Origin of the sequence: Cryobacterium sp. PH31-O1 (assembly GCF_030063455.1) — a bacterium.
Classification (GTDB): Bacteria; Actinomycetota; Actinomycetes; order Actinomycetales; family Microbacteriaceae; genus Cryobacterium.
Genome location: NZ_JASITB010000005.1, coordinates 114,162 through 171,832 on the forward strand (window position 1 = coordinate 114,162; position 57,671 = coordinate 171,832).

General features: G+C 65.8%; 49 protein-coding genes (2 of these 49 cut by a window edge). 16 read left to right on the top strand and 33 right to left on the bottom strand.

From position 1 onward, the window contains the following. The 18 genes from QMK31_RS11715 to QMK31_RS11800 form a co-directional block, all read right to left on the bottom strand. A protein-coding gene (locus QMK31_RS11715) for a flagellar hook protein FlgE (RefSeq protein WP_283501129.1) crosses the window boundary here: on the bottom strand, positions 1 to 779 show its 5' portion. 400 nt of this gene lie to the left of the window's left edge; only the first 779 of its 1,179 coding nucleotides appear in the window; its start codon is at positions 777 to 779; its stop codon lies beyond the left edge, outside the window. A gap of 60 nt (positions 780 to 839) precedes the next feature. After that, complete coding sequence (locus tag QMK31_RS11720; protein ID WP_502853047.1) at positions 840 to 1,286, bottom strand: flagellar hook capping FlgD N-terminal domain-containing protein; 447 nt, start codon at positions 1,284 to 1,286, stop codon at positions 840 to 842. Positions 1,287 to 1,299: 13 nt separating this feature from the next. Next, complete coding sequence (locus QMK31_RS11725) at positions 1,300 to 2,691, bottom strand: flagellar hook-length control protein FliK (RefSeq protein ID WP_283501130.1); 1,392 nt, start codon at positions 2,689 to 2,691, stop codon at positions 1,300 to 1,302. Next, positions 2,688 to 3,335, bottom strand: a complete 648-nt coding sequence (locus QMK31_RS11730; RefSeq protein ID WP_283501311.1) for a C40 family peptidase — start codon at positions 3,333 to 3,335, stop codon at positions 2,688 to 2,690. Before QMK31_RS11730 ends, QMK31_RS11725 begins: the two co-directional genes overlap by 4 nt. A gap of 2 nt (positions 3,336 to 3,337) precedes the next feature. Next, positions 3,338 to 3,799: a flagellar export protein FliJ gene (locus QMK31_RS11735; protein WP_283501131.1), complete on the bottom strand. Its 462-nt coding sequence runs from the start codon at positions 3,797 to 3,799 to the stop codon at positions 3,338 to 3,340. Further along, entirely contained in the window at positions 3,796 to 5,133 is a 1,338-nt protein-coding gene (locus QMK31_RS11740) for a FliI/YscN family ATPase (RefSeq protein ID WP_283501132.1), read from the bottom strand. Before QMK31_RS11740 ends, QMK31_RS11735 begins: the two co-directional genes overlap by 4 nt. After that, entirely contained in the window at positions 5,130 to 5,744 is a 615-nt protein-coding gene (locus tag QMK31_RS11745) for a FliH/SctL family protein (RefSeq protein WP_283501133.1), read from the bottom strand. Before QMK31_RS11745 ends, QMK31_RS11740 begins: the two co-directional genes overlap by 4 nt. Then, positions 5,734 to 6,750, bottom strand: coding sequence for a flagellar motor switch protein FliG (gene fliG / locus QMK31_RS11750; RefSeq protein ID WP_283501134.1), 1,017 nt, complete (start codon positions 6,748 to 6,750; stop codon positions 5,734 to 5,736). The genes QMK31_RS11745 and fliG overlap by 11 nt, the downstream gene beginning before the upstream one ends. Further along, positions 6,747 to 8,363, bottom strand: a complete 1,617-nt coding sequence (gene fliF / locus QMK31_RS11755) for a flagellar basal-body MS-ring/collar protein FliF (protein WP_283501135.1) — start codon at positions 8,361 to 8,363, stop codon at positions 6,747 to 6,749. Before fliF ends, fliG begins: the two co-directional genes overlap by 4 nt. Beyond that, positions 8,363 to 8,623, bottom strand: coding sequence for a flagellar hook-basal body complex protein FliE (gene fliE, locus QMK31_RS11760; RefSeq protein ID WP_502853124.1), 261 nt, complete (start codon positions 8,621 to 8,623; stop codon positions 8,363 to 8,365). The genes fliF and fliE overlap by 1 nt, the downstream gene beginning before the upstream one ends. A gap of 53 nt (positions 8,624 to 8,676) precedes the next feature. After that, the gene (locus tag QMK31_RS11765) at positions 8,677 to 9,063 is read right to left on the bottom strand and encodes a flagellar basal body rod protein FlgC (protein WP_283501137.1); all 387 of its coding nucleotides are present in this window, start codon (positions 9,061 to 9,063) and stop codon (positions 8,677 to 8,679) included. After that, on the bottom strand, positions 9,063 to 9,404 hold the full coding sequence (locus QMK31_RS11770) for a flagellar basal body rod protein FlgB (RefSeq protein WP_092110173.1): 342 nt from the start codon (positions 9,402 to 9,404) through the stop codon (positions 9,063 to 9,065). Before QMK31_RS11770 ends, QMK31_RS11765 begins: the two co-directional genes overlap by 1 nt. 177 nt (positions 9,405 to 9,581) lie before the next feature. Next, a complete protein-coding gene (locus QMK31_RS11775) occupies positions 9,582 to 9,935 on the bottom strand; it encodes a hypothetical protein (protein ID WP_283501138.1) in 354 nt (117 codons plus the stop codon). Next, positions 9,928 to 10,362 (bottom strand): flagellar export chaperone FliS, encoded by a 435-nt coding sequence (gene fliS, locus QMK31_RS11780; RefSeq protein WP_349361563.1) that lies wholly within the window; start codon positions 10,360 to 10,362, stop codon positions 9,928 to 9,930. The genes QMK31_RS11775 and fliS overlap by 8 nt, the downstream gene beginning before the upstream one ends. Before the next feature lie 2 nt (positions 10,363 to 10,364). Continuing rightward, positions 10,365 to 11,693, bottom strand: coding sequence for a flagellar filament capping protein FliD (gene fliD, locus QMK31_RS11785; RefSeq protein ID WP_283501139.1), 1,329 nt, complete (start codon positions 11,691 to 11,693; stop codon positions 10,365 to 10,367). 130 nt (positions 11,694 to 11,823) lie between these two features. Further along, entirely contained in the window at positions 11,824 to 12,951 is a 1,128-nt protein-coding gene (locus QMK31_RS11790; RefSeq protein ID WP_283501140.1) for a flagellin N-terminal helical domain-containing protein, read from the bottom strand. 129 nt (positions 12,952 to 13,080) lie between these two features. Then, the gene (locus QMK31_RS11795; protein WP_283501141.1) at positions 13,081 to 13,422 is read right to left on the bottom strand and encodes a hypothetical protein; all 342 of its coding nucleotides are present in this window, start codon (positions 13,420 to 13,422) and stop codon (positions 13,081 to 13,083) included. Positions 13,423 to 13,489: 67 nt separating this feature from the next. After that, the gene (locus QMK31_RS11800) at positions 13,490 to 14,320 is read right to left on the bottom strand and encodes a sigma-70 family RNA polymerase sigma factor (protein ID WP_283501142.1); all 831 of its coding nucleotides are present in this window, start codon (positions 14,318 to 14,320) and stop codon (positions 13,490 to 13,492) included. A gap of 245 nt (positions 14,321 to 14,565) precedes the next feature. Here QMK31_RS11800 and QMK31_RS11805 point away from each other — a divergent pair, with 245 nt between their 5' ends. From QMK31_RS11805 to QMK31_RS11825, 5 genes are all read left to right on the top strand, one after another. After that, positions 14,566 to 15,114, top strand: a complete 549-nt coding sequence (locus QMK31_RS11805) for a flagellar protein FlgN (protein ID WP_349361565.1) — start codon at positions 14,566 to 14,568, stop codon at positions 15,112 to 15,114. Between the two features lie 35 nt (positions 15,115 to 15,149). Beyond that, entirely contained in the window at positions 15,150 to 16,589 is a 1,440-nt protein-coding gene (gene flgK, locus QMK31_RS11810; RefSeq protein WP_283501143.1) for a flagellar hook-associated protein FlgK, read from the top strand. 15 nt (positions 16,590 to 16,604) lie between these two features. Further along, entirely contained in the window at positions 16,605 to 17,498 is an 894-nt protein-coding gene (gene flgL / locus QMK31_RS11815) for a flagellar hook-associated protein FlgL (protein WP_349361566.1), read from the top strand. Then, entirely contained in the window at positions 17,495 to 17,893 is a 399-nt protein-coding gene (locus QMK31_RS11820; protein ID WP_283501145.1) for a flagellar assembly protein FliW, read from the top strand. Before flgL ends, QMK31_RS11820 begins: the two co-directional genes overlap by 4 nt. Before the next feature lie 147 nt (positions 17,894 to 18,040). Then, positions 18,041 to 19,843 carry an HNH endonuclease signature motif containing protein gene (locus tag QMK31_RS11825; protein ID WP_283501146.1) on the top strand — a complete coding sequence of 601 codons (1,803 nt, stop codon included), beginning with the start codon at positions 18,041 to 18,043 and terminating at the stop codon, positions 19,841 to 19,843. A 79-nt stretch (positions 19,844 to 19,922) separates the two neighbouring features. Here QMK31_RS11825 and sufU read toward each other — a convergent pair whose 3' ends face one another. Continuing rightward, positions 19,923 to 20,408 carry a Fe-S cluster assembly sulfur transfer protein SufU gene (gene sufU, locus QMK31_RS11830; protein WP_283501147.1) on the bottom strand — a complete coding sequence of 162 codons (486 nt, stop codon included), beginning with the start codon at positions 20,406 to 20,408 and terminating at the stop codon, positions 19,923 to 19,925. Further along, on the bottom strand, positions 20,405 to 21,757 hold the full coding sequence (locus QMK31_RS11835) for an aminotransferase class V-fold PLP-dependent enzyme (RefSeq protein WP_283501148.1): 1,353 nt from the start codon (positions 21,755 to 21,757) through the stop codon (positions 20,405 to 20,407). Before QMK31_RS11835 ends, sufU begins: the two co-directional genes overlap by 4 nt. 152 nt (positions 21,758 to 21,909) lie before the next feature. Between QMK31_RS11835 and clpS the strand changes: the two genes are divergently transcribed. The 6 genes from clpS (at position 21,910) to QMK31_RS11865 (ending at position 28,959) form a co-directional block, all read left to right on the top strand. Then, positions 21,910 to 22,194, top strand: a complete 285-nt coding sequence (gene clpS, locus QMK31_RS11840; protein WP_283501149.1) for an ATP-dependent Clp protease adapter ClpS — start codon at positions 21,910 to 21,912, stop codon at positions 22,192 to 22,194. After that, positions 22,191 to 22,721 carry a DUF2017 family protein gene (locus QMK31_RS11845; protein ID WP_283501150.1) on the top strand — a complete coding sequence of 177 codons (531 nt, stop codon included), beginning with the start codon at positions 22,191 to 22,193 and terminating at the stop codon, positions 22,719 to 22,721. Before clpS ends, QMK31_RS11845 begins: the two co-directional genes overlap by 4 nt. Positions 22,722 to 22,936: 215 nt before the next feature. Next, positions 22,937 to 23,788, top strand: a complete 852-nt coding sequence (locus tag QMK31_RS11850) for an FAD binding domain-containing protein (RefSeq protein WP_283501151.1) — start codon at positions 22,937 to 22,939, stop codon at positions 23,786 to 23,788. After that, positions 23,785 to 26,622: a molybdopterin-dependent oxidoreductase gene (locus tag QMK31_RS11855; protein ID WP_283501152.1), complete on the top strand. Its 2,838-nt coding sequence runs from the start codon at positions 23,785 to 23,787 to the stop codon at positions 26,620 to 26,622. The genes QMK31_RS11850 and QMK31_RS11855 overlap by 4 nt, the downstream gene beginning before the upstream one ends. A gap of 168 nt (positions 26,623 to 26,790) precedes the next feature. Beyond that, a complete protein-coding gene (locus QMK31_RS11860; protein ID WP_283501153.1) occupies positions 26,791 to 28,203 on the top strand; it encodes an amidohydrolase family protein in 1,413 nt (470 codons plus the stop codon). Positions 28,204 to 28,287: 84 nt separating this feature from the next. Beyond that, a complete protein-coding gene (locus QMK31_RS11865) occupies positions 28,288 to 28,959 on the top strand; it encodes a nucleotidyltransferase family protein (protein WP_283501154.1) in 672 nt (223 codons plus the stop codon). 87 nt (positions 28,960 to 29,046) lie between these two features. On the opposite strand, the gene QMK31_RS11870 is transcribed toward QMK31_RS11865, so the two are convergent. The 4 genes from QMK31_RS11870 to QMK31_RS11880 form a co-directional block, all read right to left on the bottom strand. Beyond that, positions 29,047 to 30,360: a nucleotide disphospho-sugar-binding domain-containing protein gene (locus tag QMK31_RS11870; RefSeq protein WP_283501155.1), complete on the bottom strand. Its 1,314-nt coding sequence runs from the start codon at positions 30,358 to 30,360 to the stop codon at positions 29,047 to 29,049. After that, complete coding sequence (locus QMK31_RS11875) at positions 30,357 to 32,621, bottom strand: glycosyltransferase (RefSeq protein ID WP_283501156.1); 2,265 nt, start codon at positions 32,619 to 32,621, stop codon at positions 30,357 to 30,359. The genes QMK31_RS11870 and QMK31_RS11875 overlap by 4 nt, the downstream gene beginning before the upstream one ends. A gap of 339 nt (positions 32,622 to 32,960) precedes the next feature. Then, positions 32,961 to 33,062 carry an MFS transporter small subunit gene (locus QMK31_RS17390; protein ID WP_502853058.1) on the bottom strand — a complete coding sequence of 34 codons (102 nt, stop codon included), beginning with the start codon at positions 33,060 to 33,062 and terminating at the stop codon, positions 32,961 to 32,963. Beyond that, positions 33,059 to 34,453: an OFA family MFS transporter gene (locus tag QMK31_RS11880; RefSeq protein WP_283501157.1), complete on the bottom strand. Its 1,395-nt coding sequence runs from the start codon at positions 34,451 to 34,453 to the stop codon at positions 33,059 to 33,061. The genes QMK31_RS17390 and QMK31_RS11880 overlap by 4 nt, the downstream gene beginning before the upstream one ends. Before the next feature lie 209 nt (positions 34,454 to 34,662). Here QMK31_RS11880 and QMK31_RS11885 point away from each other — a divergent pair, with 209 nt between their 5' ends. After that, positions 34,663 to 36,963 carry an FdhF/YdeP family oxidoreductase gene (locus tag QMK31_RS11885; protein WP_283501158.1) on the top strand — a complete coding sequence of 767 codons (2,301 nt, stop codon included), beginning with the start codon at positions 34,663 to 34,665 and terminating at the stop codon, positions 36,961 to 36,963. A gap of 84 nt (positions 36,964 to 37,047) precedes the next feature. On the opposite strand, the gene fdhD is transcribed toward QMK31_RS11885, so the two are convergent. The 5 genes from fdhD to QMK31_RS11910 form a co-directional block, all read right to left on the bottom strand. Continuing rightward, positions 37,048 to 37,905 carry a formate dehydrogenase accessory sulfurtransferase FdhD gene (gene fdhD, locus QMK31_RS11890; RefSeq protein WP_283501159.1) on the bottom strand — a complete coding sequence of 286 codons (858 nt, stop codon included), beginning with the start codon at positions 37,903 to 37,905 and terminating at the stop codon, positions 37,048 to 37,050. 199 nt (positions 37,906 to 38,104) lie between these two features. Next, positions 38,105 to 39,223: a GTP 3',8-cyclase MoaA gene (gene moaA / locus QMK31_RS11895; protein ID WP_283501160.1), complete on the bottom strand. Its 1,119-nt coding sequence runs from the start codon at positions 39,221 to 39,223 to the stop codon at positions 38,105 to 38,107. 265 nt (positions 39,224 to 39,488) lie between these two features. Beyond that, the gene (gene fdhA, locus QMK31_RS11900; protein ID WP_283501161.1) at positions 39,489 to 40,706 is read right to left on the bottom strand and encodes a formaldehyde dehydrogenase, glutathione-independent; all 1,218 of its coding nucleotides are present in this window, start codon (positions 40,704 to 40,706) and stop codon (positions 39,489 to 39,491) included. 124 nt (positions 40,707 to 40,830) lie between these two features. Beyond that, the gene (locus tag QMK31_RS11905) at positions 40,831 to 42,939 is read right to left on the bottom strand and encodes a PhoX family protein (RefSeq protein WP_283501162.1); all 2,109 of its coding nucleotides are present in this window, start codon (positions 42,937 to 42,939) and stop codon (positions 40,831 to 40,833) included. Positions 42,940 to 43,076: 137 nt separating this feature from the next. Then, positions 43,077 to 44,249 carry a glycerate kinase gene (locus tag QMK31_RS11910; RefSeq protein ID WP_283501163.1) on the bottom strand — a complete coding sequence of 391 codons (1,173 nt, stop codon included), beginning with the start codon at positions 44,247 to 44,249 and terminating at the stop codon, positions 43,077 to 43,079. A gap of 280 nt (positions 44,250 to 44,529) precedes the next feature. Between QMK31_RS11910 and QMK31_RS11915 the strand changes: the two genes are divergently transcribed. Continuing rightward, a complete protein-coding gene (locus tag QMK31_RS11915) occupies positions 44,530 to 44,802 on the top strand; it encodes a hypothetical protein (protein WP_092111863.1) in 273 nt (90 codons plus the stop codon). After that, the gene (locus QMK31_RS11920) at positions 44,799 to 48,308 is read left to right on the top strand and encodes a DNA polymerase III subunit alpha (RefSeq protein ID WP_283501164.1); all 3,510 of its coding nucleotides are present in this window, start codon (positions 44,799 to 44,801) and stop codon (positions 48,306 to 48,308) included. Before QMK31_RS11915 ends, QMK31_RS11920 begins: the two co-directional genes overlap by 4 nt. A 41-nt stretch (positions 48,309 to 48,349) precedes the next feature. Here QMK31_RS11920 and QMK31_RS11925 read toward each other — a convergent pair whose 3' ends face one another. Further along, entirely contained in the window at positions 48,350 to 50,602 is a 2,253-nt protein-coding gene (locus tag QMK31_RS11925) for a transglycosylase domain-containing protein (protein WP_283501165.1), read from the bottom strand. 184 nt (positions 50,603 to 50,786) lie between these two features. On the opposite strand from QMK31_RS11925, the gene QMK31_RS11930 reads away from it, so the two are divergent. Then, a complete protein-coding gene (locus tag QMK31_RS11930; RefSeq protein WP_283501166.1) occupies positions 50,787 to 51,881 on the top strand; it encodes a carboxylate-amine ligase in 1,095 nt (364 codons plus the stop codon). Between the two features lie 19 nt (positions 51,882 to 51,900). Here QMK31_RS11930 and QMK31_RS11935 read toward each other — a convergent pair whose 3' ends face one another. Then, the gene (locus tag QMK31_RS11935; RefSeq protein ID WP_283501167.1) at positions 51,901 to 54,060 is read right to left on the bottom strand and encodes a YhgE/Pip domain-containing protein; all 2,160 of its coding nucleotides are present in this window, start codon (positions 54,058 to 54,060) and stop codon (positions 51,901 to 51,903) included. Positions 54,061 to 54,063: 3 nt separating this feature from the next. After that, a complete protein-coding gene (locus QMK31_RS11940) occupies positions 54,064 to 54,921 on the bottom strand; it encodes a P-loop NTPase family protein (RefSeq protein WP_283501168.1) in 858 nt (285 codons plus the stop codon). A gap of 79 nt (positions 54,922 to 55,000) precedes the next feature. Here QMK31_RS11940 and QMK31_RS11945 point away from each other — a divergent pair, with 79 nt between their 5' ends. Beyond that, positions 55,001 to 55,642 (top strand): TetR/AcrR family transcriptional regulator, encoded by a 642-nt coding sequence (locus tag QMK31_RS11945; protein WP_283501169.1) that lies wholly within the window; start codon positions 55,001 to 55,003, stop codon positions 55,640 to 55,642. A 506-nt stretch (positions 55,643 to 56,148) separates the two neighbouring features. On the opposite strand, the gene QMK31_RS11950 is transcribed toward QMK31_RS11945, so the two are convergent. Further along, a protein-coding gene (locus tag QMK31_RS11950) for a flotillin family protein (RefSeq protein WP_283501170.1) crosses the window boundary here: on the bottom strand, positions 56,149 to 57,671 show its 3' portion. The gene runs 166 nt beyond the window's last position; 1,523 of the gene's 1,689 nt are visible here — the last part of the coding sequence; its start codon lies off the right edge, out of view; the stop codon is at positions 56,149 to 56,151.

A 57,671-nucleotide genomic window follows, 5' to 3' on the forward strand; every position in this document is an offset into this window, starting at 1 on the left:
CCGGAGAAGCCCTCGAGGGCAGCGAGATTCATGGCGATACCATCTACGGTCAGGGCGCCCGAAGCGATGAAATTGCCCGTGGTTCCATCGGCGACGAGTGCGATGCTGTTGGCCGGGACATTCGTGTCCGCCACTGTCCAACCATCTGGGGCATCCGTGCGGGTGAAGGTGACCGAGATCGTGCGGGAGTTGCCAAGGTCGTCGTAGACGTCGACCGTGCGAACGAGCGCGCTTCCCGATTTGGAATCGGACGGAAGGTTGCCGGTGAAGGTCGCTGCGTTCGAGGCAGAAGCGGGAACGATCGCTTCAGCGGGCAGCCTGATGTTACCGACCGCCCCGCCGTCGGCGACCACGCCGCCGACCGCACCCCAGCCCTGTACGATCGCGCCGTCGGGCGAGACCAGCCGACCCAGCGAATCGAAGTCGAAGGAACCGGCACGGGTGTACAAGGTCTCGCCGCCGAGAGAGGTGACAAAGAAGCCGTCGCCCGAAATCATGAGGTCGGTGGTCTTGCCGGTGGCCTGCGACGAGCCCTGGGCAAAGTTCGTGGAGATTCCAGCTACCTGCACGCCGAGCCCGACCTGGGCCGGGTTCGTGCCGCCGATCGTGGTTGAAGCGCCGCCGGCCGCCTGGGTCAGCTGCGAGAGGGTGTCCTGAAACTGAGCGGCGGACGCCTTGAACGCCGTGGTGTTGACGTTGGCGATGTTATTGCCGGTCACGTCGAGCATGGTCTGGTGGGAACGAAGGCCCGAGATGCCGGAGTAGAGAGAACGAAGCATGGGAGTGAAGCCTTTCAAGAATGAGGTGGGGTGCAGTTGGTGGGGTGGTGCGAGCGCCGATCAGGCCGCGGGTGTCGCCTCCACGGGGCTGGTGACACCGGAGATGACGTCGAGGGCGACGGCTTCACCGTTGACGGTGACCATGGGCACCGCATTCGCGAACGAGACTGACGAAGCCAGCCCGGTGATTTCGACGCCATCCGCGTTGGTATAGGTGACCGTCTCCCCCACCAGCGCGGCCGCCGAGGTGCGCATCTGCAGCGAGAAGCCCTCCTCGCTGGCGGTGGCCATCTCGGTGAGTTTCTCCATCATGGCGAGCTGGGTGGTCTGGGCGATCATCTCGTTGGTATCCATGGGCGAGCTCGGATCCTGGTTTTGCAACTGGGTCACCAGCAGCGACATGAATACCTCCGAGTCCATGGACTGGTTCGGCGTGCGCGTCGTGGTCGTAGACGAGTACATTCCGGTCGGAGCGACGGCGTTAGCCGCCAGAGCGTCGATTGTCACGGTAATTCTCCTTCTAGGCCAGTACGTCGATGGTGTGAGTGAACCCGTATCGGGGTGGTCGGTTGTGCGGTGGAGTATCCGGGGCTCGACCATCACCGTTGGGGCGGTCCCGGTCGCTTGAATTGCGTCCTTCGGTCTCTGACCGCGGTTGGCGAGTGGCGTCGGGATCGCCGGCCTGGCTGTCGGGAGATAGATCAAGCTGGGCGCTCAGCCCCGAACCGGCCAGGTCACGGCGCAGATCGGGCAGGATCAGTCGCAGAGCATCTCGGGCCAGATCGGTGGGCGCGAACAGTTCCACCCGAATGCCCTCCCCCGTCACATGGGCCCGAACGGTCACCGGCCCAAGGTTGTCGGGCGTGACGCTAATGGTCAGCACGTGCTCGCCGGGAGTAGCGGTGGTGAGAGAGAAGAGCGGCTTCATAATCTGCGTGCTGAGCGGCACAGCGGCCGGTGCCGGCACCGCAGTCGGGGGCGCCGTGAGAGGCGTCGGCGGCATGGCCGCAGGCAGAGCGGATGCCGTGGGCACGGCGGGCACGGCGGGCACGGTCGGCGCAACGGCGTCGGTGCTGGCGCTGGCACCGCCGGCGGCTAGTCGCACCGAGTCGGGTAGCACCGACCCTGCCGACCCAGTACTTACCACGGCACCATTTTGCGCAGCGGCAAGGTTGGGACCACCAGCGACTGCCAGGGTCGCCGCCCCGATGGGCGTCGAATCGGCCCCGCCTGTCGCGGCAATGGTCGCGGCAGCTGCGCCGGTATCGGTGCCGCGGCCAGCAGCGGCCGTCGCTCGGCCCAGAGCGCCAGGGGCCGTGCCAGCTGTGGCAAACCCCGCAGTGGGGGCAATTGTGTCGGCGACGTCGGCAGCAAGTTCAACGACGGTGCCCGGATTCGCAGCGGAAAGCGGTGCGGAGACGGGTGTGGAGACGGGTGTGGAGACGGGTGTGTAGACGGTTCCGCCGGCGGCGGCGGTGCTTGACTCGGCCAGCGCCGCAGACCCAACTGGCACAGACCCAACAAGCACAGACCCAACTGGCACAGCCCCAACTGGCACCAACCCAACCGGCGCGGGGTTGTTCGTGGCAGTAGCTGCAATCTGTGCGGGCGCCGCAGAAGCGGCGGCGGCCCAAACCAGATCAGCCAGGATCGATGCCGGGACCGCGCTATTCGCCGCGGAGGAATCAGCTGCGGATGCCGGGTCAGCGGTCACGCCCGAATCGTTCGAGGAAGCTGTCGACGAGTCCGTCGAGGAGGCTGCGGTCGACGACAGTGCGGCGCGACCGGCGAGGGTGCCATCCATGATCGTCCCAAATGCATCAGCGCCCTGCGAAGCATGGTTCGCGTCGCGCGCATCCGTTACGGCGGCAGGAGCCGTCGCTGGCCGATATTGACCGAGGGTGAGCGTCATAGTGTGTTTCCGGTGACTGTGCTGTTTTGCTGGGCGAAAGCTGCGAAGGCCTTTTGCAGCGCGGCGGAGCCGGTGTCGGCGACTGCCGAGTTCGTGGGAATGATGCGACGAATGGTGGTGATATCGGCATCCGTCATGTACGCCTCACGCAGGCAGACGGTGCGTCCCGGATATGGCGCGTGGATGACCTTGTTGTCACCGGCGTAAATAAGAATGTGGTCGCCGCCGCCGGTGACGATGAGGTCACCCGGCTGGGCCTCGGCGAGCGAAGCGACCTCGGTGCCCATCTTCATCTGGCCAGAAACCAGCCGCGGAAGTTCTATGCCTATATCGGCATATACGGTCTGCACGAGTCCGGAACAGTCCATTCCAGAGGAGTCTTCGCCGCCGAATACATAGGGGACGCCGAGGTATTTCTCGGCGGAGGCGACCACGTCGGAACCCGTCTTACCGTTTGCCGATCCGGCCGCGCTCGTGGCGCTGGTGCCAACGGCCGCGGCGAGGGTGGCTGCGAAACTATCAGCTGAAGCGGATGCCGCACCGGTCGTCACGGCGTCCGTCGTCGTGACGCGTTCGGTCTTCACGTTCGACAGCTGTTGCAGGGTCGCCTGGATTTGGCTGATTCTGCCCATGGCGGCAATCATCGTCACAGTGTCTCCCCCTTGGTGATCGATCGGTGGGTCGTATTGGTACGGCCGCGGTGCCAGCGGGCGGCGGCAATTTCGTCGAGTACGGTTTGCTCTGCGTGCAGGTCTTCAGCGAGCACGGCGGCGGCGTGCCGGTCGTGCAGCTTCTCGAGCGCAACCGACTCGGCCCTGGCCGCGCTGTAGGTGCTCTGGGCGGTGTCGAGACTTTCCTGATGGTTGCGTCCCATCGCGTTGAGTTCGGCGAGCATGCTGCGTGACGACGAACGGGCCGCGGCCATTGCGTTGAGGGCGGCGATGGTCTGCGGGGTGTTGCCGAGAGCGCCAAGGGCAGAGCGGGCGCGACCCCGGCGGGCCTGAAGAGCTGCCACCCGGGCATTTGCTTCGGCCAGGTCGAGGGCGGCCTGATCCTGTTGCAACTTACGCAGTCGCAGCAGTCCGGCGAGAGCAAAGCGGCGGCTCATGCGACAGCCCCGAACGCGCTCGTCAGTCGAGAAAGCTGGGCCCAGGCCTGGTCGCTGGGCGTCTGGTCGTCCATCCGCTGCTGCAGAAATGCTTTGATGGACGCGTCGTTCTCGACGGCCGCATCGACCAACGCGTTCGTGCCAGCCCGGTACGCACCGACGTCGAGTAAGTCCTGCGCGCCCTGACGCGCCGCCATCACCCTGCGAAGCGTCGTGGCAATGGCATTCTGTTGCGGGCTGTTCACCCTGGAGGCCACCCGAGAGATAGAGGCGAGCACATCGACCGACGGAAAGTGTCCGGTGATGGCGAGTTTGCGATCGAGAACAACGTGACCGTCGAGAATAGACCGCGCGGCATCGGCGATGGGCTCATTGTGGTCGTCACCGTCGACGAGCACCGTGTAGATTCCGGTGATCGACCCGGTTTCTGCGGTTCCGGCGCGTTCCAACAGTCGGGCGAGTACGGAGAACGTCGACGGCGGGTAGCCGCGGGTAGCTGGTGGTTCCCCGACCGAGAGCCCGATCTCGCGTTGGGCCATTGCCACGCGGGTCAGCGAGTCCATCATGAGCATGACGTCGGCACCCTGGTCGCGAAACGATTCGGCGATGCGAGTTGCAGTGAAGGCGGCACGCAGCCGCATCATCGCCGGTTCGTCCGAGGTGGAGACGACGACGATGGAACGGGCCAGACCTTCAGGCCCCAGGTCGTCTTCGAGAAACTCGCGAACCTCACGCCCACGCTCGCCAACCAGCGCGATAACCGAAACCTGGGCGTCGGTGCCGCGGGCGATCATCGACAACAGGGACGATTTGCCTACGCCAGAACCGGCGAACAACCCCATCCGCTGGCCACTCCCGACCGTCATAAGTGTGTCGAGAACGCGCACTCCAAGGTGCAGTGGGGTCGTGATGCGCGCACGGTGCATGGCCGAAGGACTGTCGTGTTCGAGCGATACGGCGCCGTCGGAATCGAGCGGTCCCTTACCGTCGATCGGGCGACCGAGTCCGTCGATGACACGCCCAAACAGGCCGCGGCCGGTGGGCACGAGCAGGGGGGAGCCGGCCGAACGCACACGGGCACCAGCTTGCAACCCGGTGATGCGCCCGAGCGGCATGCAGCGAATACCGCTCTGGGTCGTCGCGACGACCTCAGCGTCGATGCCAGGATGGCCGGGTCGGGCACCGAGCGTGACGATGTCGCCGATCGCCGAGCGTAAGCCGCGTACCTCCACGCCGAGTCCGACGATAGACGACACGACGCCGACCCGTTCGGGGCGACCGGCTTCGATGGCCTGCACGAGTTGCGCTTCTCGCGGGCGCCAGGCGGTGGTCATGCTTCGACCGGGTCGAGGGCTGCCTTGGCGCGTGCAAAGGCCGTGCCGATGCGCGCGTCGAGAAAACCATCGCTGAATTCGGTGATCGCGTCGCCCCGCTTGAGCCGCGAATCCGCTACAAAGCGGATGCCTTCCAGAGCCCGAGTCTGCGCTCCCAGCACCCCGAGATCCTCCGGATGCATGCGAATCGCGTGCACCTCGCTCTGGTCAAGTTGGTCAGGCTGATGCAACGCCCGCTCCAGGGCGCGGCGCGCGGACGGCTCGGTGTGGCTGAGCTCACAGCCCAGAATGGCCTCGACCAGGTCGAGCGACATGTTGACGAGGGTGGTTTCTGCCTGCTGAATGAGCGGAATACTGCGTTCATTCAGGGCGCGTGCTGCAGCGGCGAGCAAACGCACCGACTGGGCGATCTGCGCCTCGCCGTACCGTTCATTTTCGGCGTGCTCAGCGTTGATCTCTTCGGCGCGGCGGGCAACATCAGCTGCGGCCAGGCGCAGTCCCTCGGTGTAACCGGCGGCATGACCCTCGGCACGCGACTGCTCGGCGGCCCGGTCGGGCTCGTCGTTCAGTCTCGGAAAGGCCAGGCGGCCAAAACCGGTTTCAATTGACATATTCGTCCTCGGCACCGCGTTGCACCGTGATGCTGCCCTGGGCTTCCAGGTCGCGAATAGCGCGCACGATTTCGGCGCGGGCATCTTCGACCTGGCGCATGCGAACGGGGCCGAGGCTCTTGGTTTCGTCGTCGAGCACGTCGCGGTTACGCTCAGAAAGGTTGGCACGAATGACCTCGGCGACAGCATCGGATGTGCCCTTCATCGCCCGGGCCAAAATGTTCGTATCGATGCCACGCAGCACCTGTTGCACATCGCGGCTGTCCAACTTGACGATATCGACGAAGGTCAGCATGCGCGAGCGTATCTCGTCGGCCAGAGCCGGGTCGCGTTCCTCGAGACTCTCCAGAAGCGCCCGTTCGGTGGCGGCATCCGCTCGGTTCATGATGTCGACGAGCGGTTGAACACCACCAACGACTTCAATGCTCTCGCGGGCAACGATCTTGCCGGTACGCAATTTGAGGGTGTCGGTAACTACACGAATGGCCTCGGGGGTGGCGCTCGACATGGTGGCGATGCACTGGGCTACGTCGGTGCGCAGGCCGGGTTCCATACCGGCCAGAACAGCGGATGCCTGATCGCGTCGAAGGTGCGCCAAGACCAGGGCAATGGTCTGGGCCATTTCGCCGTCGAGCAGGTTGAGCACGTCGCCGGGATCGGACGAGTCGAGAAATTCAAAGGCCTTACCGGCCATGGACGTGGCGACTCGGTTCATGACCCCGGCCGCTCGTTCAGCGCCAAACGAGGCTTCGAGCAGGCCAACGGCGAATTCATGCCCGCCGCGGGAAAGTCGTCGGCCCTTCAGGGTGATTTCGTGAAACTCGTTGAGGGTGGATTCTGCGACGGCGGGGTCGACATTGCGCAACTGCACGATTTCGCCGGCAATAACTTCAGCCTCGATGTCGCTGAACTGCTTCATCACCTCGGTAGCGCGCTGGCGATCCATGTTCATGAGCACGACGGCCACTTTTTGGGTGCCGGTCAGTGCCGCGCCCGGCTCGTTCATACGCGCTGCCGGTCATCCATGAGACCCCGCAAGAACTCGGCGGTGCCGCGGGGGTCGGTCTGGGCCAAAGAATCAATCTCGGCGCGCCGCAGATCAGTGTCCGTCGGCACGAACTTGACCGTGGGAATGATCTTGGTGGGCGTGTCATTCGGGCTGTCCAAAAACAGCGACGCGGCCGATGAGGTGACCGCGAGCGGAACGGTGGCCTCGCCGAGCGCGTTTTGCATCTCGGTGAGATCGCCGATCTCCACGGTTTCTCGACTCTGGCGACGGGAGCGGCGGGCATAGAGAATCAGGCTGACGATGAGCGTGATCACGATTCCGGCGGTGATCACCACCACCCGCAGAATTTTGGCGAACTGTTCCGCGGCTGCGGCATCCGTTGCTGCCTTGAGCGCTGCCGCGGCTCCTGCGGCGCCGGTGGTGTCAAAGGCCATGACCTCAACGGTTACCGCGTCGCCGCGCACGGCATCGATTCCAGCGGCCGACGTGACGAGAGAGGTGATGTCGGCCACATTGAGCTTGGCGGCGGCAGCAGAATCGACGGCCACCGATACCGTTTGCCTGGTGATCGCTCCGGCGGGAATGGTGCGATTTTCGGTGACCTTGTTGACGGCGTTGTTGCGGGTGGTCGACTCGCTCGAAAACGTACCATCGGTGGCACCGTCGGCCACGGTGGCCGTGTCGCTGCCCAGCACGCCCGCGGCGCTGCCGCCGGTTCCCGAATAGGTCTCCGTATCGACGGATTCGTTCAGGGCCGGAGTCTGGGTCGGGGCGGTGAATGACTCTTCGACCCGTTCGGCGGATTCGTAGCTCATGTCAGCGGCGACCACGACGGTGGCGTTGCCGGCACCGACCACCTTGTCGAGCATGGCCTGCACGGCGCTGCGCACGCGGGTCTCATAGTCGGAGGCCTGCTGATTGGCTCCCCCGGTGGCGCCGACACCGACGGCCGAGAGCACAGCACCGGTCGAGTCGACGACGGCCACGTCTGCCGCGGTCATGCCGTCGATCGAGGCGCTGGTCAGGTGAACAATGGCCTGCACCTGGTCGTTTGAAAGCGAGACACCGTTTCGGGTTTCGACGAAGACGGATGCCGTCGGGTCGTTCTTCTGTGATACAAACACGCTGTCTTCGGGAATGGCGAGCTGCACGGAGGCCATCTTCACGCCGTCGAGTGCGCCGATGGTCTTGGCCAGTTCACCCTCGAGTGCCCGTTTGTACGTAACAGACTGCTGAAATTCGCTCGAGGTGACACCCATGGTGTCGAGCAGGGAGTAACCGCCGGTGCTTGAGGTGGGCAGACCCGCCGATGCCGACTTGATGCGCTCGTCGTAGACACTCGCTTCGGGCACCAGAATGGTGGCTCCGCCATCGGTCAGCTCGTATTCCACGCCGTCGGCGCGCAGCTGCTCGACGATGCTGTTGGCGTCTTCGCCGCTGAGCCCAGAGAACAGCGGCGTGTAGGCGGGTTTGGTGACCCACATCGAGAGAGCGGCAATACCGAGAACGAGTACGGCAACGCCGATGATGGCGACGGTGCGCTGGGCAATTGTGAACTCACGAATCGCATTTCCGAAGCGCTTGAAGGCGCTGGTGACTTGCCGGGGCATCAGGCTTGCATCCTCATGATCTCGTTGAACGCGTCGACGCCTTTGTTACGCACGGCGGCGACGAGTTCCATGGTCACCTGGGCGCGGGTGGCCGCGATGGTGGCGGTGTGAATATCGTTGAGGTCGCCGGTGACGGCCTGAATGGCAAGGGCGTTGGAGGTTCCCTGCAGCTGCTGCAGGTTGTCAACGGCGCCAGAAAGCGCGGTGCCAAAGCCAGAGCCATCCGTTTGTTGGGTGGCGGTCGTAGCCGAACTGCCCATGACCCCCGAGAGTGAGGTCGTGGCGATGGTGGCGTTAATGGCGCTGAGTGGCATCAGCCACGTCCGATCTGTAGTGCGGCTTCATAGGCGGTCTTGGCTCGGTCGACGACGGCGGCGTTGGCCTGGTACCCGCGCTGGGCCATGATGAGGTGGCCCATCTGCTCGGCCATGTCAATGTCGGGGTAGCGCACGTAACCGTCGGCATCGGCGAGCGGGTGGGCCGGTTCGTAGATCAGGGTTCCCGCGGCGCTGCCGAATGCTGCTGTAACGCTGGCTCCCGCGTTGCCGGCACCTTCCTGCGCCAGCACGTAGCGCTCCTGAAAGGCAGAGTCGGTGGTGGCTGTGACGGTGTTGGCGTTGGCGAGGTTGTCGGCGATGGCGTCGAGCCATTTGCGGTGCAGCGTCATGCCGTTGCCGGCGATGCCAATGGCGTCGACCATTAGGCGGTCTTCATTGCGGCGCGAATGGATGAGACCGGACCTTCGACGGCCTTGGCGGCGAACTGGTAGCGCAGCAGTGCGTCGATATTGGCGAGGGTCTCGGTGTCGAGGTTCACGTTGTTGCCGTTGAGCAGGGTCGGATCGAGCGATCGTTCGGTGGTGGCGGCCGAAACACCGTTGCCATCGGCGACCGACTTGGCCAGTGCGTTTTCGAAGGAAACGACCTTGGCGTGGTAGTCGGGGGTGTTGATATTGGCGATGTTGTTCGCGATGGTGCGCTGGCGCAGCGCGAGGCCGTCCAGAGCGCTCGTAAGGGCCAGGGAGGTCACGGAATCAAGCACGATTACCCGCTTCGTCGACAAAAGACAAGACGGCCAATCCGTGGCCAGGTGTGAGCGATCCGTGCTCACTCCTTGCTATCGGTCGCCCCGATAGAAGTGTTAGAAGTTCGTGGGAACATTCCCTAAGTTTGTTGCACTACGGCGTGTCGCCTTTGTTTCACTACCCTCAAACGGGGGCTATCCGTCCACATCCAGGTAAACAGATGCCCGCGCATTGCGTTCCGGAGGTACCGACCGCACCGCGGTCAAGTGTTTGAGGGTGACGTTGCGGGCCTGTTCCAGCTCGGCGATAATCTTGCGCTGGTTGGTGAGGAGGTCAAGAGCTCGCTCTTCGAATTCTGCGGGAAGGGCGCCAAGGTGGGGCGGTGGCGTCCAGCCTGATGCGTTGGTCGGGCCACTGTCGTTGATCGGCCCCGTCGAGACCGCTCCCCCCATAATGCGCGCCGCTTCATCCAGCGACACCTCAAGAGCGTCGAGCGCAACGGCCCACGCAGTGCGGTTGGCGGTATCCGCTTTAGCGGTGTTAGCCAATGCCGAGCTCCCCGCTCAGGCGAGGGGCCGGTGCTGGGGCGGCCGGCAGCAGTTCTGCCGCTTCGTGCCAGGTGAGGCGCAGGGGTTCGAGCAGCGAAATGCATTCACGGGTGCGGGCCGGGTCGCGGTGGGTGTTGGCGCTGACCATAGCGGTCGACACGTAGGTATAGAGGGAGAAGAGACCTTCGCCGCCGTCCCAGGAGTCAACGTTGAGCGAGGTGCTCAGTTCTGAGACGATGGCCTGGGCGTGTAGAAGGTTGTCCGAAGCAATCTGCCAGTCCTGGCGCTGCTGGGCGGCTTCGGCGCGGTTCAGGTCGAGCAGCAGACGGTCATACAGCATAGTGAGAAGGCGCACCGGGGTGGCCGAGAGCACCGCGTCGCGGTTGTATCGCGCACGTTGGGCCTGATTTGCCGAGGTCATTGACATGCTTAAGCCTTCGCGTTGCTGAGGGACTCAACCTGTGCGGTGAGCCAGGCCGATTGGGCGTTCATGTTGCTGAGGGTGACTTCCATGGCCGAGTACGTGCGCTCGAGGGTGGAGCGGCGAGAAGCCAGCCGCAGGTCCCAGTTCTCGATCTGTGTGCTCATGCTCTTGACGAGCGATTCCTGGCCGGTGATGCGCGCGGTGATCAGTCCGTCGTACTTGTCGGAGGCGGTGGTGGCTGCCCCGGCAACGCGGGTGGAGATCTCGGTGAGCACCGACTTCACGAAGTCGGGGTCTTCTTTCATGGCCGCGGCAAACTTCGTCGCGTCGAACTCGAGCGTGCCCGTTTTCGTGATGCTGATGCCGATTTCTGACGGCGAACGGCCATCCACTGGATATGAGGCAGCATCGATCAGGCGCTGCTTGACGTCTCGCACCGTGCTGTCACCGGTGAAGACGCCGGAGGAGAGCACGGCTTTGCCCGTGCTGTCGGTGCTGTTGACCACCGCGCTCTTTGTGGAGATGAGCGCGAAAATGCCGTTGAGGGAGTCGACCAGGTCTTTCGCGATCGTGCTCACCGCGGCGTCGTTGCGCGCGACCGTGACGGTGACCGGGTCGGTGGAGGCGATCGACGCCGTGACGTCGACCCCCGGCAGCAGGTTCTCAAACGAGTTGGTCGACGAGGTGATCGACTGGGCGGCAGCGGTGCCTGCCCAGATCGTGACCTCGGCGTCTTGCGCCGCGGTGATCTCGGTGAGTGGCGCGTTAGAGATGGTGAAACCGTTGGCGGCACCAGTCGTAGCCGACGAGAACTGCAGGCGATACAACGGTGTCGTGCCGTCAACGTCCATTCCCGCCGCAACCTTCACCGCGGTTACGCCGGCGGCTGAGTCGTTGATGGCGGTAGCGATGTCATCGAGCGAGGTCGAAGCCGCCGTGATGTCGGTGACGGTGCCACTCGTGCTGGTGATCGAGAAGGTGTCGCTCGACCAGGCCGCGACGCGGTCGGAGACCGAGACCTGAGCCTGCGCGAGTTTGTTGACCGTGAAGCTGATCGAGCCGGCGGTGGCGGTGCTGCCCGCGGTAACGGTCGCGTTGGTCGAGCTGCTCTTCGCTGAGTAGACATCGAGTGAGCCGGCGAGCGTGCTCTTAGTAGCGAGGGTGCCGAGGTTCGCGATGGAACTGTTCAGGCCTTGAAATGCGGCTACGAGAGTGTTGGAGCTCGTGACCTTTGCCTTCAGCTGGTTCTGCGGGCCAGCCTCGAGGGTCATCAGGGAGTTGATCAGCGCGGTGGTGTCCAGCCCGCTGATGAGGCCATCTACTGCGAGTGACACGGTTTTCTCCCTAAGAATGCCTGGGTATAAACGAAATGCCTGGCGGCGGCCGCGGAACGAAGTCCAGATCGTTCTGCGGCCGCCGCCAAGCGCGGGTCAGAGTTCGACCCGTTTAGTGCTGTGGTGCTTATTACTGGAGGAGCTGAAGAACGCCCGAGTTGCTCTGGTTCGCCTGCGCGAGCATGGCGGTACCGGCCTGCGACAGGATGTTCGCACGGGTGTACTTGACCATCTCTTCAGCCATGTCGGTGTCGCGAATACGCGAACCGGCAGCGGTGAGGTTCTCCTTGGAGACGGCCAGGTTCTTGATGACACTCTCGAACCGGTTCTGCTGCGCACCGAGGTCGGCGCGCGCGCTCGAGATGGCTTCGATCTTGTCCGTCAGAGAGATGATTGCTGCTGCGGCGCCGGTTGCAGAAGTGAAGTTCAAGCTTGAAGTTCCAACTACTGCTGCCGTCGCAGTTCCGGCTGCCGAGCCTGTACCGGACCCAGCAGCGGTAACGGTTCCACCTGTCGTCGACTCAACGACGAGGTCGGCACCCACGACACTGGCCTTCAAGGTGGACGAGAACTCAGCGTCGTCGTTCAAGGCTGCGGCAAACTGCGCAACGCTCGAAAAGTCCCCCGCAGTGAAAGCCGAGGACGTAACAGTCGTGGACGAGTTGTCAGCGTTCGCAACCGTGAAGGTCTGCACGCCCGCTACGGCCGCTGCAGATGCAACGACGAACGAGGTGCGAGCCGGCGTATCCGCCAAGGAAGTCGCGATGCTGGCTACGTCAGCAAGATCGACGATGATGCTGTCGCCGCTGTTCGCGCCGATCTGAAAGCTCATCGAACCGCCCTTGAGCAGATCCGTGCCGTTGAAGTTCGTACTCGAGCCGATTCGCGTCAGTTCCTTGGTCAGAGCAGTCGCTTCAGTAGTGATTGCATCGCGCGATTCGACACTGTTCGAGTCGTTACCGGCCTGAACGGCGAGGTCGCGCATGCGCTGCAGGATTGAGGTGGCCTCGTTGAGCGAACCTTCAGCGGTCTGGATGACGCTGATGGCGTCCTGAGCGTTGCGGCTGGCGACCGTGAGACCGCCGACCTGCGACTTCAAGCCTTCCGAAATTGCCAGGCCTGCTGCGTCATCCGCTGCGCGGTTGATGCGAAGACCACTGGAAAGCTTCTCCAGCGACTTGGACAGGTCGTTCTGCGTTGTAGCCAGGTTGCGGTACGCGTTGTTCGCCGCAATGTTTGTGTTTACCTGCATGCCCATGATGAATCCTCCGTGATTGGGTCAAAGTACGCCGGCCCATCCATGGGCCAGCATCATGAGCTATCGACCAAATCCGCAGCAGGGTTAGAAAACTGTGAGCACAGATTCGACGGCGACGGAACGCCGGTGCTACGCGGCGGGGCGGAGGAGTTGCAGCACGTCGGAGTTCGCCTGCGTTGCCTGGGCCGACACGGCCGTGATGGGTTGGGCGAGAATGCTCAACCGGGTGAGGTGCACCATCTGCTCGGCCATGGCGTTATTGCTAAGGCGCGACGCGGCGGCGAGGGTATTCTCGGCCGAGACCGCCCGGGTCTTGCCCTCGAAATTGACGCTGTCAGCCGTGACGGCCGGCTCGGTCGAAGCCAAACCACTCGAGATGGCCACCGTTGGCTGGGCGAGGCCCGTCTGCGCGGCGGCAAGCTCGCGGTACGCGTTTGACGCTGAGGTATTGGTGTTGATCTGCATGTTCATGATGGCTTCTTCCGTGAGGGGTTCGAACCTAGCCCATCCGTGGGCCGGCCTGAAGGGTGCTGCTGAGTCAGGAGGCCGCGCGAGCCGTGTCGAGGCGCAGGTGTTCGTGAACGGTGCGAGTCATTCCCACCGTTGCGAGGTCAGCCAGCCGCGCGAGGTAAGCGCTGCGGCGAGCCGGAGCAATGCGAGACTCCGGCTGGTAGGTGACCGCGGTCTCGGCTTCATCGGCGTAGTGCGTGCTGAGTCCGTCGCGCAGCAGGCGAATCGCCTCGGCACGCATTTGCGACACAGCGGAGTGCGTGGTGCCGAGCTCGGCGGCGATGTCTTTGACCGGCCGGTCGTCGAAATAGATCTGCTCGACAATGGCCCGCATCTTCTCGGGCAGGGCCGCAATGGCCGCCCGCAGGTAGACCAGGCGCTCCGCGGAGAGCAGTGATTCCTCGGGCATTGCGGTGTCGGCCACGAGAAACTCGGCCGTCGTGTCGTCGAGAGCCGAGAGGGTGCGAGCAGCGTCAGCCAGGCCGGCCGCAGCGGTGTCGCGGTCGACGCCGAGGGCGTTGGCGATCTCATTCACGTTCGGGGTGCGCCCGAGAGCGGCCGCGAGGGTGTCCTGCACGGCCAGGGTTTCTTTGATGCGGCGGCGGGCGGAGCGGGTGGCCCAGTCGCTCGAGCGCATCTCATCGGCAAAAGCGCCGATGATGCGGCGACGGGCGAAGGCACCGAAGGGAACCCCGAGAGCGGAGTTGTAGGCATCCGCTGAGGTGATGAGGGCTACCGCGCCGGCCGACGCGAGATCATCGCGCGAGAGATGACGAGCCTTGGCCCAGACCTCCGAAACGAGGTAGCCAACGAGCGGCAGGTTCTCAACGACGAGGGCGTTGCGATCAGTGCGATTCACGTGCGGCCCCCGAGCCTCTCATGCCAATTTTCGAATGTGCGCGGAAGGGCTGATGCGCCTCCCGCGGGAGGCCCCAATGCCTGCGAAATCAAAGCTACCCGCAGTAGAGGGTAAATGGGTAGCGCTACAAGGCCCATTTACTACATTGCCGTGTCCTCTCTTTAGAGGACACGATTCGCGAAATGCGCGAAAAATCGGGCTACTTTGCCTAACGGCGCTGATTTCACGGCCGATAGTGCCAACGAATGAACCAGAGCACACGCACCCGTGTGCCTGAGAGCGTGAGCGAATTGTGGGCTGGAGGAGTCATGGGCGCCAATGAATTGTCTGCGTTGCTGTGGCGAGAACGTGAACTTCTTGAGCTACTCGTCTTCAAACTTGAAGAAGAACAGCTGCTACTGCAGGGTGGCAAGTCCCGATGGCTGCAACACGCCACCCGTGAGGTCGAACAGGTTCTGGGCCACGTGCGTGAGGCTGGCCTGGCTCGTTCCGTAGAAGTTGCCGCGCTGGCGACCGAGTGGGCAACCGCCGAAGACGCCACGCTGCGCGAACTTGCCGCGAATGCTCCCGAGGGGCCCTGGGGCGAAATCTTCACCGCGCACCTCAAAGCCATGAGCGACCTCACCACCCAGATCAAAGAACTACGCGACTCCAACGAACGGTTCATTCGCACCGCGGCTCGCTCCACCCAAGAGACGATGACCACCGTGAGCGCCAATCCGAAGACCTACGACTCGAGTGGAATAACCGACGCCCCGGTGACAGCCGCTCGCATTTTCGACCGCAACCTCTAAATTTTGATCAACCAGCGCGAAGAACGGAGAACACGGTGAGCACATTTGGTGGTCTGAACACCGCGTACACCGGCCTCGTTGCCGCACGCCAAGGCCTCAACGTGGTCGGCCAGAACATTGCCAACGCCAACACGGATGGCTACACCCGGCAACGCATAACGACCTCCGCCCTCGGCGCCACGGCCCCGACCGGAATCTTCACCCAGGGTGCCCGGGTCGGCGAAGGTGTTGCCATGGACGGCATCGCTCGCCTCGCGAGCGCCCAACTCGACGCCCGCGTTCGGGCCACCGCCTCCACCGCCGGCTATACGGCCGTGCGCGCCAACGCGCTCGCCTCGGTGGAGGACTCGTTCAATGAACCCGGCGAGAACGGCATCTCGGCCAAACTCGACAAATTCTGGGCCGGCTGGCAGGCAGTAGCCAATGGCACCGACACTGCCGCGCCGGCCGCCCTGCTCCTCGGCACGGCCGGCGAACTGCTCACGCAGATCTCGGAGGGCTACCAGGCCGTCTCCGATGAGTGGTCGTCGGTGCGCAGCGACCTGAACAACATGGTCTCCGAACTCAACGGCGCGGCCACCCAGGTCGCCGCGCTCAACGTGCAGATTCGTCAAAGCCTCGCTACCGGCGGCACGGCCAACGAGCTGCTCGACCAGCGCAGCACCCTCACAACCACCATCGCGGCCCTGACCGGCGCAACCGTCACCGAACAGGCCGACGGCACTGTAAACGTGCTTGTCGGCGGCAACCCCCTCGTCTCGGGTGGCACGTCGCACCAGGTGAGCGTCGAGGGTTCGCGGGTGATGCAAGACAATCAGCCCGTGACACTGGTCTGGGCCGACACCGGCCGCACCCCCGTCACGATGGACAGCGGCGAGATGGGCGGCGCGCTGTCACTTCTCGCCCCAGCCAATGGTGGCTCCGGCGGCGCACTGGCCGAAGTAGCCGCCTCCTACAACTCCTTCGCGAGCGATCTGGCCACCAAGGTCAACGCCATCTATGCCACGGGCGCGACGGAATCGAGTGGCGGCGCAAACGTCTTCTTCACCATCTCCGACCTCGCACCGGCCGCGCAGGGTCTTAGTATCGTGCCGCAGACATCCGCTGAGGTGATTGTTCGTGCCCAGGATGCCGGTGCCTATGACGGTTCGATAGCGGATGCCATCGCCCAGCTCGGCGCCGGATTCGCCGTTGATGCCAATGGCGCGATCGTCTCGCCGAGCACCGTCTGGTCAGACCTGGTCACCAAGACCGGCGTACTTACGCAAACCGAACTGCAATCGGCGGCGCTGGCCAGCTCGACCGCGTCGGGGGCGGCCAATCAACAGCTGGCAAACTCCTCGGTAGACCTCGACGAAGAGAACGTGAACTTGCTCATGTTTCAACATGCCTACCAGGGTGCGGCCCGCATGATGACGGCCGTTGACGAAATGCTCGACACCCTGATCAACCGCACCGGATTGGTAGGGAGGTAACCCATGGTCGACCGGGTGACTACCCAGACCCAGATGCGTGCGGCCCAGCGCAATCTGCAAGAGAATATGACGCACCTCGCGCGATTGCAGGAGCAGGCGAGCACGCTCAAAACTATCAATCGTTCATCGGACGACCCGACCGCCGCCGCCGCCGCCATGTCGGTGCGCGCCGAGATGCGTGCCGTCGATCAGTACACCTCCAACGCCGACAACGGCAACGACTGGCTGACCACGATTGAATCGTCTCTCAATTCGGTCTCCGCGATCATGAACCGGGTGCGGGACCTCACCGTGCAGGGCGCTAACTCCGGCGCGCTATCGGCGACGGCAAAGGAAGCCATCGCCGTTGAGATCGAGGGCCTTAAAACCGACCTCGCGACTCAGGCCAATACGAAGTTTCTGGGCCGCAGCGTCTTTGCCGGCAACTCGGATGCGCCCACGGCGTTTACCGCGAGCGACACCGATCCGGTGACCTATAGCTTCACCGGTGGTGAGGGCAGCGTTGAGCGACGCATTAGCGCCACCAGCACCGTGCGGGTCGACGCTGACGGCGGTACCATTTTCGGAACGGGCAGCCAGTCTGTGTTCTCGCTTCTCGACACCATCGTTGACGACCTGCGATCAACGGCGAACCCCAGTGTGGGCGCACACCTTGAGGGTCTCGATCAACGGATGGCTATCATGACCGGTCAACGCAGTGAAATGGGTGCCCGTCAGGTGCAAATGGAACGCGCGCAGTCGACGCTGGCCGAAAAGGCCGGCACCCTCGACGCCCAACGTTCCGGCATCGAGGACGCCGACCTGGGCCAGATCATCATCGATTTGAAACTGCAGGAAGTGACCTATCAGGCCGCGCTCGCTGTGACCGCCCGTGTACTTCAACCAACCCTGATGGATTTTCTCTCATGACCGCTACCCTCACCAGTCCCACCCTCAGCTTCGTCTCTCCCCCGCCCGGGTTGGCACCGCTCACCGACTTCGTACTCAACGAAATCGCTGGAGCGGCCGGTTTGTACTCCCTACAGGCATCCGCTCAGCCCTCGACTCGCCTGTTCGTGCTCGACGCGGCCATTTTTCTGCCGAATTACACCCCGGCAATCTCGAACGAACAGTCGATCGCACTCTCCCTCACTACACCAGACGACGCCCTCGTTCTCGTGGTCGTCAACCCCGGCGAGAGCACCACGACGGTGAACCTCATGGCTCCCATCGTGGTGAACGCCCGCACGGGTGCCTGCGCTCAGCTCATCCTGGATGACCAGGACTGGCCGCTGCACGCCGAACTCGGCACCATCGACAACTGATTTCTGCGGCGTTCCGGCTCGAACAAGCGCCCCGACCCGTAACCGAACTCACCGAAACCATAATTAGTTACTAAACTCGGGGCAATTATCCCGGATTAAATGTGAGCGAGTCTCGTTTATTTGTTCGATTTATGAGATAATTATGGTATGGCGATCAGCGACGATCCACCTCCGAATCCCGAGCTTCCGAATCCCGAGTCTCCGAATCCCGAGTCTCCGAATCCCAAATCTCCGAGGGCGACGGGCAACACCGATCGCACCGCTATCGACCGCACCGCTATCGACCGCACCGCCACCGACCGCACCGCAATCGACGCCTCGGCGGAGAATGCCGCCGACGCTCTCGCGGTGGCGAATGCCGCTTCCGACGCCCGTGTTGCCGTGTGCGCTGCCGAGCGGGCGGAGTGGGTGGCCGAGATGGCAGCGGCGGGGATCGTGCCGGGCAAGCCTCCGCCCACCCACCGCTCGGCCAGGAGCAAGACCATCTCTGGCGTGCAGGCTCTCGACTATATTGTCGCGGCCTCCCTGCAAGACTGGAAAGCGCGCCCGGTCGACGTGGAGCAGGTGCGGCTGCTCGACGTCGTGCGGGAGTGTGACCTCGCCATCAACCGGGCCCACGCCGAGCGGGCAGCCGCAGTCGACAACCTCGCCCGGCGGGTGGCCAGTACCGCCGAGACCGGGCGACCTTTGCCCCGGGCCATGCTCACCCAAGAAGCACAGGCTGCCGGGGAACAGGGCCTGCCGGTGCAGCGCTGGTCAGAGAAGCAAGCCGCCGAGGAGGGCCTCGTCGCCGAACTCGCGTGCCTCCTCCGCGTGCACGAAAACACCGCCCGCAACCTGCTCTGCGTGAGCAAGAAATTGCAGCACGACCTGCCCGCCACCCGCGCCAAGCTCGCAAACGGGTCGATCAGCTACCGGCACGTGGAGGTCATCGTCGACAACGCGCTGTCGCTACCCAACGAAGCTTGGTGCGCCTTCGAAACTGAAGTTCTGGCCGGGGTCGACAACCTCACGGTGGGGCAGTTGAAGAAGCGCGCAATCACCGTGCGGGAACTTTCCCACCCCGAGTCCATCGTGAAACGACACCAGAAGGCGCTCAGCCAGCGCCGCTTTTCGGTGATGCCCGCCAGAGACGGCATGGCCTGCCTCGAACTCACCCTCACCCAAGAAGACGCCGCCGCGATCACCGACCGCGTCGACACCCTCGCTCGCAGCCTGCACAACGCCGCCGCGTTGGAGCCCCTCGATACCCGCACCCTCGGCCAGCAACGCCTCGATGTCGCCGTCGACCTTCTGTTGACCGGAGTAACCGAAACCGGGCTCGGCGCCGGGGTGCAGGGCCTGGTGAACGTGACCGTGCCGGTGCTAACCCTGATGGGTCTCAGCGAGGAGCCCGGCACCCTCGACGGGTTCGGCCCGATCGACGCCGAAACCGCCCGCCGGGTCGCCGCCACGGCGAAGAGCTTCACCCGCATTCTGATCCACCCCGAGACCAGCGCAGTGCTCAGCGTCGGCACAACCCGCTACAAAGTCCCCGCCGACCTGAAGAAGTGGCTGGAGATCCGCGACGGAACCTGCCGATTCCCCGGCTGTACCCGGGCGGCCAGGCACAGCGAAATCGACCACACCCACGACTGGCGCTACAACGGCGAAACCCGCTGGGACAACCTCGCCCACCTCTGCAAACGCGGCCACCGACTCAAAACAGAGTCGGGCTGGACCGCCGAACAAGGCATCGACGGCATCCTGCACTGGACCAGCCCCGCCGGCAAACATTACGCCACCCACCCCGCCACCCGCCTCGGCCCCCACTCCGCTGCCATGGCAGACGAACGCGGCCAGACCGCTTCGCAGCGGCCGGTCGACATCTGGGCTGCCCTCACCGACCGAGACGATTCCGAACCCGACCGCGCCGACCCGACGCAAATCGGCGACAGCCCCCCGTTCTGAGACCAACACCGCTTAACTGCCCATTCACGGGAGCGCCCTCGCAGCTGCACCCGGTATTCGGCAGGTCAGCATCCCTCTGTCAGTGCGACTCCGCCTCTATCAGCGCGGCCTCGAACGCCACCCACGGCAGCATGGCGCACTTCACCCTCGCGGGGTAGCGTGAGACTCCCCCGAAGGCGGCGGCGTCGCCCAGAATCTCTTCGTCGGGCTCGATCTTGCCGCGGGAACGCAGCATCTCCCGAAAATTATCGAGCAGGGCCCGGGCTTCGGTCGTGTTGAGGCCGCGCAGGGTGTCGGTGAGAATCGAAGCGGATGCCTGCGAGATCGAGCACCCCTCGCCGGTCCAGACCAGTTCGGTGACGGTTTCGTCGTCAGAACCCAGCGAAACCCGCAGGGTGACCTCGTCGCCGCAGGTGGTGTTGATCTGGTGCGATTCGGCCACGCGCAGGCCGCTCGCGGCGCCGAGTTCGACGGCCTCGGCCAGCGGAGTGAGTTCGCCCGCTCCGTGCCTGGCCTTGGAGTGCTCGAGAATGATGGTCTGGTATAGCTGCTGCAGGTCGCTCATCGGTTGGCTCCCGTACTGACGCCGAAGAACGGTGCGACCTCGGCGAGGGTAGCCAGGAACAGGTCGACCTCGTCGGTCGTGTTGTAGAGATAGGTGCTCGCCCGGGTGGAGGCGGTCACGCCGAGCCGGCGATGTAGCGGTTGGGCGCAGTGGTGACCGACCCGCACCGCGATGCCGGCGTCGTCAAGAAACTGGCCAACGTCGTGCGCGTGCACTCCGGCGACGTCGACGGCGGCCAACCCCAGCCGATCTGCACCAGCGCCGGGGCCAAGCAGGCGCACGCCGGGAATTTCGGCCAGGCCGGCAACTAAGCGCTGGCCGAGCTGGGCCTCCCAGACCGCGACCCGATCCATGCCGGTCTCGCTCAGGTAGTCAACGGCCGCGGCCAGCGCGATGGCCTGCGAGATGCGCTGAGTGCCAGCTTCGAAGCGCTGCGGCGGTGCGAGAAACTCGGCGTGCGCCATGTCAACGGTCGTGATCATCGATCCGCCGGTGAGAAAGGGCGGCATGTCGGCGAGCAGATCGGCCTTGCCGTAGAGCGCACCGATGCCCGTCGGACCGAGCATCTTATGGCCGGAGAAGACGGCGAAGTCCACGTCGAGCGCCTTCACGTCGACCGGCAGGTGCGGCACGGTCTGGCAGGCGTCCAGCACGACCAACGCCCCGAACTTACGGGCCAGGGCCACGAGTTCGGCGACCGGGTTGATGGTGCCGGTCACGTTCGAGCCGTGCGTGAAGGCGAGCAGCCTCGTGTGGGAGCCCACAACATCCGCTGCCGCGAGCAGGTCGAGAGTGCCGTCGTCGAGCACGGGAATGAAGCGCAGGGTGGCACCGGTGCGCAGCGCGAGCTGCTGCCAGGGAATGAGATTGGCGTGGTGTTCCATCTCGGTCACCACGATCTCGTCGCCAGCGCCGAGACTGAACCGGCGAGCGGACGGGCCGCCGAGGCCGAGCGAAGCGTTGGAGAAGCTGTAGGCCAGCAGGTTGATCGCCTCGGTGGCGTTGGAAGTCCAGACGATCTCGTCGGTCTGGGCACCGATGAAGGCGGCGACCTTTTCGCGGGCCTCTTCGAACACCTCGGTCGCTTCGACAGCGAGGGTGTGAGCACCGCGGTGCACGGCGGCGTTGCGCTGCTCGTAGTATTCCTGCTCGGCTTCCATCACGCTGATCGGGTTCTGCGAGGTCGCGCCCGAGTCGAGATAGGTGAGTGGATGCCCGTTCACCATTTGGTGCAGCACCGGAAAGTCGTTGCGAATACGTTCAACGTCGACATTGGTCAGCGGGGCCAGTTCAGGGTGCTGGGCGCGGGGCGCTGGCGAAGTTGCGGACGATGGTGCTAAAGACGTCATACCCCAAGGATATTCCCTCACCCCAAGCCCGGGCGCCGCGCAGCGGAGTATGACGACGCGGGGCCTACGTAGCCAGTGTGCCGCAGCGAGAGTCACGAAGCGAGTGTCAGACGGCGGTGGAAAACCGAGCCGGAGCGTGTGAGGCTTAAGAGGTGACCAAGACTGCCGAACACACCGAGCTCCGCGAGGCCGTGTCACTGGACCGACCGTGGGTGACCCTGGTCTGGGACGACCCGGTCAACCTCATGTCCTACGTCGCCTACGTCTTTCGCAGCTACTTCGGGGTCACCCCAAAGCAGGCCGAACGACTCATGCTGCAGGTGCACAACAACGGTCGGGCCGTCGTGGCCACCGGCAACCGCGAATCGATGGAACGCCACGTGGAAGCCATGCACGGCTACGGCCTGATGGCTACCCTGGCCAAGGCCGACGAATGAGCGAGCATCGCTTCACCCGGCTTGAGTCCGGTGCCCTGCTCGCCCGGTTCGCACCCGTAGAGGCCGACCTGCTGCGCCTCGCCACCAGCCAGCTCGTGGACATGCTCGCTGCCGGGGCGGAGAATCCACAGCTCGCCGCGAGCGACGGCGTGTTCGGCCGTCTATTACCCGATGCCTACCGCGACGATGACGAAGCTGCGGCCGAGTTTCGCCGCTTCACGGCGACCGGCCTGCTCGAACGCAAGGCACAGAACGCCCAGATCCTGCTGGGCTCGCTCGGAGACGCAGCGGATTCCGGCTCTGACACCAACGCGAACCGCAGGCCGGTCACGATCAGTCTCGACGACGGTGCAGTGCAGGCCTGGCTGCGCAGCCTCACCGACCTGCGCCTGACCCTCGCCGAGCGGTTGCAGATCTCCCCCGACGGTGTCGTGCAGCTCGATGGCGACGACACCCCGTTTCTGCGCGAACTCTACGAATGGCTCGGCATGCTCCAGGAAGAACTCGTCTACACGATCGACGTGTGACAGCGGCACCGCGGCACTCACTGCAATCGGCGTAAGATCTGCCCGAAATCGAGACGTTCTTCTGACACCCTCGGGTGAGGTAGCCTGCTGTGTGAAACCGACTACCTGAAACCCACGACCTCAAATCCACCACCGTGCGCCCATGGTCGCTCGCACGGCCCGACCCGGCCTCACTCTCAACCAGCGCAGCCTTCCCCGGAACTCGACGGAGCCCCATGGACCTCAGTACGCTCACCCGCATCATCCCGGCTCGGCAGCGCAGCGACCTCGACGCACTCGGGCCGACGGTCGTGCCCCTGGCCGGTGGATCCGAGTTGTTCGCCGACCCGCGCGCCCACCTCACGGGCCTCGTTGATCTGCAGTCCTTCGGGTGGCCGGCGCTGACCTTCAGTGACGAAGTCGGCGAGGGCCTCGAGATTGCCGCGACCTGCACTCTCGCCGAACTCTCCCGGCTGCCGATGCAGGCCGGGTGGGCGGCGCATCCGCTGTTCTATCAGTGCTGCACCGCGCTATTCGGCTCGTTCAAGGTGTGGAATGTCGCGACGGTCGGCGGCAACCTGGCCACCTCGCTTCCGGCCGGGCCCATGATCACCCTCGCCGTCGCACTCGACGCCGAGTTGCTGGTCTGGCGCGGTGACGGCAGCGACGACGTCGTGCCGGCCCGATCGTTCGTCACCGGCAATATGAGCAATGTGCTCGCGCCGGGCGACGTGTTGCGCTCTATTCGAGTGCCACTGAGGTCGCTGCAGGCCACCACGGCGTTCCGCAAGATCGCCCTGTCACCACTCGGTCGTTCGGGCGCGGTGCTGGCCGGGCGGCTTAACGTTGATTCTCATGGCCCTGACGGCCCCTTCGTACTCACGGTCACGGCCGCGACTTTGCGACCGGTGCAGCTGCGCTACCCGCGGGTGCCCGCCGCCGCCGAGCTCGCCCGCGATATAGCAGCGATCGACTGCTGGTTCACGGATGCCCACGGCGCGACCGACTGGCGACGAGCGATGGGGCTGTTGCTCGGCGAAGAGATACGCGCCGAACTTGCCGCGACCGCCGTTGGACCTCACTCATGACCCTGGAGCAGGCCGCGATGCTCGATACCGTCACCTTTGAGGTCAACGGTTCCCCGATCGAGGCGACGCCGACACCCGGCCAGTGCCTGCGCACCCTGCTGCGCGAGCACGAGCATTTCGAGGTGAAGAAGGGCTGCGACACCGGCGATTGCGGCGCCTGCACGGTGCAGGTCGACGGCACGCCCGTGCACTCCTGCATCTACCCGGCGTTTCGGGCCGACGGAAAGCAGATCACGACCGCAGCCGGCCTCGGCGAGCCGGGCGCCCTCTCCCCGGTACAGCAGCGTTTCGTCGACGCCGCCGGCTTTCAGTGCGGCTTCTGCACGCCCGGCATGGTCGTCACCGCCGCGGCGATCGAAGCGGATGCCGCCCGCACCGTCGACGAGTTACCCCGCTTACTCAAGGGCAACCTCTGCCGCTGCACCGGCTACCGCGCCATCACCGACGCCATTAACGGCCAGCACACCCCGCCGGAAGGCTCCTGCCATGTCGCGCCGGAACGCGAACACGAACACGCCGAGGCCTCCACGCTCGGGCCGGTGCGTGCGACCGGCCGCGCGGGCAAGGCCTCGGGCGCAGTCGGCACCTCCCCCGGGGCACTCAACGGGGAGCGCGTGGTCAGCGGGCTCGAGCCTTACACCCTCGACGTGGCCATTCCCGGGCTGCTCCACCTCGCAATACTCGGGAGTCCGCACGCGCACGCACGCATCCGCTCTCTCGATGCCAGCAGAGCGGCCGCGTTGCCGGGCGTGCACCGCGTGCTCACCCACGCCGACTCCCCCGGCACCCTGTACTCGACGGCGCGACACGAGAGCCGGTTCGACGATCCAGACGACACCCTGATCTTTGACCAAACCCTGCGCTTTCGCGGGCAGCGGGTCGCGGCGGTCGTCGCCAACTCGGTGGCGATCGCCGAGGCGGCCTGTCGCCTGATCGACGTCGAGTATGAGCTCATCACCGCCGTCTTCGACCCGCGCCTGGCCCTCGAACCCGGCGCCCCGCTCGTGCACGGCGACAAAGACCCGGTCGTGTCGCGCCTGGCCGACCCCAATCGCAACCTCGTCGCCGAGCTGCACGGCGAGTACGGCTCCGTCGAGGCAGGCCTGGCCGAGGCGACGACCGTCATCTCCGGCCGCTGGCAGACCCAGCGCATCTCGCACACCCATTTGGAAACCCATGCCACGATCGGCTGGCTCGATGGTGATCGCCTGGTGCTGCGCACGAGCTCGCAGGTTCCCTTTCTGGTGCAAAAGGAGATCTGCCGTCTGTTCAGCCTCGACCCGGCCGGGGTGCGCGTGTTCACCGCCCGGGTCGGCGGCGGCTTCGGCGGCAAGCAGGAGCTGCTCACCGAAGACCTCGTCACCCTAGCCGTGCTCGAAACCGGCCGGCCGGTGCAGTACGAATTCACCCGCACCGACGAGCTCACCATCGCCCCGGTGCGCCACCCGATGAGCATCGACGTGACCCTCGGCGCCACCGCTGACGGGCGCCTCACCGCACTGAAACTCGGAGTGCTCGCCGACACCGGCGCCTACGGCAACCACGCGCCCGGCGTCATGTTCCACGGCACGAGTGAATCCGTCGCACTCTACAATGTTCCCAACAAGGCAGTGGATGCCCAGAGCGTCTACACAAACAACCCACCGTCCGGCGCCTTCCGCGGCTACGGCCTGGGCCAGATCATCTTCGCGATCGAGAGCGCCCTCGACGAACTCGCCCGCGAACTCCACCTGGACCCGTTCGAACTACGCCGGTTGAACTCGGTGCGCCCCGGCGACGCCCTCGTCGTGACGCACGAGGAAGGGCCAGACCTCGTCTTTGGCAGCTACGGCCTCGACCAATGCCTCGACCTCGCCGAAGCGGCCCTCAAGCGCGGCAATCGGGTTCCGGTTCCGGCCGGAACGCAGTGGCGGGTCGGCACCGGCATGGCGTCGTCGATGATCGCGACCACGCCGCCGCGGGGCCACCGCTCGCAGGCATCCGTTGCGCTGATGCCTGGCGGCCGCTACCTGGTGCGGGTCGGCACCACCGAGTTCGGCAACGGCACCACGACCGTGCACGCCCAGATCGCCGCGACGGCGCTGAATACCACCCTGGACCGCATCGACCTGCTGCACTCCGACACGGATGCCGCCGGCTACGACACCGGCGCGTTCGGCTCGGCCGGCGTCGTTGTGGCCGGCAAGGCCGTGCTCGCCGCGGCGACCGCGCTGGCCGAGTCCCTCGTCGAAGCCGCTGCGTCGTGCAGCGGGGCCGATGATGTGACCTGGCAGCTCGCACGCGACGCACTGCGCTCGGCCGACACGAGCCTCTCGCTCGACGAGCTCGCCCAATGGGCCGGGGCCAACGGCGTCGACCTCACCGCCACCCGCCGCGAAGACGGAGCGCTGCGCTCGCTCGCCTTCAACGTGCACGCGTTCCGGGTGGCCGTGAACACCGACACCGGCGAGGTGCGCATACTGCAGAGCATTCAGGCCGCGGATGCCGGCTTCGTAGTGAACCCGGAACAGTGCCGCGGCCAGATCGAGGGCGGGGTCGCCCAGGCCCTCGGCACCGCCCTGTTCGAGGAGGTCGTGCTCGACGGCGCCGGCACCGTAACGACCAGGGTGCTGCGCAACTACCACGTGCCCCAGCTCGCGGACCTGCCGGTCACCGAGGTGTATTTTGCGCAGAGTCACGACGTGCTCGGGCCGTTCGGCGCCAAGTCGATGAGCGAATCCACCTACAACCCGGTCGCGCCGGCGCTGGCCAACGCCGTGCGCGACGCCATCGGCATCCGCCCGACCGAGCTGCCCATGTCGCGAGATAGAATCTGGCGCCTGCTGCACGGCTGAGCGGATGCCCGCGGGCGGTTTGCGCAGACCGGCTCGCGGTGCCAGCATGGCTGACTCCCCTGCACGCGGCTAAATACGGCGGCGGGACGGCCCAGTTCCAAGCGCGGCGGCGGGTCAGTCCCCCGGCACGGCCGAGTTCACAGGCGGGAGACGGTAATCTCCGCTGTTGTGCACAGAACCATTTCGCCCGCGGTCTTTCGCGGCCACATTTTTCATATTTCCGGCGCACCAACGGTCGCCGAGGCCCGCGAACACCTCGTGTCGGTACCCGACGGCGCCCTCGTAACCGGTGTCGACGGCACGATCGCCTGGGTCGGCCCCTTCGCCGAGCTGCCGGCGGCCTTCGCCGGGCTGCCGGTGACCCGAACCGGGTTCATCATTCCGGGCTTCGTCGACACCCACATTCATTTTCCACAGACCTACACAACGGATGCCTATGGCGGCGGCCAGCTGCTCGAATGGCTCGACGAGTGCGTGTTTCCGGCGGAGTCCCGGCTGGAAAACCCGGAATTCGCCCGCCGGGTGGCGCGCGATTTCACGCGGCGGCGGGTATCCGTTGGAACGACCAGCGCCCTCGTGTTCGGGTCGGCCTTCGCTCCCGCGCAGGACGCCCTGTTCGAAGAATCCCGAGCGGCCGGCCTGCGGCTGGTGAGCGGGCGCGGCATCCAGACTGTCGGCACCGACTCCGCCCGGGCCCTAATCACGAGCGAGCAGGCCGCTCTTGAACTCACGGCGGCTGAGATCGACCGGTGGCACGCCACCGACACCGGCGACGCCCGTACCGCACTGCTGCAGGTCGCGATCGTGCCGCGATTCAGCCTCTCGGTGACGCCGACGACCCTGGCCGGGCTCGGCGAGCTTTACGACTCGGTGCGCGGCCGCGGCGTGTACTTTCACAGCCACCTGAATGAGAACGACCGGCCGGGCACCGGGGAGATCGACGCCGTGCGCTCGGTGTACGGCACCGAAAAATACCTCGACACCTACGACGGATGCTTCCTGCCGGGCTCGGCCCGCGGTGGCTCGTCGCTGCTCGGGCCGCGCAGTATCCTCGCCCACGCCGTGCACTGCCAGAACAGCGAGCTCGCCCGCCTCGCTGAGACCGGCACCTCGATCGCGCATTGCCCCACCTCGCAGGCGTTCCTCGGCTCCGGCACCATGCCGTGGCGCCGCACGACCGCGTTCGGCGTGAACGTCGCCATCGGAACGGATGTCGGCGGCGGCGACGAATGGCTGGTCGCGCGGGTGCTCAACGATTGCTACAAGGCCCACCTGTCGGAGCCGGGCGATGCCGGCGTGGCCCTCGACCCGGCCGCTCTGCTGTTCACCGGAACGCTCGCGGGGGCGCGTGCCCTCGACATGGAGGAACGGTTTGGCAACTTCGACCTCGGCAAGGACGCGGATCTCCTGCTCATAGACCCGGAACGCTGGGAACCGCTCGCCCTCGTGCTAAATAACGCCGTGCGCGCCGACGACGCCGCGTTGGCCGCCGAACAGACCCTGTTCGCGCTGCTGCTGGCCCTGCGCGAGCCCGCTATCACCGGCGTCTACGTGCGCGGCCGCCGGGTGAGCGTCGAGTAGTCGGTCCGCTGACGCATCCGCTCACCGAACCGTGCGCACGAAGCGTGCGCGAGGTCACTGCCCGGGAACCCTACGATGGCAGACATGCAGATGCCGCAGCCTGAGATACCTCCCACCGAGAGCGCAGAGCCCGCCGGCACCGCGCGAATCGCCGGACTCGTGCTCGCCGCTGGTGCGGGCACCCGCTATGGCCTGCCGAAGGCACTCGTGCGCGATAGCGCCGGCCGCTCCTGGCTGCGGAACGCCGTCGACGTGCTCACCGCGAGCGGATGCTCCCCCGTCATCGTCGTGCTCGGCGCCCGCGGGGCCGAGGCTGCCGCGCTGCTCGAAGCCGGCGAGAACGGGCCATCGGCATCCGTTCTGGTCGTGCAGGCCGCCGACTGGGCCGACGGGCTCTCCGCATCCCTGCGCGCCGGGCTGCGCTGCGCCCTCGCCCAGCCCGGGGTCGAAACCATCGCGATCATCCCGGTCGACGTGCCTGACCTGAACGCGGCCACGGTGTCACGCGTGATCGGAGCACGGGTGATCGGCACACGCATGATCGGCGCGATCACGGCAAGCACCCTGCGGCAGGCCCGATTTGCGGGCAAGCCGGGGCATCCCGTTGTCATCGGCCGGGCGCACTGGGCAGCGCTCATCGAGACGGCGGCGGGTGACACCGGTGCCGGTGCGTATCTGCGCGCGCACGAGGTCGAGGCGGTTGAATGCGGCGACCTGAGTAGCGGGCGAGATGTGGACACTGCTCCAGCCCGCTGACGGCGACCCTGCCGGCGTCGCCGCAGAACCCGCAATTGTTTGCACCGCGCCCTGCTCGCGGAACTGCCCCCTCACCGATCGCCCGGACTAACCCCCGGCCGGCACCCGGGTCAGAGCAGCGTAGGCCCGCTCAGCCCCAGACTGGGTAGCCAGCGACAGCGCGAGCGCGTCGAGGCGGGCGCGCGGATTGCCGGCCAGGCGTAGCATCCGCTCGCAAGCGTCACGCAGGTCGGCAACCGTGGCGGTATTGGGCGGCAGCGAGGTGCCGAAACCAACCGCGTCGAGGGCGGCGGCGCCGGCGAACTGGTCGGTCGAGAACGGCAGCACGACGAGGGGAACCCCGGCCGTCATGGCCTCGGTCACCGAATTGTTGCCGCCGTGGGTCACGGCGAGTGCGGCTGCCTGCAGCAGTCGCACCTGCGGCAGGAACGCACGTACGAGCCAGGAGGCGGGAATGGGTCCAAGCTCTGCGGGGTCGGTCGCGCCGACGGCGATGGCGACCCGCACCGGCAGGGCGGCCAGTGCCGCGCAGACGCGCGCGAGCACGTCACCGCGCACCGAGAGAAAACTCCCGAAACTGACGTAGACAACGGGCAGCGAATCGGCCGCAAGCCAGGCTTCGACCTCGGAGTCGACGGTCTCGGACCGCACGGCAGAGCCCAGGAACACGTGCGGCGGCAGCTGGCTCGTGCGCGCCGGCGCGTGTAATTCGCTCGGATAATTGAGCATCAGCACGTCGCCCGATTCTTGGAAGGCGTCAACGCTCAACCGCGCTGCCGGATCCAGCTCGCGCAGGGCGTCGTTCCACTGGGCGGTGAAGGTGTCACGCACAGCCTCGCATTGCAGCTCCAGCAGGGCCAGCTCCGAAGCCTCGGGCGAGAACACCTCGGGCCAGGTCGGCGGGTATCCGTAGACCTCGGTACCCACGGGCAGGGCCGACGGATGCCCGAGCACGACGTCAGCGTGCGCGACCCCGGCGCTGAGCAACCCCAGCCGGGCGCTAAAGGCCAGATGGTCGACGATCACCTGGTCTGGCTGCACCCGGGCGACGATGCGCTGCACTTCGCGGGCGATCTCGACCGGGTTGTAGAGCAGGTCGCTGCTGCGCGCCTCGGCCTGAAAACGCAGGGTGTCGACCATGCCGCGGCGGGTGGCGTCGAAGAAGCCGCGCAGGGCGTCGTCTTCGCCGACGGGCTGCGCTTCGACCCGGATCGTGCCGGGGTTCGAACCACGTCCCAATTGCAGGTTCTCCCGTTCAAACCCGAACGACGTCACGATGCCCGCCGTGGCCGGTCCGCTCGCAACCACGACGCGTTCACCGGCCAGCGCCCAGGCTGTGCCGAGGGTGGCAAGTGGGTACAAGTGTGAGGCGTAGTCCGGGCTGATGATCAGCAGGGTCACGAGACGCTCAGTTCCCAGGCGGCCGGCTCGAACGCCACGGCAACGTCACGGTAGACGCCGGCAAGGGTGGTGGCCATCGCCTCGATCGTGAAGTTCTCCACGACCATGCTTCGGGCCCGCGCAGCGTTGGCACCGCCGTGAACTCCGCCCGCCACCGTGAGTGCGTCGGTGATGGAACGAACCAGGGCGTCACCGTCACCGGTGTTGACCAGAAAGCCGGTAACGCCGTGCTCGACGTAGGTGGCCGGTCCGCCGCCGTCGGGGGCGACGACCATGAGCCCGGTCGCCATCGCCTCGAGCAGGGCGATGCCGAACTCCTCTTTCATGCTCGCACAGACATAGACCCCGAACGGTGCCGCGAGGCCGGGTCGGCCGTAGCGGGCCGCGGCGAGCCAGCGGGTGACGGTGTCGTTGGCGCGGTGTCCGGCCAGCAGCAGGCCGCGGGCGGCAGCCTCGCCGAGGTCGCCGCTCGCCATCGACCGAGCCATACCCTGCAATTCTTTATCCTCGTCGAACGACGGATGCTCCAGGTCACCACCCACAATCAGCAGATTACAGCGGGCCTGCAGGAACGAGTCGGTGTTCCACGCCTCGACCAGAGCGGCCATGCCCTTGACCCGGTGCAGTCGTCCGACGCTGATCAGCAGCGGCAGGCCGCGTCGCTCGGCCGGGAGAGTACGAAGCAGACCGTCAAGCTGGTCGAAGGCCACAGCGGCAGGTTCGGCTGCGGACCGGGTGTGGGCGGCGCGGGAGACCAGCAGGCCTCCGCCGGTCAAGCCGAGCGAGCCGAGGGCATCCGTTCGGGAGCGGTCGATCACCGTGAGGTCGATACCCTCGGGAATGACGGAGTGCCGTTCCGGGTGCGCGTCAATATCAATGCCGGTCAGCCGTTCGATGTCCTGCTGAAGGCGCGGGCGCGGAAACAGCACGGTGTGCGCGGCATCAGCGGCAAGCCGCTGCACCAGGCGGGCGCGAAACCAGAAGTGTTCGTTTGCATCGACGGTGCCAAAATTGGCGCGGGTGAGCACGCCGTTCGACTCGAGCGAGTCGATCACGCCGTGCGGGTCGGGTGCCACGGTGAACACCACGGGAATGTCGAGGTCACGGGCGACGGTGGCTGCGGCGAGGCTGCCGACGTCGGCCATGCGCAGGTGAATGGCATCGACCGCACCGGCCGACCGGAGGATACGCCGGATGCCGCGTTCAGCCGCGACTCTAAGCGACCAGGCGTCAATCGATGGCACCGGGCCGCCAGCGAACGGCACCGCCGCGAAGGAGTGCCCCGGCAGGAACGATCCGACGTCGGCGAGACCGTTGAGGGCCGATTCTGGGGTTCCCCGCGAGATGGTGACCACGCGGCTCGCCCCGGCCGGTGCGGCCACGAGGGCGTCACCGAGTCGAACGAGCAGGGTTGCGATGCCGCCGTTATCCCCGGCACCCACCTGAGACAGCTCGCCATCGATATCGGCGTGCAGGAACAACTGGGCGATCGTGACGCCCTGGTTCCACGACTCTCGGGGGGCTGTCGTCGCGGTCAGGTCGAACAGGGCCAGGCGGGCGACAGCAGCGAGCACGCTCGTCTCGTCGCCGGATCCGACGCCGTTCTCGTCGTGCGCGGCGGCGGCATCCGCTTGCGAGAGGCGGCTCAGCAGCGAAACGACGGCGGCGCTCGCGGCACGGTCGCCGAGGGCGGCAATCGCGGCGACACGCGCCTGCGCGTTCTCGGCGGTGTCGACGGCCACGCGGCGCAGCAGGCGTTCAGGTACGCGCCCGGGAACGAGGCCGATGGTCTCGACCAGACGGGCGCGGGCGAATGCTTCACTGACGCCCAGCAGGGCGCCCTCGAGGAACAGTCCGACCTGGTCGGCGGCCGAGGAACCCCACTGTTCCAGGGTGCGCTGGGCGAGCATGCCGGTGAAACCGCCCTCACGCACGAGTGTGACTAGACCCGCAATCGCGTCGTAGCGGGGCAGGCGGGTGCCGAATGCCCAGGCTGCGTGCTCCCGCAGGAAGGCGGAGTCGTGGTGCAGCAGGGCCACAAGAACCTCGTCGGCGGAATCGTCGAAGACCTGGGCGAGGGCGTGCACCGCCGCGATGGCGGTGAGTTGGTCACTCGGGTCGGTTGCCGCCTGAGCCAGGAGTCGCACGGCCCGAACTCCTCCATCGCGAGCAGCCGCGACCGTGAGGTCGTCGGCCCGCCGGATACCGTCGAGGATGCTGGCGGCCCCGCGCTGATCGTCAAGGGCGGTGTGGGTGGCCACGGGCGTCTCCTCCCCGCGAGAGATTCCGCGGATCGAACGCAACGATCGGGCTCGTCGCGAGTGAACAAGGTTAAATTTCGGCCATTCTCCGCCGAGAAATTCAGGAATCCGAGCGCTGGATGTGCCCGGAATGAATTTAGCTAGCTGGGTTAGCTAATTCCCCATTCGCCATCATGACATGATTCACAGCCCTGAAGCTGGGAGACTTCCGATTTCGGTCGGAAGCGTCGCAATCGCGCTACGAGTATTGCTGCCGAGAAAATCCGGGAAAAGAATAGAGCCACGCCCCAGTGACTGCAGCGTGACTCTAGACCCTTGATTTGATTTGACTAACCAGATCTAGCCAAACAGTGCCGTTACCCTGGTCAGTGTTTGAAAGATGCCGAAGGCGAGTGGAATACCAACCAGCGCCCAACCAACGACGAGTTGTGCCTTCTTCATGAATGCGCCTTCCCTGCGGCTGCCCCAATGAGCGGCCTGTCTGGTTCGTGAAATTCGGCGCGCACCGGTCGCACGAACAGGTTCGCCACAAAACCGACCACGAGCAGGCCGACCATGGTGAGCAGGGCCGGCTGATATGCCGCGGCGGTCAGCTCTCCCGGTGCCCCCTGTGCGTCCAGGAACGAGTTCACGATGAGCGGCCCGGCTATTCCGGCTGCCGACCAGGCCGTCAGCAGCCGACCGTGGATGGCGCCCACTTGAAAGGTGCCGAACAGATCGCGCAGGTACGCCGGGATAGTGGCGAATCCGCCGCCGTAAAACGAGATGATGACGAAAGCCAAAATCACGTAGAGGGCGGTCGTGCTGGAACCGAAGAGGGCCAGCAGCAGGTACAGCACGGTGCCGACGCCGAGGTAGACCATGTAAATGTTCTTGCGCCCGGTCTTGTCCGAGGTGGCTGACCAGATGAAGCGTCCACCCATGTTGGCGAGCGACAACAGGCCTACAAAGCCGCCGGCAACGGCTGCCGAGACGAGCGAATTGCCATCGTTCTGACGAAAGAAGTCCTGGATCATGGGTGCGGCTTGCTCGAGAATGCCGATACCGGCCGTGACGTTGCAGAACAACACAACCCAGAGCAGCCAGAACTGACGCGTTCGAATGGCATTCCGGGCTGAGACGTGGTTGCTGGTAACGAGGGCTTTGGCACGTACCTTGGTCGGATCGAATCCGGCGGGTACCCAATCGGCGGACGGAACCTTGATTGTGAAGGCCCCGAACATCATATAGGCGAAGTAGATTACGGCGAGGGTCAGAAACAGCTTGCCGACGGCATCGCCGCTGGCCACCCAGTTCGCTGCACCCGAGTTCGGGTCGTAAAAGCTGAGCAGCATCGTCGACACCGGGCTCGCGATGAGTGCGCCGCCACCGAAGCCCATGATGGCCATGCCGGTCGCCAGCCCCGGGCGGTCCGGGAACCATTTGATCAGGGTCGAGACCGGTGAGATATAGCCGATACCCAGCCCGATACCGCCGATAAAGCCGTAGCCGAGGTAAACCAGCCAAAGCTGATTCGAGAAGATTCCGAGCGAACCGATCAGGAATCCGCCCGACCAGAACAGTGCCGCGACGAACATGGCCTTGCGAGGTCCGTTGGTATCGACCCAGGTGCCCATGATGGCCGCCGACAGCCCGAGCATCACGATGGCGATCGAAAAGATCACTCCGATCTGAACCAGACTGGCGTCGAAGTGCGCCACAAGCGCCGTCTTGTAGACGCTCGTGGCGTAAGCCTGGCCGATGCAGAGGTGCACGGCAAGGGCGGCCGGCGGAATGAGCCAGCGATTGAATCCTGGTGGGGCGATGGTGCGGTCTCGATCGAGCCAGCTCATTGAGGTGTCCTTGCTGCCGGGATGGCGAATAGCGACGTTGCTGTGCGTTTCGGCGGATTACGGTAACCGTGAGGATACTGCGCAAACGGGGTGCTGAAGGTCTGCGAGCTAAAGACTATACGAACGCTTAGAACGAATTCTCTTTCGGATTCCTTACCCATTTCGCCGTTGCGGGGCGTTTCCCCCGGTTGGCAAGGCAGGATAGTTCTATGACACGCTCAGCTCCGATCGAAGACATCAACGAAGATAATCTCGTTGTCACCGCGCCCAAAACCCATGCGGCGGGTGTTGAAGCCGTGGTCGTGGCGCTCGATCGCGGCATCGCCCAGGCCGGTGTCGGGCGCACCGCCCGTTCGCTCCTGCGCCTCAACCAACGCGACGGCACCGACTGCCCCGGATGCGCGTGGCCGGAGTCCCAGGGACACCGCAAGACCGCCGAGTTCTGCGAAAACGGCGCGAAGGCCGTCGCGGAGGAGAGCACACTGCGCACGGTGACGCCAGAATTCTGGGCCGAGCATTCCATTGCCGAACTTGCCACCAAGACCGAGTACTGGCTCGGCAACCAGGGCCGAATCACGCACCCCGTCGTCATTCGACCTGGCGACACCCACTACTCGCAGATCTCCTGGGACGACGCCTTCGAACTCATCGGCGAGCAGATTCGTGCCACCGTGCCCGACCGAACCGTGTTCTACACCTCCGGCCGCACCGCCAACGAGTCGGCGTTCATGTACCAGCTCTTCGCCCGGTCCATCGGCACCAACAACCTGCCGGACTGCTCCAACATGTGCCACGAATCCTCTGGCTCTGCGCTGAACCCCACGATCGGTATTGGTAAGGGCACCGTCTCACTCGAGGACATTCATCAGGCCGAGCTCATTATGGTGGTGGGCCAGAATCCGGGCACCAACCACCCACGTATGCTGTCGGCCCTGGCGGAATGCAAGGACAACGGCGGCAGAATCGTGGCGGTTAATCCGCTGCCGGAGGCCGGGCTGTTCAACTTCATGGATCCGCAGACGCCCAAGGGCGTCGTCGGTAAGGGTACAAACCTGGCAGATGAGTTTCTGCAGATCAAGGTCGGCGGTGACCTGGCCCTGTTCCAGGCGCTCGGTCACCTGCTGCTTGAAGAGGAGGCACGGGTTCCCGGGTCGGTCATCGACCATGAGTTCGTCGCCGCGAACACCGACGGGATCGAGGCCTATCGCGCTGCCCGTTCGGTGATCGACTGGGACGAGACGAAGAAGGCCACCGGGCTTGAACGTGCCGCGATCGAGAAGGTGGCGCAACTGCTCATCGCGAGCAAGGCCACCATCATCTGCTGGGCGCTCGGCCTGACCCAGCAGCCGCACTCGGTGAACACCCTTAAGGAGATCATCAACCTGCTGCTGTTGCAGGGAAACTTCGGCAAGCCCGGTGCCGGTGCCTGCCCGGTGCGCGGCCACTCCAACGTGCAGGGCGACCGCACTATGGGGGTCTGGGAGAAACCGAAAGAGGACATGCTCGCCGCCCTCGACGCCGAGTTCGGTATCGTGTCGCCGCGTGAGCACGGTCTCGACTCCGTCGACACGGTGGATGCCTTCGTGCACGACCGCGTGGACGTGTTCGTGTCGATGGGCGGCAACTTCGCCCTCGCCTGCTCCGACACCGACATGCTCGAAAAGGCCATGCAGCGCGTTGGCCTCACCGTGCACGTCTCCACCAAGCCCAATCGCTCGCACGTGATGCACGGCAAAATCTCGCTGATTCTGCCAACGCTTGGCCGCACGGATACCGATGACAAGCATCCGTCTGGCCGCCAAGTGCTCTCCGTGGAAGACTCGATGTCGGTCGTGCGCACGACGCAGGGCCGCCTCGAGCCGGTCTCCGACCACCTGCTCGCCGAACCGGTGATCGTAGCGCGCATGGCGCGGGCCACCCTCGGCGACGACCACGCGGTCAACTGGAAGGAAATGGCCGAGGACTACGACGTCGTTCGGGACCATATCTCGCGGGTCATCCCCGGCTTTGCGGATTTCAACGCCCGCCTCAAGACCAAGAACGGCTTTGTGCTCCCCAACCCGCCGCGCGACACCCGCAGTTTCGCCACCGATATTGGCCTCGCCCGGTTTACAGTGAGCCCGATCGAGTACTTGTCGGCGCCAGAGGGTCACCTCATTTTGCAGACCATCCGCAGTCATGACCAGTACAACACGACGCTCTATGGGCTCGATGACCGATACCGCGGCATTAAGAACGGCCGTCGGGTCATTCTCATTCACGAAGATGATGTCACCGAACTGGGCTTTCAGGATCGCGACATGGTGGATGTGATCAGTACGTTTCAGGGCGTGGAGCGTCGGGCCGATACTTTTCGGCTCGTGGTCTATCCCACGCCGCGCGGCTGCGCGGCCGCATACTTTCCGGAGGCAAACGCGCTCATGCACCGCGAGCTCGTGGCCCGCGAGTCGAATACCCCCGGTTACAAAGCCATGACGGTGCGCTTCGTTCGAGCGGGCACCGCTGCCTGACCCGGCGCCACCCTCGCGCCGGCTGCGCCAGAGTTTCGCTACTGGCACCGCGGCGCAGCTCCCGCGCCGTCACATCGCTGGTGGCTACGCTACCGCGGCTGGCTCGGCATCCGCTCGACTGACAATGCGGTCTGCGCCGGCATAGATAACCATGGAGTCGCCGCGGAGGAAGCCGACCAGGGTCATATCCACCTCCGCGGCGAACTCCGCCGCGAGCGACGATGGCGCCGAGACGGCGGCCAGCACCGGGATGCCGGCCATCAGGGCCTTCTGGGTCAGTTCGAAACTTGCCCGGCTCGACACCATGAGCACGGTGCCGGTCAGCGGCAGCCGATTCTCCTTGACCGCCCAGCCGATGACCTTATCGACGGCGTTGTGCCGTCCCACGTCTTCGCGCAGCACGAGCAGGTCTCCGGTAGCAGCGTCGAACAGGCCAGCCGCGTGAATGCCGCCGGTCTTCTCGAACACGTTCTGGCCGGCACGCAGCTGCTCCGGGAACGTCGTGAGCAATTCGGCGTCCACTCGCACCGGGTCATCCGTTATGACGAAGGCCGATTTGGTGCGCACGGCGTCGATACTCTCCTTGCCGCACAGACCGCAGGAACTGGTGGTCAGCAGCGACCGTTCCAAGCTCGGTGCGGGCGGCGCGACACCGGTGCCGAGGGTGACGTCGAGCACGTTGTAGGTATTGACACCGTCGACCGCTCCCGCGCAGTACCGGGCGGTGTTGAAATCGTCGCCCTTGATGATGATGCCTTCGGAGACCAGAAACCCGGCCGCGAGGTCGATGTCGTTGCCGGGAGTGCGCATGGTGACGGCGAGGCGGCGGCCGTTCACGCGAATTTCCAGGGGTTCTTCGACCGCGAGCAGGTCCTCCCCGGCCAGGACTCCGGAGCCGACGGTGAGCCGGGTGATTTTGCGTCGCGCTGTGATTCTGCTCATGCTGAAAGTCTGCCACGGGTCACGCATCTCAGGTAAAGCGCGCTAAACCAGAAGGTGGCGTACATAACTGCGGACTCGCCGGTTTAATGACGCCGAATTCATCGATTTGCTGGGGTTTGGGCTGAAATATCCGCAGTTCTGAACGAGGTACTCCACCGCAGGGCAACTCCACCGCGGGGCAACTCCACCGCCGCGCCAGTCAACCCCCGATGTAGCTCATTTCAATCTTCTTCGCACCGGATGCCCGCAGTTCCCTGGTCTTGGCACTTCGCAACTGGGAATAGCGGTCGGTGCGATCCCGCCAGAGGTGCGCCATGACGGTGGAGAGCTCGGCATCGGAGCAGCCGCCGCGCATGAGAGCCCGCAGGTCGTGGCCCTCGGTGGCGAACAGGCAGGTGAACAGCTTGCCGTCGGTCGATACTCGGGCGCGGGAACAGGTCTGGCAAAAATTCTGGGTGACGCTCGAGATGACGCCGATCTCACCGCCGCCGTCTTGATAACGCCAGCGGCGGGAGGTCTCGCCGCTGTAATTCGGCGCGACCTCTTCGAGCGGCAGCTCGGCGTGGATGCGCGCGATCACGTCTTTCGACGGCACGACCGAGCCCATCTCCCAGCCGTTGCTCGTGCCGACGTCCATGAACTCGATGAACCGCAGAATATACGGGGTGTCCTTGAAGTGGCGGGCCATGGCCACGATGTCCTGGTCGTTCTTGCCGCGCTGCACGACCATGTTGACCTTGATCGGGCCGAGCCCGACCGCTTCAGCCACGTCGATGCCGTGTAGCACCTTGGCCACCGGAAATTTCACATCGTTCATGGTGCGAAACGTGGTGTCGTCGAGCGAGTCGAGCGAAACCGTGACGCGCTTGAGGCCGGCATCCTTCAGCGCCTGCGCCTTCACGGCCAGCGCCGACCCGTTCGTGGTGAGCGCGATGTCGATCTCACGACCGTCGGGCGTGCGGAGCTCGGCCAGCAGGGCGATGAGGTCTTCGAGCCCCTTGCGCAGCAGCGGTTCACCGCCGGTCAACCGAATCTTCTCGACTCCGTGCGCGACGGCGATGCGCGCCAGCCGGGTGAGTTCCTCGAAGCTGAGCAGTTCGTCGTGTTCCATGAACGCGAAGTCCCGGCCGAAGATCTCCTTGGGCATGCAATACACGCAGCGAAAGTTGCAGCGGTCGGTGACGCTCAGGCGCAGGTCGTGCAGCGGACGGTTCATCCGGTCAGTCACGGAGCCGGTCGGGGTTTCAAGGTTCACCGGTATGTCCGCGCGCTCTCGATAGAAGCGCGGAACTGGTTCTGCAACATCGGCGCCGGTCATGTTTCCAGCCTAATCCTCGTGGCCAGCACGGGGCACGCCCAGAACACCGGTTCTAAGCGGATGCCGGGTTCCCCATCACTGCCTTGGCCGCCACCCGTGGCTAATTCAGGACATCCATCGGTTTCTGAGGCAATCCGAGGTGAGATGGACGCGGTTCGGGCGGATTTCCTGCATTAGCCACACACACGCCTGAGCCAGGCACTGAGGGCAGACGCGGAATGGCCCGGCCCGAAAATTTCCGGGCCGGGCCATCCGCTGGTGTGGGCTAACCCTTGACGTAACCGTTCGGGTTCAGCACGTACTTTGTGGCTGCTCCGGCGTCGAACTCCTTGTAGCCGCGCGGGGCATCTTCGAGGCTGATGGCCTGGGCGTTGACGGCCTTGGCGATCTGAACCTTGTCGTGCAGGATAGCCATCATCAGCTGGCGGTTGTACTTCATCACCGGGCACTGACCGGTCGTGAAAGACAACGATTTGGCCCAGCCGAGGCCCAACCGAATCGACAGCGACCCGACCTGGGCGGCCTTGTCCTCGGCACCAGGGTCACCCGTGACGTAGAGACCGGGGATGCCGAGGGCACCACCGGCCGCGGTGATCGTCATAAGCGAGTTCAGCACCGTGGCCGGAGCCTCGTGGTCGGCGTCCTTGCCGTGGCCGCGCGCCTCGAAACCGACGGCATCGACACCGGCGTCAACCTCGGGAATGCCGAGAATCTGCTCGATCTGCTCCCCCGGCTCGCCCTTGGTGAGGTCGATCGTCTCGCAGCCGAAGCTGCGGGCCTGCGCGAGGCGCTCGGCGTTCATGTCGCCGACGATGACGACGGCCGCGCCGAGCAGCTGGGCCGAGACGGCGGCCGCGAGGCCCACCGGGCCGGCGCCGGCCACGTAGACGGTCGATCCGACGCCGGCACCGGCCGTGTAGGCCCCGTGGAATCCGGTCGGGAAGATGTCGGACAGCATGGTGAGGTCCATAATCTTCTCGAGGGCCTGATCCCGGTCGGGAAACTTCAGCAGGTTCCAGTCGGCGTAGGGAACGAGCACGTATTCGGCCTGCCCTCCCACCCAGCCGCCCATGTCGACGTAGCCGTACGCGCTACCCGGACGGTCCGGGTTGACGTTAAGGCAAATACCGGTCTTGCGTTCCTTGCAGTTGCGACAGCGTCCGCAGCTGATGTTGAACGGCACCGACACGATGTCGCCCACCTTGATGAATTCGACGTCTGGTCCGCACTCGACCACTTCGCCGGTGATTTCGTGACCCAGCACCAGGTTGCTCGGTGCTGTGGTGCGGCCACGCACCATGTGCTGGTCCGAGCCGCAGATGTTCGTCGTCACAGTCTTCAGAATGACGCCGTGTGGCACCTTGCGGCCAACGTTGGCCGGGTTGACGCCCGGACCGTCCTTGAGTTCGAACGTGGGGTAATCGATGTCGATGACCTCGACGACTCCCGCGCTCTTGTAGGCAACTGCTCTGTTCCCCGTCATGAACTACCCTTCTCATTTATCTTCGCTGGCACGATCGATGCCGACCTGACCCGCAGTGGATGATTGCCGCTGATAACGACAGCAGCCCTTTCACTCCATCACGGTTCCGAGAAATTACAATCAGTCAATTGTCAGTTTCTGCGCGGCTTGCGTCCTTCCAGACCTGCACAACGGATGGCCGTGGGCCGGCCCACGCGCCGGCCGGCGCGGTCGCCCCCAACGCAACATAGTCCGGGAATCGGCTGGACTGCGCGGCCCAGCTGCCGTTCTCCCCCGGGTGTTGCACGGCGACGTAGACCATCGACTGTTCAGAGCGGATGACCGGCCCACAGGTCTCGGCCTGCCGTGGCACCGCGAGGAACTGCTGAACCCGACCGCGCTCGGCCCCCGTCAGCGGCACCTTGAACAGGCCGTCGCAGAAGCCGATCGTGCTCGGGGCGCCGTCGGTGGAGATCCACAGGTTGCCCTCGGCGTCGAAGGCCACGTTGTCCGGGCAGGAGATGGGCGACACCTTCTCGATCGGAAAGCCGGCGAAGTAGGTGCTCGTGTTCGTCTTCGGGTCGCCGCAGACGAGCAGCAGGTTCCAGTCGAAGGTCACCGCGGTGGCATCGGAGCCGGTCTCGGTGATCTCCACGATGTGGCCGTCGCGGTTGACCGCCCGCGGGTTGGGTTCGGTGGCGCCCTCCTTGCCCGGCAGGCCGCGGTCGGTGTTGTTGGTGCAGGCGACATATATCTTGCCGGTCACCGGGCTCGGCTCGACGTCTTCGCAGCGGTCCATCTTGGTGGCGCCGACGGCATCCGCTACCAGGCGGGTGTTCACGAGGGCGTCGTCGGTGCTGAAGCCGGGCACCTGGCAAACGCCGTCGATGACGAGCGCCACCCACTGGCCGGTGCCGTCGAAGAGGCCGTCGGCGGGCAGTTGCCCGCTGCCGGTGATTTCGACGGCCGGCGAGTTGCCGGCGAAACGGGCCACGTAGAGGGAACCGCGGGTGAGCAGGGACTTGTTGTGGAGGCGTGCCTTCGGGCTCTTCTTCTTGTCGAACCGGTCGAAGGAGACAAACTTGTACAGGTAGTCGAAGCGCTCGTCGTCGCCCATATATGCGGCCACGTGACCGGTCTTTCCGACGATCACGTTGGCACCCTCGTGCTTGAATCGGCCGAGGGCCGTGTGCTTGACCGGGGGCTCGTTCGGTGCCTCCGGGTCGATTTCAACGATCCAGCCGAACCGATTGGGCTCGTTCTCGTTGCCGGCGACGGTGGCGTCGAACCGGTCGTCGACCTGCTCCCAGAGCCGGCCGGTGGGGCGGTCGGCCAGGCCGTAGCGGGCATCCGCTGGGCTGGTGCCGGTGGTGCGGAAGTACCCGTTAAAGTTTTCTTCACCCGAGAGCACTGTGCCCCAGGGAGTGGTGCCGCCGGCGCAGTTGCCGAGGGTGCCGAGCACGGTGCGGCCGGTGGGGTCTGCCCTGGTCTTCAGCAGATCACTGCCGGCGGCCGGACCGGTGACGGTGAACGGAGTGTTCGCGGTGATGCGCCGGTTGAGGCGGTCTCCCACCCGGTACGTCCACGGTTGGCCGGCGCGTTTGCGTTCGAGGGCGACCACGGACATGCCGTGGGCCATCATCGCGACGCGGCGCTGCTCATCCGCTTCGACCGGTGTGGTGGCGGGCGCGAACATGATGTTCTCATTGGTGTATTCGTGGTTGGTGACGAGGACGCCCTTGCGCCCCTTTCGCCCCTGGCCCTCGAGAATGTCGAGGTAGTCGTTGTTGTAGCCGAACTGGAGCGCCTGCGACGCGGCGCTCTGGTGCGCTGGGTCGAACCGATCGGTGGCGGCGAACAACGGGTCGCCCCAGCGGATGATGGGGTTCCAGGAGTACCCGGCGGGCACCGAGAAAGCGTCGACGGCCGCCGGAACCGGTGCGATCGGTGTGAAGGCGAGACCTCCACCGGCCCGACCACCCGCTGCGGCCAGAGCGGGAGCAGCCTGGCCAGACCCGAGCACGATCGCCGCGGCGCCGACGCCAACGCCAACGAGCAGGGAGCGACGGCTCAGGGCAGCGCCAACGATGTCGCGAAAATAGTCGTTCGTGCTCTCGTTGGGCACCGGGTGAAAGCAGGCATCCGCGCACTTGAGGTGGCAGGTGACGGCGCTGCGCTTGCCGAGGGTGTGACCCTGCATGGGAAGCAGCGGCAGTAATGGACGACCAGCGGCAGTGGATTCACGGTGCAGCATTGGAGTGCTCCTCAGGACGATCTGAACCCCGAACTGGGGACAGACCCACCCTCCCGCCGATTTTCCTCCGGTTCAAGGCCGCCCGGTGTCTCGTCGCTGAACCGAAGATGAACGCTTGGGGCTGCCGATCGAGCGATCTATCGGGACTGGAGAAAAAGCGCGACGGCGTGCGCTGTGGTCTCGCGCACACGTTCGGCGGCGTGAGCCTGCAGGTCGTCGAGGGTCGACGGTCCCCCGGCGATCGAGAAGGCGGCCGTGACACCGGATGCCGCGGAGTCGGCCGCCGACAACTCCACCCGGCCGGCGATGACGACGACCGGGCATCCTGCCGAGGCCAGGCGTGCAACGGCCACGGCCACCTTGCCGCCGAGGGATTGGGAGTCGAAACTGCCTTCGCCGGTGAGCACGAGATCGGCGGAGGCCATTTTGTGGGCCAGGCCCACGGCATCCGCGACCAGGGTACTGCCGGGAACCAGTTCGGCACGCAGCAGCGGCACGAGGGTGGCCGGCATGCCGCCGGCCGCTCCGGCGCCGGGTCGGCCGCTCATGTTTTCACCGGTTTCGGCGAGCACGATCGCGGCCAGGCGGGCCAGGCCCGCGTCGAGCTCGGCGACGTCTCGTGGCTGCGCGCCCTTTTGCGGGCCGAACACGGCGGCAGCGCCAGCGGGACCGCAGAGCGGATTGTTCACGTCGACCGCGACGCGCCAGCGCACCACGCGCGCGTGCGGGTGCAGTCCGGCCAGGTCGAGCGACGCGATCTGAGCCAAACCGGCACCACCCGGCGCGACCGGCAGTCCGGCGGCGTCCAGAAAGCGCACACCGAGTGCGGCGAGCAGGCCCGTTCCGCCGTCGGTGCTGGCGGAACCTCCGACGCAGAGCAGAATTTCCTCGACCTGTTGATCGAGCAGTTCCCGAGCGAGCAGGCCGACCCCGTAGGTGTCGGCGCGCTGGGGCTGGGGTAAGGCATCCGCTACGAGAGTCAGGCCATTGGACTCGGCCGCTTCGATGAGCCCGGTGCGCCCGTCGGCGGAGGTAGCGTAGCGAGCCCGGCGGCTGCGACCGAGCGCATCGACGGTGAGCATGATGCTGGGCTCGACGCCCCAGACCGCGGCGATGGTATCGAGGGTGCCCTCGCCGCCGTCGGCCATCGGGCAAAGGGTGAGGTGCAGGACGGGTCGGCCGAGCGCGAGGCCGGCTTCGCGGGCTCCGGCGGCCATGGCGGCTGCGGCAGCAGCCGCACTGAGGCTGCCCTTGAACGAATCCGGCGCGATGACTATGGTGAGCGGCTTCCCTGTCGGATGATTGTGCATTGGTTCAGGCTAGAACACAATCAGGCACAGGTTTAGGTGAAATCGACCCACAGCTATCGGCCGATACGGGCCTCGAACAGGTCGGGGACAGACGCCCATGGCGCATGTCGGTGGTGTGGCATACACTTTTCACATAGAAGATTTATTCTATAAATGTCGATCCCAACTTTACTTTGTTCGAACTTTATGGAAGATTTTTTTCTTCCCGTTCACCAGCATTTTTATGACAGCTGTGTGAACAGCCCAGTTATTTTCGCCTTCTCAGACCAGGGAGCCCGCCTTGCCCCACATCATTGACGCTCCGGTTGACGTTGAGCTTTCCGCCGACGGCGACCCGCGCGCATTCATCTGGAATCGGTTTGAACACACCGTCATCGGGCAGCCGCAGGCCGTGTTCAAACGCACCAGGTGGTGGGAGAACGAGGGAATCCCCACCCGCATCGATACCGAGCTGTGGCGACTCGACGCGAGTCGTGGCGGCGAAGAACAGCACCGTTACGACCTGCGCCGCGGCACGGACGGGTCCTGGACCCTAGCAATGGACTGGGGATGACCAGCACACCGGGGTCAGCAACAACGGGGTCAGCAACAACGGGGTCAGCAACAACGGGGTCGGCAACAGCGGGCACGACCTTCGCGCACCTGCACGTCGCGAGTGCCTACTCGACCCACTATGGCGTGACGCTCCCCGAAGCGCTGGCCGAGCAGGCGGCCGCGCAGGGCGCGAGTTTTCTGGCCATCACCGACCGTGACGGCCTCTATGGTGCCGTCAAGCACGTGCGCGCCTGCGTGAGCGCGGGCATCAGCCCCGGGTTGGGTGCCGACCTCGCCGTGCACGATGAGGAATTCCGCGCGCTCGGCCGGGTGGTCGTGCTCGCCCACGGCCACACCGACGGTCGCGGCTACGCCGCGCTCTGCCGCGCGGTCAGCGCCGCTCACAGCGGCAGCGCCGGCCAGCGCTCTGCGCTCACGCCGGCAAGCACCGGGCCGAGCATTTCGCGCGCGCGGCTGGCCGATCTGGCCGGGCTCGCCTCGCTCACGGTGCTGCTCGGCCCCGACTCCGACGTGGGTCTCGCTGTTGGCAGGCGCGACAACACGGATGCCGCGACGCGGCTCACCCACTGGCAGCGTGCCCTGCCCGAAGGCGCCGTCGTGCTCGAAATCGTCTGTCACCTCGCCGAGAGCGGCACCGTCGGCAGTGTGACCCCGGCCACGCGCATGCTCGCCCTCGCCGAGAACGCCGGGCTGCCAGCGGTGCTCAGCAATGCCGTGCGGTACGGCACCCCCGACGAGGCGGTCACCGCTGACCTCGCCGACGCCGCGCGTTTTCTGCTGCCGCTCGCCGAAATCGATACCCCGCAGACCAACGGCCAGGCCTGGCTCAAACCCGCCGGGGCGATGCGCCAGGTAGCCCGCATGGTCGTCGATGCTGGCCTGCACGAAGGCGGAGCACTCGAACGGCTGCTGCGCGATACCGAGCGGCTCGCCGACCGCTGCAGCCTCGACCCGGTGAGCGACATCGGCCTCGGCCGCCCGCGCATGCCGGAAGCGCGCATCATCGGGGTCACCGGCGATCCGGTCACCGAGCTGTGGCGGCGGGCCCGCAGTGGTATCGCCGACCTGTACTCCGCGAGCGGCTCACGCGCGGTGGAAGCCGCCCACGCCCAGCTCGCTCACGAGATGAAAACGGTCGAGCACCTCGGCTTTGCCAGCTATTTTCTCACCGTGTCGCGTGTGGCCGACATTATTCGCGGGATGGGTATCCGTATTCAGGCCCGCGGTTCGGGGGTCGGTTCGGTGCTCAACTATGCGCTGCGCACGTCTTCGGTCGAACCCATCGCGAATGGGCTGCTCTGGGAACGCTTTCTCTCCCCCGAACGCCAGACGCTGCCCGACATCGACATCGACGTGGAGTCGGCCAGACGGCACGACATCTACCGCGAGGTCTTCCGTGCCTTCGGCAGCGACCGGGTCTCGCTCATGTCGATGACCAACGCCTATCGCGGCCGCGGCGCCGTGCGCGACGCCGGCCTCGCCCTCGGCCTGCCCGACGAGCAGATCAACGTGATCGCCAAGCAGATGTGGCGGTTCAACGCCCGCGACTTTCGCCGCGCCCTCGAGGAGAAGCCCGAACTCGAGGCCCTCGCCGCCGAGGTGCGCGAGTCGCAGCAGCTCGACCTGCTGGTCGACCTCACCGCGCGGCTCGACCGGCTCCCCCGGCACATCTCGGTGCACCCCTGCGGCGTAATCCTCTCCGATGCGAGCCTGCTCGATCGCACCCCGGTGCAGGCGAGCGGCATGGGCCTGCCCATGTCGCAGTACGACAAACACGACATGGACCCGATGGGGCTCATCAAACTCGACATCCTCGGCGTGCGCATGCAGTCAGCCATGGCACACGCCACCCGCGAGCACCACCGGCTCACCGGCGAGAGCATCGACCTCGATCGGGTTCCGCTCGACGATGCAAAAACGTTCGAACTCATTCGCTCCACCCGCACGCTCGGCATCTTCCAGATCGAATCCCCCGGCCAGATGGAGCTTGTCGGCAAGCTGCAACCCGAGGTATTCAACGACCTCACGGTGGAGATCTCGCTGTTTCGGCCCGGACCGATGAAGAACAACATGCCGCTCAAATACCTGCAGGCCCGGCACGGCGAAGTCTCCCCCGACTACATCCACCCCCGGTTCGAGCCCATTCTGCGCGAGACCAACGGTGTGGTCATCTTTCACGAACAGGTCATGCGGCTGTTCGACGAGCTCACCGGCTGCGGCCTGGGCAAAGCGGATGTCTTTCGCCGCCACCTGGGTAAGCCGGAGCAGCTTGCGCAGATTGGGGAGTACCTGCGCGAGAAAGCCCTCGCCCGCGGCTTCAGCGAAAAGGTCATCGACCAGATCTGGACGGTGCTGGCGGGGTTTGGCAGCTTCGGCTTCGCCAAGGCGCACGGCGCGGCCTTCGCGCTGCCCACCTATCAGTCCGCCTGGCTGAAGACCCACCATCCGGCGGCTTTTCTGGCCGGGCTGCTCACCCACGACCCTGGCATGTGGCCCAAAGACCTCATCGTCGCCGAAGCCCGGGTGCTCGGAGTGCCGGTGCTCCCCCTCGACGTGCAGTCCAGCGCGTTGGACTACCGCGTGGAGGATCTCGCCGACGGGAGCCAGGGCATCCGTCTGGCGCTGCCGGAACTGGTCGGCAGCACCGAGACCGAGCGGGCGCGCATTGCCCGGCACCAGCCGTTTAGCTCACTGCAGGACTTTCGGGACCGGGTGCATCCGCGAAGGCGCACCTTCGAGGCGCTCGCGCGGGTGGGCGCCCTCGACACGTTCATCGGTTACGACCGGGCAAGGCGGCACGAGCTGCTCGCCCACATCCAGTCGCTGCGCGGCACCGCCGTCGTGATCCGCGCCGACCAGCTCGCGTTTGAGGTGGAGCTGCCGGTGCCGCGGTATTCCGGTGACCGAGCCGGCGCCATCACCTCGCTCGAACTGCGTGGCCGCACCCAGACCGATCTGGAGCTGCAGGGTCTGAACCTGGCCGTGTCGACCCATCAGATGACGCGCTTTCACTCGCTGTTCAAGGAGCTCGGAGTGACCCCGGCGAGCGAGCTCGGCAACCTGCCCGGAGGCACCGAGGTGCTGCTCGCCGGGGTGCGCCGGGCAACGAACACACCGCCGATGCGTGGCGGCCGCCGGGTAGTGTTCATCAGCCTCGACGACGGCACCGGCCCGGTCTCCAACGTCGTGTTCTTTCACGACGCGCAGGAACGCGTGGGCGGGCAGGTGTTCCAGACCAACTACATGCTCGTGCGCGGTCGCACGAGGCGCTCCGGCGCTCGTGGCGTGTCGGTAACCGGCGAGAACCTGTGGAACCTGTTCGACGTGGCCCGGCAGGTGAAGGAGCGGCACTCGCTCGAGCGCGCCGCCGCGGAGGAAGCGGCCAACGCGGGCGCCTATGCGGCCGAACTCAATGCGCAGCCGTTGATCCTCACGCCGGCGCAGTTGTCATCATCGAGTCCCGGTGGCACCCTGCATCACCTCAATGCGGCGCAGAGCGCCTGACCGCGTCCACGCAAGTACACGGCTACCCGGCTGCTGCGGCGCTACTGGCCGGGCGGGGCCGGAGCCGCGTCGGGCGGCGCGGGCGCGACCGGCGGAGCAGTCGGCGGGGCGGGCGGCGGAACAACCACGGGCGGCGGAATGTACTTGGGAGCGAGTTCCTCGAAGGCGTCACCGCCGTACTTAGCATTGACCACCGACATCACGACCGGCCACATGCGGTGCCGCGCCGTCGCGATTTGGTCCCGCCCAAAGTACTGCCGCCGCTGGCTGAGCGTGCCGGTCAGGCTCACTACGGCGACTACCGTGGCCACCTTGGTACTCGCACCGCTCATCCAGGTGTCCTTGGCGCCGTCCGTGGTTCCGGTCTTGCCGATCATCGGAACCGACGGTCTCGTCTTCGCGTTCGACTGCTGTCCGGTGCCCCCCGTCATGACCCGGTGCATGGCGTAGGCCATGCCCGCCGCCACCGTGGAATCGACCGATTGCGTGCAGGTCGACGGCGGCACCGCAATCTCGACCCCACCCGGGCCGACGATGCGATCAATGGCGATCGGCGAACAGGTCACCCCCTTGTTCGCGATGCCAGCGAAGGCAACGGCCATGGTGAGCGGGGCGATCTCGTTGGTACCGATAACGGATGCCGCCGTCTGAGAGAGCGGCTCGCCGTTTGCCCGGTGCACCCCGAACGCTTCGGCCGTCTTGCGGATGCCGCACAGGTCAAGCTTCTTCGCCATGCCGATAAAGCCCGTGTTGATCGAGCCGACGGTCGACTGCAGGGCACTGTAATTGGCGCCGGATTCGTTCGCGTCATTGCGCGGATTCCAATTCTGGCTGTTGTAGTTCTGCGGGCCGAGGCAGCTGTCCTGAAAAGTACCCCAATTGGCTTTGCGCCTCGAGTCGACGCGCTCGTTGAGCGAATGGCCCTCCTTGAGCCACTCGGCCAGGGTAAAGATCTTGTAGGTCGAGCCGGGCTGAAACCCGCTCGACCCGCCCTCGGCATAGTCGGTGGCGTAGTTGATGCCGGTGTAGTTGGCCCCGGTCGCCTGTACGGTCGGGTCCTGGCTGTAATCCTTGTTCTGGGTCATGGCGAGCACCCGGCCGGTGCCGACCTGCACGCTCGTGATGACCGCACCCACGTCACCGCCGGCGTAGACCTTGGGCACCTGTTGGTTCATGGTGGTCACCGCCGCGTTCTGCACGTCGAGGTCGAGGGTTGTGTACACGTCGTAGCCGCCGCGCCGAAAGTTGAGCATGCGGGTGGCGGCGTCGGCGCCGAAGGTGGGATCGGTCTGCAGAATCTTGGTCACGTAATCGCAGAAGAACGCGTTGGCCATCGCGGTCTGGCAGCCCGTGCTCGGTTCGGTGATGACCGGTTCAACCAAAGCGACAACCGCGGCGTCGTAGTCAGCCTGAGTGATCTTTTGGTAGCGCAGCATCTCGCGCAGAATGTAGTCGCGGCGCTGCTTGTTGGCGGCGTAGCCGTTGGCTGCCCCGTTGGTCTCGCTCGCGGGCTTGTCGAGCTGGAACTTGACCGGGTTGTTCACGATCGCCACGAGGCTCGCGGCCTGAGGCAAGGTGAGGTTGGCCGCGGTGGTGTTGAAATAATAGTTGGCGGCGGCCTCGATGCCGTAGACGGTGCCGCCGAAGCCGGTGATATTGAAGTATTGCTGCAGAATGTCGTGTTTGCTGTACTTCTTCTCGACCCCGATGGCGAGCCGCATTTCTTTGAGTTTGCGGTCCGGCGTGGTTTTCGTCGCCGCGGTGTAACAGGCATCGTGCGCACGCTGGTCGGTGAGCAGCTCGCACTTCTGCACGAGCACGTTCTTCACGTATTGCTGCGTAATGGATGACCCGCCCTGGGTGTTACCCCCGGCCACTGTCGTGGCTGTGGCTCGCAGGGTGCCCTGCAGATCAACCCCACCGTGCTCATAGAATCGAGGGTCTTCCCCCGACACCGCGGCATCCTTGGCGAACAGGCTGATCGCGTCCCAGCCCACCTCGATGCGGTTTTGATCGTAGAACGAGGCGAGCAGTTCGGCGGTTCCGTCACTGCGGGTGGCAAAGATGTCGCTCTTCTGCGACAGCGCTTCGATATTGACGTAGCCCGGCAGGTTCTCGAACACCGAGATGGTGTTCGTGGCAGCCAGACCCGAGAGCGCCACCACCGGGGTCACCGACACGGCCACCAGGATGCCGGCCGCCGCGCTCATGGCAACGAAGCCGAGGAGGCCGCCCAGGGCTCCATGAAATGTGCGCCGCCACGACTGGGCCGCGCCGGTTGGAACCTCGGTCACCTGTACCACACTTACCCCCAGCTGAGTCCATCCCGTGCGAGTGCCCGCGCCTGCACAAGGTTCGCAATTGAATGTCATGTTAGTCACATGCGGATGCCGATGGGGTCGGCTGGCCGAGCTGAGCATGTATCGGCTTGATACCGGTTTCTGAAGTAGTATCCGGTGAAAGCGCTGGAGGTGGTGAATGCGAACATTCGGCATCGAAGAGGAATTCATCTTTCTGAAGCCCTCGACCCTGCAGCCGGCGAACGTGGGCGACGATGTGCACGCCGAGCTCCTTGGCCGCTCCCCCGTGTCACGCTTTGTCAGCCACGAGTTTCTGGCCTCGCAGATCGAGCGGTCAACGCCGGTCTTCGACCGGTTCGAACAGGCATCCGCTGATCTGCTCGCTTTTCGGTCGCGGCTGGCCCGTGCCGCCCTCAGCCGTGGAGTGCTCGCCGCCGGCGTCGGCGCGCCATTCCAGACCGAGGGCTGGCCTGAGGTGACCAATGTGGAGCGCTATCACACCGTCGAAACCGAGTTTCGGGGGTTGGTGCCCGACCACCTCATCAACGGGCTGCACGTGCACGTCGGTATTCCCAGCCGCGAAGCCGGGGTGCAGGCGCTCAACCGGGTGCGGGTCTGGCTGCCGACACTGCTCGCGCTGGCCGTGAATTCCCCGTTCTGGCACGGCGCCGACACCGGGTTTTCCAGTTGGCGAAGCGTGCACATGCGGCGCTGGTCGACGATCGGCTGCCCGCCGATCTTCGCGGATGCCGCCGATTACGATCGCCGAATCCGCCGCCTGGTCGGCGTGGGCGGTACCTACGACCTGCGCACGATCTGGTGGAATGCGCGCCTCGCCGAGGAACATCCGACCGTGGAGATTCGGGTCTGCGACGCCCAACTCGATGCGCCATCGACGCTCCTGCTCGCCGCCCTGACCCGGGCGATCGTCACGACCGCGCTGCGTGACGGAGAAGCGAATGTCGCCCCCATCGATATCGCGCCGGAACTGCTCGACGCGGGGCTGTGGCACGCCGCCCGCGAGGGTATGGAGTCCACGCTTCTGAACCCGGTGTCGGGAAGGCTGGAGAACGCATCCGCTGTGACGGCGGCGCTGCTGCGTTACGCCGGCGATGCCATCGACGAGGTCGGCAACCGCGATCGGATCGAGGCGTTACTGGCCCGGTTAGGGCGACTCGGTACCGGGGCCGAGCGCCAGCGTGCCGCGATGCGTGCCGGCGGGCCGCCGGCTCTCGCCGCCCTGCTCGGGCGGGCGCTGACCGCGCACGACTGAGCGCCGTCAGTTTTCGGCCCTAGATTTTCAGCATCGGGTGCAGTTTCGCGATAGACCAGATCTTCATGGAACGACTGGCGAAGACCGAAACGGTGAACGCTCCGATGCCAAAGGCCAGCAGGGCCACGATGTCGACCAGAATGGCACTCGACCACCCCTCGGCGATGAGCCGCCGCACCCCGTCGACCGCGTAGGTCATCGGCAGGCCCGGGCTGATCCACTGAAAGAAGCCTGGCGAGGTCTGAACCGGATATGTGCCGCCGGCCGAAGCCAGTTGCAGAATGAGCAGCAGCAGGGCCACCAGTCGTCCGCGGCCGCCGAGCAGCGCGATCAGACCGTGGTGGATGGTGGTGAAGACGAGTGCCACGATGACCGTAAAGGCGGCGAGGGCGGCCAAATTGGTCGCTTCGAGCCCCACCAGAAAGTGCAGCACCGCGAGCAGCAGCCCGGCCTGCAACAGGCCGAACAAGAGCCCGGGAGCGAGGCCCGTCAGGGCAACGCGTATCGGTCGGGCAGTGGATGCGACGGCCTGCGGCGACAGCGGACGGAACAGAAAGTACATGCCGATTCCGCCAACCCAAAGCGCGAGCGGTATGAAGTACGCGGCGAGGCCTTCCCCGTAGAACCCGACGGCGTTCTCCCGAACGAGTTCGGCGGCTACGGGCGCAGAGGCGACCGCCGCGAGGGCGCTCGCCTGATCGGCGGTATAGCTCGGCACCTGATCGACGCCCGATTCGAGCGAGGTGCTCAGTGTGTCGGCGCCAACCTGGAGTTGCCCGAGACCGTCGGCGAGGGTGCTTGCGCCGGCGTTGGCCGTCGTGGCACCCGCGGCCAGGGTGCTCGCGCCGGCGGCCGTGCTGTCGGCACCGGTCGCGAGCGTGGCGGCGCCGGTCGCGAGTGTCGCAGCACCCGTAGAGACGGATTGGGCTCCGGTAGAGACGCTCGCTGCTCCGGCGGCGAGGGTCGCGGCGCCGTCGTCGAGGGTGCCAATGCCCGCAACGAGCGGCGTCGCACTCTCGTGGAGCGTGGCTGCCCCGGTCGCCACTGTTTCTGCGCCGTCGGCGAGGGCCGCGATCGATCCGCCGCCGGTGGCGAGGGCGGCGTTCAGTTGCGTCAGGGTCCAGTCCGGGTGCGCAACGGTCAGGGCTGCGATCGTGGCCAGGGTCGTGGAGACGGTGCGGGTTCCCGCCGCGAGCTGGGCGGTCGCCGTCGGCAGCGTTGTCACACTCGCGTCGAGGGTGGCGGCTCCCGTTGCGAGGGAAGACGCACCGCTGGTGACCTGCGCGGCGCCGCTCGCCACGGACGCCGAACCGGTGGCCAGGGAGCTCGCGCCGGTGGCGAGGGTGTGGCTGCCGGCATCCACTTGGGAGACGCCGTCCGCGAGGGTGGCGGCTCCACTTGCGAGGGTGCCGAGTCCGATGACGAGTTGCTCCGACCCGTCGCTCGCGCTCGTGGCGCCGTTACGGAGGGTGACGGCGCCACGAGCGGCCAGCGCGAGGTCGTCGTGCAGGCTGGTGAAGCCGACGTAGACGTGGTCGAGGTAGGTCTCCGAGATCGAGCTCGACAACTCGGCCCTGATCGCTGCCGTGACCGATTGGGTGACCTGGCCGACGATGAAGTTCGAGGCGTCGTCGGTGTAAACGTGGAGTCGAGCCTGTTCCGGCGCGAAAACGGATGCCGCGGTGCCGGTCGCGTCGCCGGAGGTGGTGGCGGGGGTAGTGGCGGGGGTAGTGGCGGGGGTAGTGGCGCCGGGATTCGTGGACGTCGTAGCCAGGGTGCTCGAGAAGTCCGCGGGAACGACGAGCACGGCGAAGTTTGTGTTGTCGGCGAGCGAGCGGCGGGCATCCGCTTCGTTGGTGGTACTGCTCCACGTGAATCCGGCGCTGTCGCTGCCCACGAGGGAGTCGACGAGAGCTGCGCCGGCATCGATGGTCTGCGCGGTTCCGTCGGTGCCGGTCACGCTCGCGGCCAGATCGTTGTTGACGATGACAGCGTGGAGGTTGCTGATATTGCCGCTCGTGTTCCAGTTGGCCGACAGGTAGACGCCGCCGTAGATGGCCGGAACGGCGGCGATCATGATTAGCGCGACGATGGCCAAGAGGGACGACCGAAATCGGGACAGCTCGATACCGGGCAGGGAGAACAGGCGCGGTGTGAACAGGCGCGGGCGTTGGGCCACGATTCAGGCCTTCCGAGGGAGAGTGGTCAGGGTTGGTTCGGCGGAATCGAGGTCGAGGAGGCAGACCGGGCGAGTCGGCACTGGTTGCGAGTCGTCGTCGACTCGGTCGAGGATCTCCAGCAGCTCTCTCGGATCCTGCCCGCTCGCGGCGATCGTGAGATCGTGCCAGCCGGCCGTGCGCAGGGTGAGCAGTGCAGCCCAGGCGCGGGTGCGGTCAGCCGTGTCGCGCAGGGTGTCGACGTCGTCGACGATCAGCAGTCGGGGCCGGCCGATGAGAGCCACGACCACGCCGAGAATGGCCCGATCGAGCGGTTGCAGGTCAACGATGCGGTCGGTGCCGGTCAGTCGTGGCAGGCCGGCTGCACTTTTCTCGAGAATTTCGCCGGCGCGCGCATCGACCTGGCGCACCAGCGCATTCACCCGAATGAGGCAGAGTGCCACGGCTTTTCGACTGACCAGCGGTTTGTACCACGGCTGGCGCAGCACGAGGGCGGCGGCGAGCTGGCGTTCGACCGTGAGGTCGTCGTCGAGACGGTTCACGATCGGAGTTTCAGCGAGGGCGGACAGGTGGCGCACTTGCCCGCCGCCACCGTGAAGCGGATGCCCGAACACGGTCGCCGTTCCGGCGAACCCGCGCAGGCGGCCGGCCAGTGCCAGCAGGAGAGCGGTCTTGCCCGAGGCGAACCGGCCAGCGACCACGAAGAGCGCGCCGACCGGCACGTCGAGGGTGACGGCGCCGATCACGGTCTGGCGGCGATTCCTGACGCTGAAGTTGCGCGCCTGGATGGCGAGGTCGCCGGGTTCGCAAGCGGAGTCGAGGGTCATACACAGTTCCATCCAGCGTCGGGTTGTGCGGGGCACGAGGCCACCGTAGTATTTCAGTACCGAGAGTATCCAATACCCAAAGTATTCACTTGTCAATTGCAATCCGGAGAAAATCATGGTCGAGACGCCAGCATTACCCTCCATTGCACCCCTGCCGCGCAAACGGCCGCTCCGCACCGACGTGCGGGCCGATATTCTGCGCGCGGCGACCGAGCAGTTCTTTGAATCGGGCTACCTCGGTACCAAGCTCGACGACGTCGCGACGCGGGCCGGCTATACCAAGGGAGCGGTCTACTCCAACTTTGGGTCGAAGCAAGCCCTGTTCGGATCGATCCTGAACGAGCGGCTGGCCACCCTGCTCGGCGGGCGGTTCGCGACCATTCTCGGCGACGAAGTTCGACTCGACGACGCCGCCCTCGCCCGCATCGCCCGCCGCCTGGCCGAGACGCTGATCGAGGACGGACCCTGGCACCTGCTGCTCATGGAACTGGCCGTTCACGCCGCGCGTGATCCCCAGGCCGCTGACCTCTATCGCCAGAGCCGGCAGAGCGTGCGCCTCGCTCTCGGCGCGGTTATTTTGGAACGCGCCGACCGATTCGGCATCGACCCGGCCGCCCACCGGGTGGACGTACTCGCGCCCCTGATCATGTCAGCGACCAACATCATGGCGCTCGAGGGAATCCTCGACCCGCTCTACTTCACGAACGAGGTGCAGTCCCGCATGATCGAGGCCCTGCTGGTGGGCACGCTGCGGTGATCCTTACCCCCGTCGGGTCGCCGCCCGCTGCACAGTGTTGGGCTGGGCCGGGCTGGGCTGGGCTGGGCTGGGCCGGGCTGGGCCGGGCTGGGCTGGGCTGCAAGCGCCCCTTACCGTCGCCCTCCTTAGCGGAGGCCTGGCCACCCCAGGCCCGTCCGCCCCGTCTGCCAGAGCATCGTCGGGCGCGTCTGCGACCGGTGTCCCGACCGAGTCTCCCCCGGTGTTCGCGTTCCCGCGCCAGCGGCCACTAATACGCCGCCAGAGGCACCTAATCGGTCAGTGTCACCGTCGATTACCACGCCGACTACACCTTCGGCGAGCAGGGCTGGCGCCCCGTCGAAGGAACCGTCTCCGTGCCGTCTGCGCCGTTCACCGTCGTCGCGGCAAAGGAATTCACGGTGCTTTTCGTCGCCGAAGACGGCAACGCCAACCCGCGCGGCCCCGGCTGCTGAGCGGGCCGCACTACCCGCGGCCCACACTCGAAACCGGGCCGCGGGGCTACACTGCTACGGCAGCAGACGGTCTCCGGCCTTCTTCGGCAGTCGTGCCGCGGCCGCCCGAGCGATCGCGGCGGCCGCTTCGTCGGCAACGGCGTCGAAGTCGACGCCGTTGATCGAATCAGAAACGGATGCTTCCGCTGCTGACCGTGCAGCTGCGGCGGCGGTCGCCGCCGAGGTACCAACCGAGGTTGACGACGCTGCCGCTGAAGGCACTGCTACTGATGGCGCTGCTACTGATGGCGAGCTTGCTACCGAGGGCGACGCGGCGCCGGTCCCGGTCGAACGCGACGAAGTAGTAGCGGGCGTAGCGGATGCGCCGGCGTGGGCGGGCGCGGCGTTCCGCAGGGCGGCTCCGGCCGTTCCGCCGAGCAGCCCGCCGAGCAGATCCTTGATGCCGATTCCCATCGTGGAGCCCAGCACGGCGTCGACCTCGCTGAAGCCCGACGCGACGTTCTTGGAGAGTTGGCTGGCGCCATCCGTTGAAATGACGGTGAGCTGATCGATGTTGCTCATGGGCGCGGCGAGCTCGTGCGCGATCTGCGGGAGCATTTCAACCAGGCGCAGCTGGATGAGAGCCTCAGACTGCTGTGCGACGGCCTCGGCAGAGAGACGTGTGGCCGTGGCCTCGGCGGTACCGCGGGCGAGGATGGCGTCGGCCTCGGCCTGACCCTCGGCGCGGGTGGCATCGGCGTTGGCAACGCGGCTGTCGCGATCGGCGGTGGCCTTGGCAACGGATGCCTCGGCGGCAGCGATCGCCGTCACTCGGATGCGGTACGCGTCGGCGTCCGCGATGGCGTTGACCTCCGACTCGAGCTCGGCCTTGCGCAGGCTGGCCCGACGCTGGGCGGTGAGTTCTTGCTCTTGCACGATCGCCTGCTGCGCCTTCGCCTCAGCAAGCGGCTTCGAGGCCGCCGCCTCGGCGGAGGCCTTGTCGGTGTCAAGCTGCAGCGCGGCCTTACGCAGCGCGAGCGTGTTCTGGGCTTCGGCTATGGCCTGCTCGGCGGTGATCAGGGCTTCCTGCGACTCACGGTTCGCAACGTGCTCGGCCACCTCGGCCTGGCGACGCACCTTGGCCTGCTCGGCACGCCCGATGTCGCGAATGTAGTCGTTCTCGTCGGTGATGCCCTTGATCTCGAAGGAGTCGACGTCGAGGCCCTGGTTGGCGAGGGATTCTCGCGCGGTGGCGAGCACCGAACTGCCGAGCTCGTCGCGCTTCTGAATGACGGTCATAACGTCGGTTGCGCCGATCGAGGAACGCAGCGATCCGCTCAGCACCTCTTGCGCGAAGCCATCGATGTTCTTGTCCTGCCCGAGAAAACGCTGGGCCGCAGCGCGAATCGCGGCCGGGTCGTCGCCGACCTTGACGATAGCGACGGCCTCAACAGAGAGAGTGATGCCATTGCGGTCCTGAGCGACGGCGGTGATCTCGATCGCCCGGCTGCGCAGGCTGATCTTGAACGCCTTCTGAAAAAATGGGGTGATGAACACGCCCTGTCCGTGCACGACGCGCTGCCCGGATTCCTCGAGCG

Bases quoted from the DNA above. Each gene is read 5' to 3' on its own strand.
- QMK31_RS17390 (WP_502853058.1), bottom strand. From the start codon at position 33,062: ATGAAGAAGGCACAACTCGTCGTTGGTTGGGCGCTGGTTGGTATTCCA.
- QMK31_RS11845 (WP_283501150.1), top strand. From the start codon at position 22,191: ATGAGCGAGCATCGCTTCACCCGGCTTGAGTCCGGTGCCCTGCTCGCC.
- sufU (WP_283501147.1), bottom strand. From the start codon at position 20,408: ATGAGCGACCTGCAGCAGCTATACCAGACCATCATTCTCGAGCACTCC.
- fliE (WP_502853124.1), bottom strand. From the start codon at position 8,623: ATGGGCAGTTCGGCTACGACCGCCACCCAACAAACGGATGGCTCTGGC.
- QMK31_RS11805 (WP_349361565.1), top strand. From the start codon at position 14,566: ATGAACCAGAGCACACGCACCCGTGTGCCTGAGAGCGTGAGCGAATTG.
- QMK31_RS11730 (WP_283501311.1), bottom strand. From the start codon at position 3,335: ATGATTGCCGCCATGGGCAGAATCAGCCAAATCCAGGCGACCCTGCAA.
- QMK31_RS11945 (WP_283501169.1), top strand. From the start codon at position 55,001: ATGGTCGAGACGCCAGCATTACCCTCCATTGCACCCCTGCCGCGCAAA.
- QMK31_RS11725 (WP_283501130.1), bottom strand. From the start codon at position 2,691: ATGACGCTCACCCTCGGTCAATATCGGCCAGCGACGGCTCCTGCCGCC.
- QMK31_RS11865 (WP_283501154.1), top strand. From the start codon at position 28,288: ATGCAGATGCCGCAGCCTGAGATACCTCCCACCGAGAGCGCAGAGCCC.
- fliF (WP_283501135.1), bottom strand. From the start codon at position 8,363: ATGCCCCGGCAAGTCACCAGCGCCTTCAAGCGCTTCGGAAATGCGATT.
- fdhD (WP_283501159.1), bottom strand. From the start codon at position 37,905: ATGAGCAGAATCACAGCGCGACGCAAAATCACCCGGCTCACCGTCGGC.
- fliS (WP_349361563.1), bottom strand. From the start codon at position 10,362: ATGTCAATGACCTCGGCAAATCAGGCCCAACGTGCGCGATACAACCGC.
- QMK31_RS11835 (WP_283501148.1), bottom strand. From the start codon at position 21,757: ATGACGTCTTTAGCACCATCGTCCGCAACTTCGCCAGCGCCCCGCGCC.
- QMK31_RS11820 (WP_283501145.1), top strand. From the start codon at position 17,495: ATGACCGCTACCCTCACCAGTCCCACCCTCAGCTTCGTCTCTCCCCCG.
- QMK31_RS11850 (WP_283501151.1), top strand. From the start codon at position 22,937: ATGGACCTCAGTACGCTCACCCGCATCATCCCGGCTCGGCAGCGCAGC.
- QMK31_RS11825 (WP_283501146.1), top strand. From the start codon at position 18,041: ATGGCGATCAGCGACGATCCACCTCCGAATCCCGAGCTTCCGAATCCC.
- QMK31_RS11930 (WP_283501166.1), top strand. From the start codon at position 50,787: ATGCGAACATTCGGCATCGAAGAGGAATTCATCTTTCTGAAGCCCTCG.
- QMK31_RS11885 (WP_283501158.1), top strand. From the start codon at position 34,663: ATGACACGCTCAGCTCCGATCGAAGACATCAACGAAGATAATCTCGTT.
- QMK31_RS11910 (WP_283501163.1), bottom strand. From the start codon at position 44,249: ATGCACAATCATCCGACAGGGAAGCCGCTCACCATAGTCATCGCGCCG.
- QMK31_RS11790 (WP_283501140.1), bottom strand. From the start codon at position 12,951: ATGGGCATGCAGGTAAACACAAACATTGCGGCGAACAACGCGTACCGC.
- moaA (WP_283501160.1), bottom strand. From the start codon at position 39,223: ATGACCGGCGCCGATGTTGCAGAACCAGTTCCGCGCTTCTATCGAGAG.
- QMK31_RS11740 (WP_283501132.1), bottom strand. From the start codon at position 5,133: ATGACCACCGCCTGGCGCCCGCGAGAAGCGCAACTCGTGCAGGCCATC.
- fliG (WP_283501134.1), bottom strand. From the start codon at position 6,750: ATGAACGAGCCGGGCGCGGCACTGACCGGCACCCAAAAAGTGGCCGTC.
- QMK31_RS11880 (WP_283501157.1), bottom strand. From the start codon at position 34,453: ATGAGCTGGCTCGATCGAGACCGCACCATCGCCCCACCAGGATTCAAT.
- QMK31_RS11795 (WP_283501141.1), bottom strand. From the start codon at position 13,422: ATGAACATGCAGATCAACACCAATACCTCAGCGTCAAACGCGTACCGC.
- QMK31_RS11905 (WP_283501162.1), bottom strand. From the start codon at position 42,939: ATGCTGCACCGTGAATCCACTGCCGCTGGTCGTCCATTACTGCCGCTG.
- fdhA (WP_283501161.1), bottom strand. From the start codon at position 40,706: ATGACGGGGAACAGAGCAGTTGCCTACAAGAGCGCGGGAGTCGTCGAG.
- QMK31_RS11765 (WP_283501137.1), bottom strand. From the start codon at position 9,063: ATGGTCGACGCCATTGGCATCGCCGGCAACGGCATGACGCTGCACCGC.
- QMK31_RS11735 (WP_283501131.1), bottom strand. From the start codon at position 3,799: ATGAGCCGCCGCTTTGCTCTCGCCGGACTGCTGCGACTGCGTAAGTTG.
- QMK31_RS11745 (WP_283501133.1), bottom strand. From the start codon at position 5,744: ATGTCAATTGAAACCGGTTTTGGCCGCCTGGCCTTTCCGAGACTGAAC.
- QMK31_RS11855 (WP_283501152.1), top strand. From the start codon at position 23,785: ATGACCCTGGAGCAGGCCGCGATGCTCGATACCGTCACCTTTGAGGTC.
- QMK31_RS11920 (WP_283501164.1), top strand. From the start codon at position 44,799: ATGACCAGCACACCGGGGTCAGCAACAACGGGGTCAGCAACAACGGGG.